A 56483-nucleotide genomic window follows, 5' to 3' on the forward strand; every position below is an offset into this window, starting at 1 on the left:
AGCGGCACCAGCACGGCCTCGTCGGCGATCTTCTGCTCGACCTCGCTCCAGCGCCGGGCGCGCGTGGTGGCGTCGAGTTCGCGCTTGGCCGTGTCGATGAGGGCGTCGAGCGCGGGCAGGCGGACGTTCACGTTGATCGAGTTGCCCTTCTCCAGGATCTCCCTGCTGTCGGCCAGCGGGGAGACGAACGTCTCCACGTCCGGCCAGTCGGGCGCCCACGCCCTGGCGATCAGGCCGACGCCCGCCTTCTTGAGATATTCGGGATTGCCCCCGTACTTCGCGTGGAAGTCCGCGATCGGGTAGCCCCGCAGCTGCACCTTGATGCCGATCTTGGCCAGTGACGCCTGCACGGCCTGCGCGGCGGCGGACTCCCCGAAGGTGTCACGGTAGATGTAGGTGGTGCTGAACCCGGTGGGCTTGCCGCAGGCGGCGAGTGACTCCTTGGCGGCGGTCGTGTCGCCGGAGGCGGTCAGGCCCGGCAGGGGCGCGTGCGTGCCGGGGATCAGCGGCGGCACGAGCGAGGTCGGTATCTGGCCGCCCTGGTTCAGCCCGCCGACGAAGGCCCGGTTGATCGTCGACAGGTCCAGAGCGCGGATCACCGCGCGGCGGCAGTCGAGCTGGTCGAACGGCGGTACCTGCGGATTGATCGCCAGATAGCGGATCCGGGAGCCGACGGGGGCATCGGCGCGGCTCTTGTACGAGGGGTTGTCGTAGATCTTGGTCGAGTCCAAGGTCGGGATCGGCGAGCCGGCCTCCGCCTCGCCGTTCAGCAGTTTGGCGCTCGCGTCGGCCGCGGACAGCTCGAATTGGAGCTCGTACCGGTCCGGGAGGGCCTTGCGGTTCGGGTCGGTCGCGGGGTCCCAGTTCGGGTTGCGGACCAGGACGATCTTGTTGTCCGTCGCGCTCTCGAACTTGTACGGCCCCGACGAGATCACCGCGTACCGATACTTGGCCGCGGTGTCCTTGGCCGCGGGCACGGGGACGGTCTCGGGCAGCTGGGCGAGATTGTCGAAGGCGCCATACGGCTGCTTGAGATGGAACACGATCGTGCGGTCGTCCGGCGTCTGGATGGCCGAGTCCGTGTTCGCGTCGGGCGACTTGTACGGCCCCTGGTAACCGGCGGGCAGGTCGAGCATGGTGTCGAAGTAGGTGGGACCGTTGATCAAGGTGCCCTTGTCCGTGCTCCGCAGCACCGCGTACTTCACGTCCGCCGCGGTGATCCGCGTGCCGTCCTGGAACTTCACGCCGTCGCGCAGCCGGTACGTCCACGTCTTCCCGCCGTCGCTCGCCTGCCCCAAGGACTCGGCCAGGTCGGGAACGATCTGGGTGCCGGCCTGACCGGGGACGGGCTTGAACATCGTCAGCGACCGGCCGTAGAGGCGGATGGCGTTCATGGCGTCGGCGTAGTAGGTGTCGCCCGGGTCGGTGGAGTCCAGGCTGTAGGCCGAGGCCAGGTGGAGCGTGCCGCCGGTCTTGGCGGACGGGTTGGCGACCGCCGCGACGGCCGCGTCGAAGCCGGTGGGCCCCGTCGCGGCCGGCGTCGCCGGCCCGCCGTTCGATCCCGTCCCAGGGAGGCCGCGGACGAAGATCCACGCCGCGAGGCCCACCACGAGCGCCGTGGCCACCGCCCCCACCGACACCAGCACACCACGCCGCCGCACGCCGGGCGCGGTCACGGGCGTGACACCGCCGGGATCCGTGGGTCGCTGGTACGGTCCGGGCACCTGAGGTCCGGAGTCCCAGCGAAGCCCGCCAGGCGCCTGCGGCCCGGACCGCCTGTCGAGCCCGGCAGGCGCCTGTGGCCCGGAACCTCCGTGCGGCCCGGAGTTCCCGTGCGGCCCGGCCGGGGGTGCGGCCCCTGGGGGCGCCGCCGCAGGTGGTGAGGCCTGTGGGTAAGCCGTGGCCGGTGGTGGTGGAGGAGGAGGAGGGGCGCTCGTCCGGATGAGTTCTCCCAGCACCTGCTCCGCCGTCGGCCGCCGCCGGGGATCCTTGCCCAGCGCCGTCCACAGCAGCGCCGCGAGCGGCTCCGGCACTCCCGACAGGTCCGGATCCATGCTCAGGATCCGGTGCATCACCACCGGCAGCGCCCCGAACCCGAACGCGCTGTGCCCCGTGGCCGCGTACACCATCGTCCCGGCCCACGCGAACACGTCGCTGGCCGGTGACGGCTCGCCGTGGAACTGCTCCGGCGCCATGTACGCGGGCGTGCCCACCACGCTGGTCGTCAGGCTCTGGCTCACGTCCAGCGCCCGCGCGATGCCGAAGTCGATCACCCGGGGCCCGTCGGAAGCCAGCAGCACGTTGCTCGGCTTGAAGTCGCGGTGCATCACCCCGGCCCGGTGGATCGCGGCCAGCGCGGTGGCGGTCGCGATGGCCAGCCGTATCAGCGCCTGGCCCCGCAGCGGGCCGTCTCCGGACACTTGGCGCTGCAGCGATGGGCCGTCGACGTACTCGCCGACGATGTACGGCTGGTCGTTGACGGCACCCACTTCGAGCACCCGAGCCGTACAGAACTCCGCCACCCGCCGCGCGGCCTCAGCTTCGCGCCGGAAGCGTCGTACGGCCTGCTCGTCCTCGGCGAACCTGGCGTGCAACAGCTTGATCGCCACCCGCTCGCCGCCCGGGGAGGTCCCCAGATAGACGCTGCCCTGGCCGCCCTCGCCGAGGAACCCGGTGACCTGATAGGAGCCAACCGACACGGGGTCGCCTGGCCGTAACGGACGCACGCCGAGCATCCGGCTCCTTATCGTCCTTTATCGAGAGTTCTTGCGATAAGAGATTCTTACGATAAAGGGCGCCGGAAAGATCGCACTAGAGGCGCGGGCGCGCTCCCAGATGAACAATCGCCTGTGCCGCCAGGTGGCAGCCGGCCGTCAGCGCCTCGGACGGCGGCTTGCCCTCCAGCCACGGCGGCAGGAACCCGGCGCAGAACGCGTCGCCCGCTCCCGTGCCGTCGACGATCCGCTCGACCGGCTCGGCGTCGACCCGGACCGGCTCGGATCGGCTGTTGCCGAACCAGAGCGCGCCCTCGTCGTTCATCTTGATCACGACCTGCGGGAACCAGGCGGTCAGCACCTTGGCGGCGGCCTCGGGATCGTCGCGGCCGGTCAGCACCTTCGCCTGATCGACGTTGGCGAACAGCAGCTTGACCCCGTTGGTCCACTCCAGGAACGGCTCCGCCCCCGTACGCTCCAACGGCGCGGACGACGAGCAGTCGACCGAGATGGACATCCCGGACCGGCGAGCCATGTCGAGCGCGGCCAGCCCCGCGTCGCGGGACCCCTCGTTGATCAGGGTGTAGCCGGACAGATGCAGATGACCGCCGCCGAACAGGTCGCGCGGCAGGTCCTCCGGTGAGAGCGCCGCGTTGGCGCCCGGGTCGGAGAGCATGGTCCGCTCACCCTTGTGCGTGACGAGCACCACGCAGGTGCCGGTCGGCCGCTCAGGATCCATGACAAGCCGGGCGTCGACCCCGTAACCCATCAGCTCCATGTCACGGTTGCGACCGGTGATGTCGGCGCCCCGGCGGCCGATGAAGGCCACCTCGGCACCCTCGACGGCCAGCCAGGAAGCGATGTTCGCCCCTGATCCACCGCCGTGCATTGTCACGATCGCCGGGGTGTCGCTCGCCCTGGCGAGCGCATAACGGGCGCGCGCGACCGCGTCGGTCATGAGATCGCCCACCACGACGACCCGCGTCATGATGCCACCACCTTGCTGCCTTCAGAACGAGCCTGGCCACGGCAAAACTAACAGCTTCCGGCCCACCCGTGGGGCGGACCCCGGACACAGGGGGGCAGTCGATGCACAAGCGTTGCCCAATAGGCCCTGCCGGGCGTGGCATTCGGGACACGGGTCTACGCTCGGGACTGTGGAGGCTCCGTACCCGGCTCACTGGGAGGCCGACGTCGTCCTGGCGGACGGCGGCACCGCCCATGTGCGTCCCATCAAGCCCGCCGACGCCGACAGACTGCGCGCCTTCTACTCCCGCCTCTCCGACGAATCCATCTATTTCCGCTTCTTCGGCCCCAGGCCACGGCTCTCCGACAAGGAGGTCTCGTGGTTCACCACCGTCGACTACGTCAACCGGGTCGCGCTGATCGCCACCATCGGCACCGAGATGGTGGCCGTGATCCGCTACGACAAGACGGGGCCCGGCGAGGGCGAGGTGGCCTTCCTCGTCGAGGACGCCCACCAGGGCAGGGGAGTGGCCTCGGTGCTGCTGGAGCACCTGGCCGCCACGGCCCGCGAGCGCGGCATCGAGCGCTTCGTCGCCGACGTCCTCCCGGCCAACATGAGGATGATGGGCCTCCTGCGCCAGGCCGGATACACGGCCGAGAGCTCCTTCGCCGACGGTGTCGTCCGCATGACGCTCGACCTCACCCCCACCGAGACCTCGACCGAGGTGACGACCGCCCGCGAACACCGCGCCGAGGCCAGGTCCATCGCCCGCCTGCTCGCGCCCGGCTCTGTGGCGGTCATCGGCGCCTCGCGCGAGCCGGGCGGAGTCGGTCACACCGTGCTGCGCAATCTGCTCGCCGCCGACTTCAGCGGTCCCGTCTATCCGGTTCACCGTGAGGTACGCGCCATGGCGGGCGTACGCGCCTATCCGAGCGTGGGCGCCATCGACGACCAGGTGGACCTGGCCGTGGTGGCCGTGCCCGCCTCCGGCGTCATCGAGGTGGTCAAGGAATGCGCGGAGAAGGGCGTGCACGGGTTGGTCGTGGTCTCCTCCGGGTTCGGCGAGACGGGCGCCGAGGGCCGTGAGCGGCAGGACGAGCTGGCCCGCATCGCGCGCGCGTACGGCCTGCGCGTGGTCGGGCCCAACTGCCTCGGCATCGCCAACACCGACCCGGCCGTCAAGCTCAACGCCACACTCGCCGCGACAGTGCCGGGCCGGGGCCGGGTGGGCTTCTTCAGCCAGTCGGGCGCGCTCGGCACCGCCCTGCTCCAGCGGGTGGCGCAGCGGGGGATGGGCATCTCGTCGTTCGTCTCGGCGGGCAACCGGGCCGATGTGTCGGGCAACGACCTGCTCCAATACTGGGAGGAGGACGCCTCGACCGAGGTGATCCTGCTCTATCTGGAGTCACTGGGCAATCCACGCAAGTTCACCCGCCTGGCCAGGCGCCTGGCTCGCAGCAAGCCGATCGTGGTCGTCAAGAGCGGCGGCACGCCCTCCGGTCACTCCGCGGAGGCGCTCGGGCTGCCCGACTCGGCGATCAGCTCGCTGTTCTCGCAGGCGGGGCTGATCCGGGTGGACGACCTCATCCAGCTGTTCGACGTGGGCCAGCTCCTGGCCTATCAGCCGCTGCCCGCCGGTCCCCGGGTCGGGCTGGTCACCAACTCCGACGCCCTGGGCCTGCTCGCCGCTGACGCCTGCGTCGCCGCGGGCCTGGAGCCCCTGCCACCGGTCAACCTGGGGGCGAGCGCGGGAGCCTCCGCATTCGGTACGGCTCTCGCGGACCGGCTCGACTCGCCGTCGGTGGACGCGGTGGTGGTGATCTACATGCCGCCGATCCCCGGCGAGGACTCGGCGGTCGCGGCTGAGCTGCTACGGGTGTCGCGGGACTCGGCCAAACCGGTGCTCGCCACCTTCCAGGGGCATCTCGGCATGCACCCTGACCTGCTGGTGGGCTCGGTGCCCTCGCGGGGGTCCATTCCCTCGTACGCGGCGCCGGAGGAGGCGGTCAGGGCACTGGAGTACGTGGTCCGCTACGCGAGATGGCGCGCCCGGCCGTCTCTACCGCCCCCCGAACTCCCGGACATCGACCCCCACCGCGCCCGCACCCTGATCCACCACGCCCTCCACCAGGCCACCACCGCCACTGCCCCCGCCGATCACGCGGCTTCCGTGTCCACGGCTCCCGCTTCTGCCGCGTCCGCTTCCGCGTCTTCCGCCTCCGCCGCTTCCGTATCCACGGCTCCCGCTTCCGCGGCCCCCGCTTCCGGGGCTCCCGCTTCCGGGGCGTTCGCTTCCGCGCGGAGCTTCTTCGCCGAGCCCGGCCCGCCGGTCGAGGCCGGCGCGGCCGACGTCGCCGAGCTGCTCGCCTGCTACGGGCTGAGCGTCTGGCCGGCCGAGGTGGTGCGATCCCCGGACGAGGCGGTGGTGGCCGCCGAACGGCTGGGCTGGCCGGTGGTGCTCAAGGTGGCCGGTGCCGAGGCCGCCCGCCGGGCCGGGACCGTACGCCTCGGGCTCGCGGGGCCCGACAGCGTGCGGCATGCCCACGCCGAGTTCGTCGCCCAGTTCGGCGAGGACGTGGAGCTGGCGGTCCAGCGGATGGCGCCGCAGCCCGCCGTACCGACCGTGGTGAGCGTCACCGAGAACCCGGCGTTCGGCCCCGTCGTGTCGTTCGGGCTGGGCGAGGTGACGGCGCGACTCCTCCTCGACCAGGGTTTCCGCCTTGCGCCACTGACGGGCGAGGACGCCGCCGGGCTGGTGCGTTCGGTCCGCGGGGCCCCGTTGCTGTTCGGCGAGTACGGCTACCCGCCCGTCGCGGTCGACGCCCTGGAGGACCTCCTGGTCAGGGTGGGCCGCCTGGCCAACGACCTGCCGGAGGTGGCCCGTCTCGAGCTCGACCAGGTGCTGGTGGGCCGGGAGGGCGTCATCATCCTGGGCGCCCGCGCCACGATCCGCACCCCACCCGGCCCCCGCCCGGACGGCGGCCCCCGCAGGCTGTCCTGATCAGTTGGGGACTCACGGAGCCGTCACGGTGAGCCGGTGCAGCCGTTCGTTGATCTTGTAATAGAGGTCGCCGAACCTGTCGGCCGTCAGCCCCTCCATCCCCGGGTCGGTCAGCAGCACGGTCATGGCCTTGGTCGACTTGTCGATCCGGAAGAGCTGGTCGCCCGAGGTGCCGTACACATGGCCGGGATCCTTGGCCACGGTCAGCAGGACCCCGTCGCGCCAGGCCAGGCTGGGTTTGGCGGTGTAGTCGGGGTCGGCGAACAGCCTTTTCACGGTGATCGCGTCGGGGCTGGCCGGGTCGAGCGTGAACAGCGACCCACCGGCCAGGCCCCACAGCCCGCCGTCCACCTCGGTGAGGGCCGTGACGGCCTTGGGCGCGGTCAGCGGCAGCGGGTGGGTGCGTACGGCGCCGGTCGCGGGATCGTAGGAGAACAGGGTGGCCGAGGCTCCCGGGGCGTAGACGGGGTCGACACCCAGCGCCCCGCGGGTGGAGGTGCCGCCGAACACCTTGCCGCCCGCGTAGGCCAGCGAGACGACGGCCTGGTCCCGCACCACGCACACGGTCCGGCCCGCCGTGCCCTCCTTCCAGATGGTGAGCGCGCCGCTGCGTTTGCCGTACTTGGGCACCGTGCCCATGTACACCGTGCCGTCGGGGCCGCCGGCCAGCGCGTACGGACGATCCTGCGGCGGCGGCCCGTTACCCGGCTCACAGTCGTCGGCCTTGTCGCCTGCCGCGCCGCCGGTGTACTTGAGCGTGGGCGGCCACGGTCCCGCAGGGTCGTAGCTGTAGAGCTTGGCCGAGGGATAGGCGCCGATGTAGAGCCGCCCGTCGTGGGCCAGCAGGCTGTCGGTCTGGCTGAGTCCGGTACGGGTGGGCGTGTCCGGGCTGCCGTCGTCGGCGTCGCCGCGCAGCGGGTCGTACACGCCGGTGCCGCCCGTCAGGTAGCCGCCGGTGTAGATCTTCCCGTCGGGCCCGGCACCGAGCGCGTTGATCGCGGCGGGCAGGACCGGGGTGCCGGCGACGACCCGGCTGCTCCACTGACCGGTCGCGGGCGTGTACTTGAAGATCCTCGTGCCGTCGCCGGCCGCGCCGAGACCGATGAGCGTGCCGTCCACCCAGGTGTAGCCGGTGACGTCCAAGCCGGGCTGTACGGTCGTCGCCTGTACGGCCTTGGCAGCCAGATCGTAGGACTGCAGCAGGCCGTCCTTGACCAGCCAGACCTTGCCGTCGGCGGCCGGTGAGTGGTGCAGGTCCACATCGGTGATCGTGGCGTCGGTGACGGCCTGGTAGGAGCCGTCGGCGTTCTTGATGATCTGCAGGACGAGCAGCGTACGGTCGATCCAGGCGAACAACCTGCCTCCGGTCCAGGTGAGGCCGCCGACCATGGAGTTGTGCGCGTAGGCGGCGGGCAGGAGGCTGTCGGTCCGCCCTGTGACGTTGTCGAACCTGACCAGCGCGGCGTTCGTCCCCGTGCCCAGATAGGTGGCGTTGGCGACCGGGTCGTGGGCGAGGCTGCGCACGTACTGCGCACCGGCCACGATGGGCACGCTGCCGATCGTGGTGAAGGCGCCGTTGTCGTACTTGAAGTAGCGGCCGTCGTTGTAGGTGCCCCCGTACACCTTCCCGCCCGCTCCCGCCTCCAGGTCCCAGATGAAGGAGTAGCCGCCCTCCGCCCTGCCGAGGTCGGTCACCGTCGCCTGGCCGGGGACGTGCCGATAGAGCTTGGAGTTGGGGTAGGTGCCGAGGTAGACGCTGCCGTCGGTGGCCGTGGTCGCCGCCCAGCCGCCGACCGTGGGCGTGGCGGCGCTGTCCGGGATCGTGATCTTCTTGGTCACCTTCTCGGTGGCCAGGTCGATCTCCGCGAGCTGCGGGTTGGCGTCCGCGGTGCCGGTGTAGATCGCGTACGCGTCGCCTCCCGCGAACGTGGTGGCGTTGGGCACGCTGCTCTCCAGCTGCACGCCGAGATCGGTCGTGTCCTTGGTGATCAGCACCTCGTCCCAGTAGGCGGTGCCCACATTGGCGACGCCCGAGTAGATGAGCGCCGAGACCGTGGCCGTGCCGGCGGGCGCGACGCCGGAGGCCGTGACGCCGTTCCACCGCCTGCCCGTGACCGAGGCGTTCGCGCTGCCGAGGAGCTGGCCCGACGTTCCCCTGAAGCGCAGGTACAGCTCGGCGTTACCGCTGTCGGCCCAGACCTGGGCATAGGCGGTGTAGCGCGTACCCGCGGTGGCGGGCAGGCCCGGCAGGCTCTCCCTGCCGTACGCGTTGCCCGGCTCGGCGTCGGCGACGCGCGCGGTACTGCGGCCGTCCCAGGTCACGGCCGTGACACCGCCCGGGCTGTGCGATCCGCTCCACCCGGTCAGGCCGTCGTCGAAACCGCCGTTGACGATCCGTAGGTCGGCGGCCTGCGCCGGCGCGAGCGGGACGGTGAGCAGCGCCGCCAGCAGAGCCGCCGACAGCGCTCCTGCCGGCAGGCGCCTCACAACGTCCCCTTCACGCAGAGACGGCGCTCATCGGGCCTGAGCCCGGCCAGGGTTACCAGAGGGGATCGCGTCATGTCCGTACCTCCAGCGAGCGTGTTCGATTTTGCTCGGTTTCGGCCCTGACCGTAACCTTTGGCGCACGCCCCGTCAATGGGATGCAGCGGGCTTCACGAAGGAAGAAGTTCGGTGCTTGGAAAATTTGGGCCTTGACCGTAACTAGCTGCTTCTGAAAGCTTGTGATCGTTTCACTGTTCGCGAACTTGGGGTTCCCAGACGTCCGTCCGGGTGGTGCTTCTCGGAGGGCCGCCAAACCTCATTTCCATGAAATTTCACCATTTGTCACTCGAGTGGTCGGCGCGGTGGCAGTGATGAGGCGCAATGGCACGTCCGGTAATTGCGCATGGCCGTACACGTAGATAGCGGATAAAAGACGTTATAGAGCGTTATGTCTGGTGGGTGAGTGCACTGCGCGGTCCTGGCAGGATGGACCCATGAGGGAAACCCGAGTCTCAGCCGCGGGCCTGCGTGAAGCGATCGAGCGCAGCGGCTACTACCCCGACCTCGTCACCGATGCGGTCGAATCCGCGCTGGGCAAGGAGGCTGTGACCGCATTCGTGGTCCATCATGAGGCCACCTTCGATCCCGCGATGGAAGTGCGCAGGCACGTCACCGTCCTGGTGCTGTCGACGACGAGGCTGCTGGTCTGCCACACCGACGAACACCCGGCGGTGGAAGGCGTCTCGACCTCACACGCCTCCACGACGACGGAGGCGGTGCGCCTGAGCCGCGTCCAGTCGGTCGCGGTCACCCGTGTCGTCCCCGACCCCGCCTCCTACGTGCCCGGCGTCCCTCCTACGGAGGTCACGCTCACGATCGGCTGGGGCGCCATCTCCCACGTCGACCTCGAGCCGGCCACCTGCGGCGACGAGAACTGCGAGGCCGACCACGGCTACACGGGCGCCATCACCGCGGACGACCTCTCGCTCCGGGTGAGCGAGGCGGCCGATGGCCCCGACGCGGTCAACCACGTCCTCGCCTTCTCCAAGTCCCTCTCGGAAGCCACCGCCCGCGCCACAACCTGACAGACCACTCCCAGGCGCCCACCCTCTCGGCGCCACCAGGGCAAGAGGCATGCAGAAAACGCGCACTCCGGTCCACGGGACCGCGCCCAGGAGGGAACCTCACCGACGGCGCACGGCGCTCTCGGGCGGGGTCGATGAACCACGCCCAGACGACAGCGCCCCGACGACGCCATCCGGCCCACGACGGGCGCGCGCCTGCGATGGCGGCTGCCCCAGCTGGCCCACGTCATCATCTATCGGATCCACTGGATGTGCCGCGTCCACTGGTTCTACCGCGTCCGCCGGATCTGCGGTGTCCGCGGTGCCCATGCGGCCGCGCTTGGGCACGCCGCTCCAGCCGGAGGTTCCCCACGAGCGGCCCCGCACCATATGTACGGCGCCCAGCCGATCAAGCGAAGAAGACGGCCAAGAATACGCACGTAACGTCGCCCAGCCACGTGCGGGTTCAGCGGCCGTTTTCCTGGAGGCGCTCAGCCACGTGTGGTGGGTTGCGCCCACTTGGCGGTGCCGTACAACAAGATCCGCTTTTGGGTTTGCGGCGATCAAGCGGGTTTGCGGCGATCATGTGATCGAGTTGTCGGACGAACGGATTGGAGTGTCATGGGCGGACACGCGCCACTGATTCCCAGCTACGGCACCGCGTCGCTGGCCGAGTTGCCCGGGGCGCTGCTCGCGGCGCTGGGCATGGCCGAGCCGAACACCCTCCAGCTCGCCCCCGCCGACCGCGTCTGCCTGTTCCTCGTGGACGGGCTCGGTGATGAGCTGCTCCAAGCGCACGCCGATCGGGCGCCCTTCCTCGCCGCCGCCACTCGGACCACGCTCACCGCCGGGTTCCCCGCTACCACCGTCACCAGCCTGTGCTCGCTGGGCACCGGTGTGTCGCCCGGTGAGCACGGCATGCTGGGTCTGATGCTGGCCGTGCCGGGCGCCGGGCACCTGTTCAACTGCCTGCGCTGGACGCTGCCCGGCGGCGCCTTCATGGAGCCGAGCCGATGGCAGCCCGCCGAGACCGTCTTCCAGCGCGCCGCCGCCGCGGGGATCGTGTCGAGTTATGTGGCTCCGGCCGAGTTCGAGGGGAGCGGCCTGACCGAGGCCGTCTACCGCGGCGTGCGTTACCTGGCCGCCGACAGCGTCGACGAGCGCGTGGCCAGGGTACGCGCGGCGATGGCCGAGCCGAAGGCCCACGTCACCGTCTACTACGGCGATCTCGACGCGATGGGCCACATGACCGGCTGGGGCAGCGAGGAGTGGCTCGACCAGCTGGAAATCGTCGACCGGATGGCCGAGCGCATGGCCGCGGACCTGCCTCCCGGCTCCGCCCTCTACATCACCGCCGACCACGGCATGGTCAACGTGACCGACAAGGTCGACGCCGAGGCCGACCCAGCGCTGAGCCGGGGCGTGGCGATGCTCGGCGGGGAGGCGCGGGCCAGGCATGTGTACGCCGAGCCGGGCGCCGCCTCCGAGGTGCTCGACGCGTGGCGTGAGACCCTGGCGGGCAGGGCATGGGTGGTGTCGAGGCAGGAGGCGGTCGAGTCCGGCTGGTTCGGGCCGCGCGTGCGGTCCGAATGGCTGGCGCGCATCGGCGACGTCATGGCCGTCCCGTACGCTGACCTGGCGCTCACCGCGCCGAGCGCGCATCCGATCGAGGCGCTGTTCACCGGCTACCACGGTTCGATGACGACGGCCGAACAGCACGTACCACTCTTGGAGGTAAGCAGCCGATGAGGTCATTCATGGCAACCGGGGTGAGCACCCGATGAGCCCGTTGATCACGCCCGAGGAGCTCGCCGCGCTGGACGGCGTGACCCTGGTCGACGTGCGGTGGCGGCTCGGCGGCCCGCCGGGGATCGAGATGTATGCCGAGGGGCACCTGCCGGGCGCCGTGTTCTGCGCCCTCGACGCCGACCTCGCCGCGCCGGCCGGAGCGGCCGGGCGGCATCCGCTGCCGGAGCCGGACGACTTCGAGAGCGCGATGCGGCGGCTGGGGGTGTCCGGCGACCGGCCGGTGGTGGTCTACGACGACACGGGCGCGATGGCGGCCGCGCGGGCCTGGTGGACGCTGCGTTATTTCGGTCACCCGGACGTCCGGGTGCTGGACGGCGGCCTGTCCGCCTGGGCCGACGCGGGCCTGCCGGTCGTCAAGGAGACGCCCGAGGTGGCGCCCGGTGACTTCGTCGCCAGGCCGGGCGGGATGCCGCTGCTGAGCGCCGCCGAGGCCGGGGCGCTGGCGACGTCGGGAGTGCTGTTGGACGCGCGGGCAGGTGAGCGTTATCGGGGCGAGGTGGAGCCCATCGACCCCGTCGCCGGGCACGTGCCCGGTGCCGTCAGCGCGCCGACCACGGAGAACATCGGCCCCGATGGCCGGTTCCGTCCCGCGGCCGACCTGCGCGAGCGGTTCGCCGCCCTCGGGGTGGGTGCGGGAGTGCCGGCTGGAGCCTACTGCGGCTCCGGCGTCACGGCCGCGCACGAGCTGCTGGCCATGGAGGTGGCGGGCCTGCCCGCGGCGCTCTACGTGGGCTCGTGGTCGGAGTGGGTCGCCGACCCCACCCGGCCGATCGCCACCGGCTGAGCCTCCGTCACCACCGGCTGACCTTCCGTCACCACCGGCTGACCTTCCGCCGCCATCGGCTGAGCGGGGGTCGTCACCGGCTGAGCCTCCGCTGTCATCGGCTGAGCACCGGTGGCCATCGGCTGAACGCCGATGGCCACCGGCTGAGCTCCCGTCGCCATCGGCTGAGCCCCCGCCCGGCCCCTGGTGAACCGCCGGTTGCCCGCGCCGAAGCACACGAAGCCGAGCACTCCCGTCTTGGCCGAGGCCGACGCCAGGGCCGAGGCGGGAGCCTGGCCGTCGGCGAGGAGCCGGTGGAAGGCGGACATCACCGCCAACGCCTCCTCGTCGCGCACCGGCACCATCCCCGCGACGACGCACGACGTACCCCTGGCCAGGAACGTTCCGGCCAGCCCGAGCGGTGCGCCGTCCGTGGGCGTGTGCGCCATCCCCGAGTCGCACGCCGACAGCACCACGAGCCCGGCCGTGCGGGACAGCCCGAGCAGGTCGTACGCCATGAGCTGCCCGTCGGAGAGCGTGATGCCCGACAGCAGCGGGCTACGAGCGTGGAACACCCCGTGCGCCGCCAGATGCAGCACGTCGGCGCTGGTCAGCGCCGCCAGCACGGCCCCGGAGCGGGCGGGCACCTCGCGTCCCCCGGGATGACAGGCGAGCACCTGTGCGACCTCCGCGCGCGCGTGCGCCAGCCCCGGCCCGGCCGCGGCGATCATCACGGGCCGTTCGGCGGGTACGGTGGCGCGCCGCCCGGCCGCCAGCCAGGCGGACGCGCTCGCGGCCACGGACACCGGACGATCACGCAGACTCGGCAGCGCCCCCCACGGCACCGTGTGCAGCGGGCCGGCGGGCACCAGGACCAGCGGCCGGTCGCCGAGCTCGGTGTGCAGGGGCCGGAGCAGCAGGCGTTCGAGCTCCGCCGCGGCCGGCTCGACCCGGGCCGCGGCGGCGGCGCCGCCGTCGCCGAGCGCGGCCCGGCGCAGTGCGTAGCGCAGGCGGACGAGCGCCTCGCGAATCGGCCGCACATCGCCCAGCCGCCGCAGCGTGAGCCGTTCGCCGGTGATCAGTACGGCCAGCAGCGAGGAGCCTTCGACGACGAACTCGACCAGCGCCGCGCCGCCCAGCCCGGCCCGCACGGCGTCGGGATCGGCCAGCCCGCAGGCGTGCGCCGGAGCGGCCACCGCCCGCCAGCGTTCGGCCCAGTCGAACACCTCCCTGGCGCACCCGTCACGCACCGCCATCGTCAGCCCGAACGCCGCCAGCCGCTCACCCGCCCGCGCCGCGTGGGCCCGCAGCGAAGGATCATCGAGCGAGTCCATGCTGCCGCCCATGTCGGCCAGCCCGTCGTGGACCGCGCGGAACGCCTGGGCGACGTCCTCCTGCAGCGCCGCCTCCAGCGCGAGGGCGTGCTGGCGCACCAGCACCGGGATCTGTGACACCTGCTCAAGGTGCTTGGCCTGCAACTCCGAGGCCAGCGACGTGAGACGGGTCCCGGCGGGAACCCAGCGCTCGACGCGCTGGGCGTACACCGTGAGGTGGGCCAGCTGCGCCGATGCCGTCGGGTGGTCGTCGAGCGCCAGCGCCGCCTCCGCCGCCACCAGGCGCAGCGCGGCGGCGCCCGCCAGGAAGGCCGGACCGTTCTCGAGGTCGTCGGCGCACGCGATCAGCTGGCCGAGCAGGTCCGGGGAGGAGCCCTCCAGCGCGAGGCGGGCCCGCAGCACCACCTCCGTGGCCAGCGGCAGCCAGGAGAGGCGGTCCTGCTCGGCCAGCTCGACAGCCGCCTGCTCGGCCACGGCCAGCGCGCGGCGCGCGTCGCCGGTGAGCAGCTCCACCTGGGCCAGCTTCAGCCGCGCCTCGGCCAGCGCCACCAGCGCGGCGGACGATTCCAGATCGGGTACGGCCAGGCTGAGCAGCGCCCTGGCCTCGCCGGGAAGGTGCGCGGCCAGCAGGGCCCCGGCGAAGTCGGCCCGCATCGTGGCCAGCCGCTCGGGGAAGCCGAACAGGGTGTTCTCGGCCGCCCGGTAGTGGGCGAAGGCTCCGGTGATGTCGCCCTGACGGACCGCGAGGAAGGGCAGGTTGGCGGCGGCCAGGCGGGCCAGGTGGTCGAGCCTGGCGTGACGGGAGATCTCCAGGCAGGCGGTGATGTCGCGGGTCGCGGCGTCCCAGTCGCTCCGGTAGGCGTGGACGAGGCCTCGGTTGAGCAGGCCGCCGGCCAGGAAGCGGCGGTCGTCGATGGTGCCCGGCGCGGCCACGAGCGCCTGGAGCGCGCGGTCGCACGAGGCGATGGCCTCCTGGTAGCGGCCCAGGTGGGCGAGCGCGACGGCGCGCTGGGTGTCGAGCTTGGCCCGGTCGAGCGGGGAGAGGTAGGCCCAGGCCAGGGCGGCGACCCGGAGCGCCTGCAGGGGATGGCCGCGTTCGGTGCGTACCGTCACCAAGGACAGCCGGGCCTGGGCCAGACGCTGTCGCGTGGCGCCGGGAGTGCCGATGGCCAGCCGGAGGTGGTCTTCCGCGGCTTCGAGATCGCCGAGCTCGCGGGCGGCCAGGGCCATCGCTCTGTGGGCCACCACTGCGGCTTCGGGACAGTCCGCCGCCCGGGCGGCGGCCAGGACGGTGCGCCCGGCGTGCAGCGCCTGCTGCGGATCGACCACCGAACGCAGCACCGCCGTCTCGGCCGCCACCACCAGCGGCCCGATGCTGTTGGGGGCGGAACGGTCGTCCGACGTTGCGATCATGGCGCCTTGAGCTTCGTAGGGGGAGGGGTTGGGAGCCAGGGGGTGGGACGCGGTGCCTGGCTCCCGGCTGGTCATGGGCGGATCCGCACCCACCTGGTTTGGACGGGTGCGAAGCCGGGCCGGTGGCAGACCACGCTGAGCCAGCCCGGAGGCAGGCCGGTGACCGCGAACTGGCCCGAACGCGCAAGACGCCTGGTGAGCGTCAGATGCGGGGTCCTCACATCGACGTGGCTGCCCTCGCCGGGATGCGGGAACACTTGTCCCGCGACGTCGATGAGTCCGTCGCCCACCGTCACCTCCAGATCGAAGGTGAGGCCGGCCGCGACGAAGCGGATCATGCCGGGACCGTCGGCGCCTCGTACGCCACGGGGTGCGGCGCAGTCGGCGGGCGGAGCGGTCACCGCCTGAGAGACCCGGAGTCCGAAGGCATCGCGTGCGGCGGCGGAAACATGCCCAGGGATCGGATCGCTCCCGGCGGCGAGCCGGAGAGCCGCCAGGAAATACTCATCGTTGATCATTGCACCGTCTCCTGTAGTGAGAGCAGGGTGCGCAGTTTTTCCAGGCACCGGATCCTGGTTGGACCCACGGTGCCCACGGGCATGCCGAGCCGCATCGCCACCTGCTGGCTCCCCATATCCGTCGCCACCAGCTGGAGGAGGGTACGGCAAGGCTCGTGCATGGCGGAGACCGACTTCCAAAGCAGGTGCCTGCCGTCGGCCTCCAGGACGGCAGACGCCGGATCAGGGTCGTGTACGACGTCGAAGGAGGGAAATCCGGGTGGTTCCTTCCTTATGATCAGAAGCGCCTCGCGACGCGTGGTCGTCGCCAGCCACGCGCCGACGCCTGATGGTTCCCTGATGGTGTGGAGGTTTTCGAGCAGACGCAGCCAGGCACCCTGGACCGCGTCCGCCGCGTCGGCTTCGTTCAGACCGCACGCGCGGGCGACAGCCCACATGCGCGAGCCGAACCTGGACTCGAGCTGGTCCCAGGCCGTGTGGTCGCCTTCGGCCGCAGCCTTGAGCAGCTCCGCAGGATCGCGTGGCTCGTGCATGCGGCCTCCTTCGCCGTGACGGACGAGGAGGCCACCCTGCCTCCTCGTGATTGGCCGAGGACTGAGCGTAAACTCTACAGACTCGACCTGATGAGAACTCCCAGATCGGGAATTTGCCGGGTCGTCTCAGGGTCAAGGACTCGCCCGGCCGCCTCCTTGACGGGCAGGTCCTTGGCGGCGCTCGCGATGGCGCCCGCGACCAGGGCCGTGGCGAAGGAGGTGCCGCTCCAGACGGCGTAGCCGGAGAAGTCGTCGCGCTCCAGGAAACTGCTGGCCAGCCACTCGCCACGGGCGCACGCGTCGACCCAGGAGCCGTAGGCCGAGAACGGCGCCCGGTGCTCCTGCGTCGCGTCGACCGCGCCCACGCCCACGACCTCCGACAGCGCGGCCGGCCAGAACGGCCGGTCGCCGGCGGTGTTGCCCGCGCAGGCCACCGCCACGGTGTCGGTCAGGCTCCGCAGCGCGTCGGCCAGGAGAGGCGGCGGCCGGTCGTCGAAGGTGTGGCAGCCGAAGGACAGGTTCAGGACCTGCGGCGGGCGCTCACGCAGCCGGTTGAGGGCGCGGACCACGCCCGCCTCGTCGCCGACACCCTGCCCGTCCAGCACGCGCCACGCCCGCAGCGACACGCCCGGCGCCTGCCGCAGCAGCAGCCCGGCGAGGAAGGTCCCGTGGCCCGCCTGGGCGCCTTCGAGCGTCTCGGCGTCGTCTCTGGGCTGCTCTTTGTACCAATCGCTGTCGGCCCACCACGGGTGCGGGGCGATCCCGGTGTCGAGCAGGCCCACGACGACGTCCGAGCGCGCTCGGCCCGGTTTGTACGGCACGGCCGAGGTGGGGAACGGCCGGGACGCCGGCCCGCCCCAGAACAGCGGCTGCCCCGTGAGCAGATGGTTGGGGGAGGCTCTGAAGCCGCGCTCCCGCAGATCCATCGTGATCTCGATGGGGTCGACGCCAGGTGACAGGTGGATCACGCAGACGCCGTCGGCGTCGGCGACGGCCTGGGTCCAGCGAGCCGCGGCGGACAGCGCGCCCCGGTCGGTCAGTATCTGACCTGGCCGGATGAGCGACTCGCCGACAGATTGGATGTCCATGAGCGGGTATCTTTCCGCGCTCACCCGTGTGTCACACGCCACTGCGGCACCAAGTTGGTATGGCCCCCCTCTGGTGCCCGGTAGCGACCGACGGTAGTCTCTCCCTAGTCACTTGTGATCATCCCGGGGCGAGGCCGTTGGGGAAGGCGCACCTCGTACCGAATCGGGAGGTCCGGTGTCTGCTTGTGGCGTGCTCTACGTCCACTCAGCTCAGCCCGCGCTGTGCCCTCATATCGAATGGGCGGTCGCGGGTGTTCTTGGCGTACCCGTGGACCTGACGTGGACGCCGCAACCCGCCGCGCCCAATGTCGTGCGGGCGCAGGCGGAGTGGGAGGGTCGTCCGGGCATCGCGGCGGCCATCACCTCCTCCCTCATGGGCTGGCAGCGGATCCGCTTCGAGATCACCGAGGACGCCTCACCAGGGGTCGACGGGTCCCGGCATGCCTATACGCCGACGCTCGGCGCCTTCAGCGCGGTCGTCGGGGCCGCGGGCGACATCATGATCCCCGAGGACCGGCTCCGCACCGCGATGATGATGGCCGCCCAGGGGCGCGCGGTGCTGGAGGACGAGCTGGACAAGCTGCTCGGCCGGCCGTGGGACGAGGAGCTGGAGCCGTTCAGGTACGCCGGCGACGGCGCGCCCGTCCGCTGGCTGCACGCCGCCGTCTGAGACCCGCACGAGGCCGCCTGAAGCACACAAAGGGGCCCCGCACCCAGGAGGTGCGGGGCCCCTTTGTGTGCGACCGTGGGGGCGGCTACAGCGGGATGTTCCCGTGGGCGCCCCTGGCCGGGGTGGCCTGGGCGAGGACCTTGGCGATCGCCCCCCGGGTCTCCTCCGGCTTGATGACCTCGTCGATCACGCCCAGCTGCCGCGCCCGCTCAAGTCCGCCGGCCAGCTTCTCGTGCTCCTCGGCCAGCCGCTGCTCCAGCTCGGCCCGCTCCTCTTCGGGAGCCGCGGCGAGCTCGCGCCGCTTCAGGATGCGCACCGCCGCGACCGCGCCCATGACCGCGACCTCGGTCGTCGGCCAGGCGAACACCTTGGTGGCCCCCAGCGCGCGGGAGTTCATGGCGATGTACGCGCCGCCGTACGCCTTGCGCGTGACCAGCGTGACGCGCGGCACCGACGCCTCGGCGAAGGCGTGCAGCAGCTTGGCGCCGCGGCGGACCACGCCGTCGTGCTCCTGTCCGACACCAGGGAGATAACCGGGCACGTCGACCAGGACAACCAATGGGACGCCGAAAGCGTCACACATACGAACGAAGCGGGCAGCTTTCTCGGCGGACGTGGCGTCGAGGCAGCCGCCCAGCCGCATCGGGTTGTTGGCGATCACGCCGACCGTCCGGCCACCGAGGCGGCCCAGTGACGTGACGATGTTCGGTGCCCACTTGGGGTGCAGCTCGATGCCCGGCTCGTCGAGCAGGCCGTTGACCAGCGGCTTGACGTCGTATGCCCGCCGCGCCGACTCCGGCAGCAGCGTGGAGAAGTCGACCTCGTCGATGCCCGTCGTGCGCACCCGTCCCTGGTGGCCGAGGAGCACGGCCAGCTGCCGCGCGCGCAGCAGCGCGTCGGTCTCGGACTTGGTGACGACGTGCACGACGCCGCTGCGCTTGCTGTGCGGCTCGGGGCCGCCCAGCGCGGCGCTGGTGACGTCCTCGCCGGTGACGCTGCGGACCACGTCGGGGCCGGTGACGAAGATGCGGCCGGAGTCGGCCAGGATCACCAGGTCGGTCAGCGCCGGTCCGTAGGCGGCGCCACCGGCGGCGGGCCCGACGACCACGGAGATCTGCGGCACCACGCCCGAGGCCTTGGTCATCGCGGCGAAGACCCGGCCGACGGAGTGCAGCGACTCGACGCCTTCGGCGAGTCGCGCACCGCCGGAGTGCCAGATCCCGATGACCGGCACCCGTTCACGGACGGCCACGTCGTAGGCGTGCACGATGTGCTCGCAGCCCTCGCCGCCCATCGCGCCGCCCTGGAAGCGGGCGTCACTGCAGAAAGCGACGACGGGCACACCTTCGACGCGGCCCATGGCGGCGAGTACGCCGCTCTTGTCTTCAGGAGTGATTAACCGCAGCGTGCCCTCGTCGAGCAGCGCGGTCAGCCTGACGACCGGATCGCGGGGATCGGCGGGCTCTTGATCGGAGTCCTGCGGCACCACCCGATTGTCGAGCACCGTCATCTACGCCCCCTTGAACACGACTGCCACGTTGTGACCGCCGAACCCGAACGAGTTGTTGACCGCGGCGATGTCGCCTTGCGGCAGCGGGCGGTTCTCGCCGTAGACGAGGTCCACCTCGATGCCGTCGTCGAGGTTGTCCAGGTTGATGGTGGCCGGCACGATGCGCTCCTGGAGCGCCTTGATCGTGAAGACCGACTCGATGCCGCCCGCGCCGCCCAGCAGATGGCCGGTCATGGACTTGGTCGAGGTGACCAGCGGGTGCGTGCCGATGGCCTTGGCCACCGCCTGCACCTCGATGACGTCGCCCGCCGGGGTTGAGGTGGCGTGCGCGTTGACGTGCTTGACGTCCTGGCCGGTGATGCCCGCGTCGGTGAGCGCCTGGGTCATCGCCATGCTGATGCCCCGGCCCTCCGGCTCGGGCTGGGTGATGTGGTGGGAGTCGGCGGAGTAGCCGACGCCCGAGGCGTAGGCGTAGATCCGTGCGCCGCGCGCACGGGCGTACTCCTCGGACTCGAGCACGATGATGCCCGCGCCCTCGCCGAGCACGAACCCGTCACGATCGCGGTCCCACGGCCGCGAGGCGCCCGCGGGGTCGTCGTTGCGGGTGGACATGGCGCGCGCGGCGGCGAAGGCGGCCACGTTGAGGCCGTGGATCGCCGCCTCGGTGCCGCCCGCGATCACCACGTCGGCGCGGCCGGACCTGATCATGTCCATCGCGTAGCCGATGGCCTCCGCGCCGGACGCGCACGCCGACACGGTCGCATGCACGCCGGCCTGGGCGCCGCGATCGAGGCCGATCCAGGCGGCCGGGCCGTTGGGCATCAGCATCGGCACGGTGAAGGGCGAGAGCCGGTTCCAGCCCCGCTCCTTGTAGGTGTCGTAGGCGGACAGCGTGGTGGTGATGCCGCCGATGCCGGAGGACACCACGACGCCGAGCCGCTCGGGCGCCACCTCGGGCGCGCCCGCGTCCTGCCAGGCCTCGCGAGCGGCGACCATGGCCAGCTGCTCGCTGCGGTCGAGGCGACGGGCCTCGGGCCTGGGCAGCACCTCGGTCGGATCGACCGCGGCCGTCCCCGCGAACTTCACGGGGACGGTGTCGATCCAGTCCGCGTTGATGGTCTCGACGCCCGACTGACCGGCGAGGAGCGCCGACCAGGTCGAGGTGACGTCTCCACCGACGGGCGTCGTCGCGCCGAGCCCGGTGACCACGACACGTACCCGGTTTGCACTCACGTTTCGCGCTCCTTGTCGATCAGTTTGGGGGTGAGATCAGTTCTGGATGAAGGTAAGGACGTCCTTGACCGTCTTCAGGTTCTTGAGCTGGTCGTCGGGGATCTCGACGCCGAACTCGTCCTGGGCGGCCACGGCGATCTCGACCATGGACAGGGAGTCGATGTCGAGGTCGTCCACGAAGTTCTTCTCGGGAGTGACGTCGCTCACCGGGATGCCGGTGATCTCGTTGATGATCTTGCCGAGGCCCTCGAGGATCTCCTGCTCGGTGGCAGCCATGTCGCTATTTCTCCTTTTGGTGTTTTCTGGTTCTGTACGGCTCAGGCCGTACAAGCACTGATTGATACGGCATGAGCCGTACCGGATCCTACGGAATCTCGATGACCTGACCCGCATAGGTCAGGCCGGCGCCGAAGCCGAGGATGAGCGCGAGCTGACCCGAGCGCACCTCACCGCGCTCCAGCATGCGCGAGAGCGCGAGCGGGATGGACGCGGCGGAGGTGTTGCCGGCGGTCACGATGTCGCGCCCGATGACGGCCTGGTCGGCGCCGATCTTACGGGCGATCGCCTCGATGATGCGCAGGTTGGCCTGGTGAGGTACGAAGGCCGCCAGCTCCGAGGGGTCGACCCCGGCGCGCTCGCAGGCCTCCTTGGCCACCGGGTGCAGCGCGGTGGTGGCCCAGCGGAACACGGTCTGACCCTCCTGGTGGAGGGAGTCGTTGCGGTCGTTGACGATGATCGCGTCGGACTTGTCGCCCGAGCTGCCCCACACGACCGGCCCGATGCCGGGCGTGTCGGAGGGGCCCACCACCGCGGCGCCCGCGCCGTCGGCGAAGATCACGGCGGTGGACCTGTCGGTCCAGTCGATCCACTGGGACAGCTTCTCGGCGCCGATGACCAGCACGTGCCTGGCCGAGCCGGCGCGGATCGCCGAGCTGGCGACGCCGAGCGCGAAGCAGAAGCCGGCGCAGGCGGCGTTCACGTCGAACGCGCCGGGCGACTTGATGCCCAGGCGGTGGGCCACGACGGCCGCGGCGTTGGGGATCTGACTCTCCAGCGTGCAGGTGGCGACGATGACCAGGTCGATGTCACCGGCCGACAGGCCGCTGGCGGCCAGCGCCTTGCCTCCGGCCTGCACGGCCATGTCCTCGACGGACTCCTCGGGGCCGGCCACCCGGCGTTCCTTGATGCCGACCCGTGACTGGATCCACTCGTCGTTGGTGTCCATGGTCTTGGCCAGGTCGTCGTTGGTGACGACGTTGGACGGCTGGTAGTGGCCGAGGGCCAGCACCTTGGCGCCCGGGGCGATGTCGGGAATCCTCACTTGGTCAGCTCCCTGGCCGCGTCGAGATCGTCGGGGGTCTTCAGCGCCACGGTTCGTACGCCCCGCAGCGCGCGCTTGGCCAGGCCGGTCAGCGTGCCGCCCGGCAGCAGCTCGATCATCGCGGTGACGCCCAGGTCGGCCATCGTGGCCATGCAGCGGTCCCAGCGGACGGGGCTGCTGACCTGGTCGATCAGGCGCCGCATCAGCACGGCGCCGTCGGTGACGACCTCGCCGTCGGCGTTGGACAGCAGCTTGACCCGCGGGTCGGCGGGGGCGATGCCCTCGGCGGCGACGCGCAGGTGGTCGACGGCCGGGGCCATGTGCACGGTGTGGAAGGCGCCCGCGACGGAGAGCGCGATCTGCCTGGCGCGGGCCGGCCCGTCCTCCTTGAAGGCGGCCAGCTGCTCCAGCGTGCCGCCCGCGACGATCTGGCCGGCGCCGTTGACGTTGGCGGGGGTCAGGCCGTGCTTGTCGATGGCGGCCAGCACCTCTTCCTCCACGCCGCCGAGCACCGCGGTCATGCCGGTCTCGGTGACGGCGGCGGCCTTGGCCATGGCCTGGGCGCGCTCGCGCACCAGCGACAGCGCCTGCTCGGGAGTCAGCACGCCGGCCAGCGCCGCCGTGGCGAACTCGCCGACACTGTGGCCGGCCAGCAGGTCGGGCGCCACGCCGAGCACCTCGGCGGAGGCCATCGCGGCGGCTACGAGCAGCGGCTGGGCTACCGCGGTGTCGCGGATCTCGTCGGCGTCGGCCTTGGTCCCATAGGTGATCAGATCGAGGCCCACGACCTCGGACCACGCGGACAGCCGATCCGCGAAGCCGGGGAGTTCGAGCCAGGGTGTCAGGAAGCCTGGAGTCTGGGCACCTTGGCCCGGGGCGACGAGTACAAGCACGAAATCCACACTGCCCTGTAGAGGTTCGACACGCGGATAAGGATCCGTACGAACTTCGTCCCAGGGGTTTTGTAGGAACCCTACAGTGGGGGTTTCGGGGTTATTACGTTAGGGCGCGCCAGGTAACAGCGCTCTCCGAAAGCCTGCCGAGAATCAGCCCCACCTGCAAGGTGAAGGCCGACCTGCCCTCGGTCGGCTGGTAGCCGGTCAGCTCGGTGATCTTCTTGAGCCGGTAGCGCACGGTGTTGGGGTGGACGAACAGCAGCCGGGCGGTGGCCTCCAGCGAGGTGCCCTGCTCCAGGTATGTCGCCAGCGTATCGAGCAGCGGGGTGCCGGCCAGCGGGAGGTAGACGCTCTCGATGAGCTGCTCCCTGGCGTCGTCGTCGCCGTCGAGCGCCCGTTCGGCGAGCAGGTCGTCGGCGTGCACCGGGCGGGGCGCGTCGGGCCAGCCGGAGGAAGCCTTCAGCCCGGCCAGCGCCGCCTTGGCCGATCTGGCGGCGGCGTGCAGGTCGGGCACCTCCGGGCCGATGACGATCGACCCCTCCCCGAAGCGGGCCACGACCTGCTTGGCGGCGGCGTCCACGCTGTCGGCGCCGCCCACGATCACGATCAGCCGGTCGGCCTGCACGCCGGCGAGCAGGTCCATGCCGATGCGGCGGCCCTTCTCGCGCAGCCCGTCGATCACCGCGCGCGGGTCACCCTCAGGGGCGCGGCCGGCGATCACGACGACGGGGGAGGAGGTCCAGCCGAGCGCGGCGGCCCAGGAGTGCAGCCCGTCGTCGACCTCGCCGCGCACCAGCGCGTCGACGATCAGCGCCTCCAGCCGGGCGTCCCACGAGCCCCTGGCCTCCGCTTCGCGGGCGTAGACGTGGGCGGCGGCGAAGGCCACGTCGCGGGTGTAGCGGAGCATGGCCTGCTCCAGCTGGTCCTCGCCGCCCGGCGCGGCCAGCTCGTCGGTCTGCGCCTCGACCACCTCCACGACGACCCTGACGATGTCGACGGTCTGCTGCAGGGAGATCGACCGCTTCAGCTCGCGCGGCGCGGTGCCGAAGAACTCGATGCTGGGCGTGGGCCGGTTCTCGCCCGCGTGCTGGAACCACTCCACGAACGCGGCGATGCCGGCCTGCGCCACGAGTCCTACCCAGGAGCGGTCCTCGGCGCTGAGGGCGCGGAACCACGGCAGCTGATCGTCCATGCGCGCCATGGCCGCAGTGCCGAGCGAGCCCATGGCCCGCTCCAGCCTGCGCGTGGTGTCCTCCCGGGTCCGATCTGTCACGCCTCCTAGAGTGCCAGGTGGAGTCAGATGACCGCGACGCGAGCACGGCCAGGGTGACAGCGGGGCCGGGTCAGATGACCGCGACGGCGGTGATGAGCCCGATGGCGACGTGGGTGACGGCGAGCAGGCGGGCGCCCGGTTGCAGCTCGGGCTCCTTGACCAGGTCGCGTACCGAGATGCCGACCAGCTTGTCGAAGACGAGCATGGCGACGGTCTGCACCACGATGCCGACCAGCCCGAAGACCACCGTGCCCGCCAGGCCCTCGGTGAGCCGGCCGCCCGAGGACCAGATGGAGGCCGCGACGATCAGGCCCACCGCGGCCAGCGCCGAAGTGGCCAGCAGCGTGGCGTTGGGGTTGCGCTCGGTGCGGATGACCGAGCTCAGCTTGCCCGGCGTGGCGAGGTCGATCACGTAGAAGCCGACGATCAGCAGCACGACGCCCACGGCGGCGTAGGCGGCGATGGCGCCCGCGCCGCGGGCGAGGGTTTCCAGCAGGGTCATGGGTGCTCGATTCGGTGAGGAACGAAGGAAGAGGTGTCGTCGGTGATCAGGCCAGTAGTCTCCCTGATACCCATTCCGGCGGCCTCGTCGGCGATCACCCAGGCGCCGAGCACCGGCCGCTCGCCTTCGAAGTCGGGCAGGGCGTCGAACTCCTGGTAGACGTAGCCCTCCTGGCCGTAGGAGCCGGGCGTCTCCTGGGTGCCGTCCGGCGTGACGACGCGCATCGACGCGCCCTCCCGGCCCAGGAGCGGCTTGGCGATGTAGGAGTCGAGGTCACGGGGGCCGTCGAGGTAGGCGGGCAGCAGGTTGGGGTGGCCCGGATAGAGCTCCCAGAGGACGGCCAGCAGCGCCTTGTTCGACAGCAGCGTCTTCCACAGCGGCTCGATCCAGGTCGCGTGCCGCACGGCGTGCCGCCCGAACGGATCGGCCAGCATCCACTCCCACGGGTAGAGCTTGAACGCCGAGCGGATCATCCGCTCCTCGACGTCGACGAAGCGGCGGTTGAGCGCGTCCCAGCCGATGTCCTCCATGGCGACGGCGACCGTGCCCAGCCCGGCCTGCTCGGCGGTCTCCTGGAGGTAGGCCAGGGTCATCGCCTCCTCGCCGGTCTCGTCCATGTTCGTCCAGGCGAAGTGGACGGGCCCAGCGGGCAGGGTCAGCTCCCGCCAGCGGTCCACGAGCCGCTCGTGGATGGAGTTCCACTGGTCGTCCACGGGGTGGACGTCCTTGAGCCAGAACCACTGCGCCACCGACGACTCGACCAGCGAGGTGGGCGTGTCGGCGTTGTACTCCAGCAGTTTGGCCGGGCCCGTGCCGTCGTAGCGCAGGTCGAAGCGGGCGTACAGGTGCGAGTCGCGCCGTTCCCAGGAGCGCGCCACGTCTTCGTGCGCCCAGTCGGGGATGGCGAAGTCGGCGTAGCGGCCCGTCGAGACCACGTGCTCGACGGCGTGCAAGCACATCTCGTGGAGCTCCTCGACCTGCTCCTCCAGCCCCTCCACCTCCTCCATGGAGAAGACATAGTGGATGGACTCGTCCCAGTAGGGCCGGGTGAGCCCTTCCGGATGGGCTGCCCGGTGGTAGGCCAGCCCATGGCTCTCGATCGTCTTCTCCCAGCCGTCCCGGGGAGTGCCGTGTTCGCGCCGCACCGTCAGCCGCCGCCGCTCCAGTGGCTGCCGAAGCCGCCGCGCTGGATGTCGCGGCCCTTGCGGCTGGAGATGTTCACGTCGGAGGGCCGGTAGCTGGTGCCGGAGCGGACGCGGGTGCCGATCCTGGTGCCGCCGTAGTACCAGTGGTAGGCGCCGCGTGAGCCGCCGTAGAAGTGGGAGGTGCCGTCGTCGTCATCGTCGCAGAGGGACTCGTCGACCACCTCGTACGAGCCGTCGCTCAGCTGGTTGTTCATGTCGACGCAGTCGGCCGTCACGTCGTCGTCGTTCTGGGCCGAGCAGTAGCCCACCAAGAGAACGGACACGATGCCGAGGACGGACAGCGTGACCACCTTCGACGCCTTCGACCGCTTGGGGGCCTCCGGCATCGGAGGCGGCGCGGGCGGCGAGTAACCCATCAAGCTCCTGCTTTCGTTGGCCGAACAGCCTATAGGCGCACGTCGTAAGGCTTCAATGGCCCCTCGGCATCGGCTTGGGTACGTATCAGCACATGACACCCGTCGAGGCGCTGCGCGAGATCGCCTACCTGCTCGAACGGGCCGGCGAGCCCACCTACCGCGTGCGGGCCTTCCGCAACGCCGCCGCCGTCGTCACCGACCTGCCCCCCGACGAGCTGGTACGGCTGGCGCGGGTCGGCGGCCTGACCGATCTGCCGGGCATCGGCAAGGTCACCGCGTTGGCGATCACCGAGGCGCTGGACGGCGACGTGCCCACGTACCTGCGCAGGATGCGCGCCACCGAGGGCGCCGACCTCGACGACGAGGCCGCCGGGCTCAGGGCGGCGCTCAAGGGCGACCTGCACAGCCACTCGGACTGGTCCGACGGCGGCTCGCCGATCGAGGAGATGGCCGAGGCGGCCGAGGCGCTCGGCCACGCGTACTGGGCGCTGACCGACCACTCGCCCCGCCTGACCGTGGCCAACGGGCTGTCCGCCGACCGGCTCAAGAGGCAGCTCGACCAGGTCGAACGGCTCAACGAGCGGTTCGCGCCGTTCAGGATCCTGACCGGTGTCGAGGTCGACATCAACGTGGACGGCACCCTGGACCAGGAGCCCGAGCTGCTGGAACGGCTCGACGTGGTGGTGGCCAGCGTGCACTCCAAGCTGCGGATGAGCGGCCACGAGATGACGCGCAGAATGGTGACGGCGATCTCCAACCCGCACGTCGACGTGCTCGGCCACTGCACGGGGCGGGTCGTGCAGGCGGGCGGCCGGCGGGGCCGGGTGCGGCCGGAGTCGGACTTCGACGCCGAGCTGGTCTTCGAGGCGTGCCGCCGGTTCGGGGTCGCGGTCGAGATCAACTCGCGGCCCGACCGGCTCGACCCGCCGAAACGGCTGCTGCGGCTGGCCTACGAGATGGGCTGCGACTTCGCGATCGACTCCGACGCGCACGCGCCCGGCCAGCTCGACTGGCAGCGGCATGGCTGCGAGCGCGCGGCCCGGTGCGGCATCGAGGCGGCGCGGATCGTCAACACCTGGCCGCTCGCCGATCTGCTGGCGCGTCACGCTTGAACTGGGATCGTCTGCCTGGTAAGGGGTTTGCGACCCGCGATTGTCGGTGGCGCGGCGTAACGTCACGAGTGTGAACCGTACCGACCGGCTCTACGCGCTCGTCGAGGACCTGCGCGCGATCTCGCCACGCTGCCGTTCGGCCCGCGAGCTGGCCAAGCGGTTCGAGGTCAGTGCCCGCACGATCGAGCGCGACATCATCGCGCTGCAGGAGTCAGGGGTGCCGATCTACGCCAATCCGGGGCGCAAGGGCGGCTACGCGATCGACAAGAAGATGTCGTTACCCCCGCTCAACTTCACCCCCGCCGAGGCGGTCGCCATCGCCGTGGCGCTGAGCCGGGCGGGTGACCAGCCGTTCGGCAGGCAGGCGCGCAGCGCGCTGCGCAAGGTGGTCGCGGCCATGCCGGGACGGGAGGGCGAGCTGGCCAGGGAGCTGGCGCGCCGGGTGCGGATGGTCGCCCCTGCCTCCGAGCCGGGCGCCGAGATCCAGCCGCTGGGTGGCGAGGGCATCTCCCGGGCGATCGAGGAGGCCCTGCAGCGCCGGCGCGTGCTAAGGATCGACTACGCCGACGCCAAGGGGGCGCTGACCTCGCGCGACGTCGAGCCCGGTGTGTTCCTGGGCGGTCGCGGTGGTTTCTGGTATCTCGTGGCGTGGTGCCGGCTGCGCGATGACGTACGAGTCTTCCGCCTCGACCGGATCGCCTCGGCCTCGGTGATCGCCGAGCGCTGCCCCGACCGGCCGCTGGAGAGGTTTTCCACCGATATCCCGGACATGTTCGTACACGGCGCGGTGCTCGATTAATGATTCGAAAACACCGACATAAGGTTGTCGCTCTCCCGTTAGATCGTTGTCTTGTTCGAGAAACTAGGGAGACAACGATGGACAACACGGTTACCTGGTTCGAGGTCGCGACCGATGACCCCGAAGGTGCCCAGCGGTTCTATGGCGGGCTGTTCGGCTGGACGTTCGGGGCTTCCCCCGCCGGCCCGGTCGACTACCGGACGATCGGCTATCCGGGCCGTGAGCAGCCCGGAGGCGGCCTCTACAACACCAAGGGCGAGTTCCCCGCCCACGCGATCTTCCATGTGGAGGTGGCCGACGTGGAGCAGAAGTGCCGCGAGACCGAGTCGCTCGGCGGCAAGGTCGTCACGAAGGTCATCGACGACGGCGCGGGCACCGACTTCGCCTATCTCCAGGATGGTTCGGGCAACCTCTTCGGGGTCTTCCACCGCAGGTGACCTGACCGGGCGTGCACCCGGGAAGGCACCTTCCCCGCCGACCGGGGCACGCGCGCGAGCCGCTCTGGCGAGCGGTCACCCGCCCTGGACACGCCGCCGACCGCCGAGTGGCGGCGCGTCCAGGGCCATCACGTTGATCACAGCGCGGCGGTCGTCAGCCAGCGGTCCAGGAAGGCGCGGTCGCCGTGGACGGCCAGCGCGTCCGGGGAGCGCCTGCCGTACAACATCAGCAGCAGGTCGCTCACCGGGCCCTGGACGGCGGCGTCGCCCTTGGCGTGGCCGCGCGCCCAGCTGATCCGGCCCGCCGGGCCCTGGGTGAGGGTCCATTCGCCGTCGGCGTCGCTCGCGTGGAGGTGGATCGTGGCCCCCTCCGCGTCGAGCGCCGCCAGGCGCTTGGCCACCCAGAACGCGTGCGGCAGGGCCTCCAGGAACTCCTCGATCCCGTCGATCGCCACCGGCGTCTCCACGACGGGCGCCACGCCCACCGCGAGCTCGGCGTCGCAGCGGTGGACGACCAGCTCGAACAGCATCCGGCGGGCCCACCAGCTCACACGGTGATCGCCGCCCCAGGTCCAGACGGGCGTGTCCGGGTCGGTCGCGCGCAGCATGGCGACCAGCTCCCGAGCGCCCGAGCCCAGCCAGGCCGGATCGCCGCGCTGCCCCTCGGCCAGGCCGTTGGGCACCTGGCGGGACCAGATCGGCTCCTGCCGGCCCGTCTCCACGATGTGCACCACCCACCGGTGCAGCGTGCCGACGTGCGTGATCAGATCCGCCAGGGTCCAGCCGGGACAGGGCGGCACCGGGGTGCCGGGATCGGCGCCGGTGGCCAGCTCGGCCAGCCGCGCGCTCTCGCTCTCCACGAGCCGGGGATAGTCCGTCACGTGACCGAGACTAGATCAGACCGACTTGCAGGTGGCACCCCGCTCGGGCATCTTCCCGGCCAGCAGGTAGGAGTCGACGAACCGCTTGACGCACTTGTTGCCCGACAGGTACGCGCCGTGCCCCTCGCCCTCGAACGTGACCAGCGTGGCCGTCTTGAGCTGCGCGGTCAGCTTGGGCGCCCACTCGTACGGCGTGGCGGGGTCGCCCGTGCCGCCCACCACCACGATCGGCGCCGAGCCGGTCGCGTCGACGTGCTTGGCCTCGTCGCTGCCCTTGACCGGCCAGGCGGAGCACAGGCCGCCGGGGCCCTCGCTGCCGAACAGCGGCGAGATCTTCACGGCCGCGTCCTCGGTGCGCCGCAGCGTGGCCAGGTCGGGCCGTTCGGAGGAGTCGGCGCAGGTGATGGCCGGGAAGCTGGTCATCTGCGTGGAGTACGTGCCGTCCTGCGCCCGGCCGGTGTAGGAGTCGGCCAGGTACATCAGCGCCTGCCCCTGACCCTTGAGCGCCGCGCCGAGCGCGTTGCCCAGGAACGGCCAGGCGAACTCGGAGTAGAGGGCGGCGGCGACGCCGGTGGAGGCCAGCCCCTGGGTGAGGTCGCGCCGGCCGACCTTGAGCGGCTTGGCGGCGAGCTGGTTCATCAGCCGGTCGACGTTCGCGGTGGCGGTCGCCACGTCCTCGCCGACCTCGCAGCGGTCCTTGACGCAGGACTTCAGGAAGCTCTGGTACGCGTGCTGGAAGCCGCGCGTCTGGGCCAGGGTGCGCTGCTCGAAGGTGACCGTGGGGTCGAGCGGCGCGTCGAGCACCATCCGGCCCACCTTCTGGGGGAACTTGGTGGCATAGACGGCGCCGAGCTGGGTGCCGTACGACATGCCGACGAAGTTGAGCTTCTCGTCGCCCAGCGCGGCGCGCAGCCGGTCCATGTCGCGGGCGGCGTTGACCGTGCCGACGTACGGCAGGATCTTGCCGGAGTCCTTCTCACAGAGCTGGGCCAGCCGCTTGTTGGCCGCGTCGCCCTCCGCGCGGGTCTGCTCGTTGTCGGGCAGCGTGTCGAGGGCCATGTACTTGTCCAGCTCGGCGCTGTCGCCGCAGCGCACCCCCGAGCTCCGCTCCACGCCGCGCGGGTCGAAGCTGACCAGGTCGTAGCGGGAACGCAGGGTGGCGAGCGACTTGGCGGCCTGGTCAAGAGTGTCGACGCCGGAGCCTCCCGGGCCGCCGAAGTTGAACACCAGTGAGCCCAGCCGCTTGCTCTGGTCGGTGGCGGGGACCTTGATCAGCGCTATATCGATCTTGTCGCCGCTGGGATCGGCGTAATCGAGGGGCACCGCCAGCTTGGCGCACCGCACCGAGGTGTCCTGCCTGGCCGGCCGCTGCCCGTCGGGCCGCTTGAGGTCCGTGCACGGCCCCCAGGCGATCTGCTGGGCGGCGCCGGTGCCTCCGTCCACGGCCGGTTTCGTCGGCGCACTCATGCAGGCTGCGGCCGATGCGGCCAGTGTGACAACGGCAAGGACGCGTCGCATGTCCATCTCCCCCTCGATATCTCAGGGGGAAGTTTTCCCCACAATACGCGAGTGCGTATCAACGGAGCGAGGCGGCACGTACCACTCCCGGCTGAAAATGGCGACGCCCCCGCGGAAGGCCTTCCGCGGGGGCGTCGCCGTCAGGTCGCGCGCTCAGACGCCCATCGACTGGGTGTCGTTGCTCTCCGCGCCACCGGCCTCGGTGACGCCGTTCTTGAGGTGGTAGCGGGCGATCGCCTCGCGCAGCACCTCGCCGTCGAGCTCGCCGCGCTTGACCAGGCTGGTCAGCACGGCCAGCGTGATCGAGGCGGCGTCGACGTGGAAGTGGCGGCGCAGCGCGGAGCGGGTGTCGGACAGGCCGAAACCGTCGGTGCCCAGCGAGGACCAGTCACCCGGCACCCACTGCGCGATCTGGTCCTGCACGGCCTTCATGTAGTCGCTGACGCCCACGAACGGGCCCGTGGCCTGGGAGAGGGCCTGGGTGACGTACGGGACGCGCGGCTCGGCCTCGGGGTTGAGCAGGTTGTGCTCCTCGCAGGCCAGCGCGTCGCGGCGCAGCTCGGACCAGGAGGTCGCCGACCACAGATCGGCCGACACGCCCCAATCCTCGGCCAGCAGCCGCTGGGCCTCGACGGCCCACGGCCCCGCTACGCCCGACGACAGGATGTTGGCCTTCGGTCCCTGCGTCTGCGGCCCCGCGGCGAACCGGTAGAGGCCCTTGAGCAGGCCCTGCACGTCGAGGTCCGCGGGCTGCGGAGGCTGCGTGTAGGGCTCGTTGTAGACGGTCAGGTAGTAGAAGACGTTCTCGGGCTGCTCGCCGTACATCCGGCGCAGGCCGTCCTTGACGATGTGCGCGACCTCGAACGCCCACGAGGGATCGTAGGAGAGGGCGCCCGGGTTCGTCGAGGCGATCAGCGGCGTGTGGCCGTCCTCGTGCTGCAGGCCCTCGCCGTTGAGCGTGGTGCGCCCGGCCGTGGCGCCGAGCAGGAAGCCGCGGCCCATCTGGTCGGCCATCTGCCACATCTGGTCGCCGGTGCGCTGCCAGCCGAACATCGAGTAGAAGATGTAGATCGGGATCATGTGCTCGCCGTGCGTGGCGTAGGCCGTGCCCGCCGCGATCGTCGAGGCCATCGAACCCGACTCGCTGATGCCCTCGTGCAGGATCTGGCCCTGGACGGCCTCCTTGTACGACAGCAGCAGCTCCCTGTCGACGGCCTCGTACGTCTGGCCGTGCGGAGAGTAGATCTTCGCCGTCGGGAACATCGCGTCGAGGCCGAACGTGCGAGCCTCGTCGGGGATGATCGGCACGAACCGGTGGCCGATCTCCTTGTCGCGCATCAGGTCCTTCAGCACGCGCACGAAGGCCATCGTGGTGGCCACCTGCTGCTTGCCCGAGCCCTTGCCGAACTGCTCGTAGATGCTGTCACCGGGCAGCTTGATCGGCTTGGCGCGCATGACGCGCTTGGGCAGCACGCCGCCCAAGGCCGCGCGACGCTCCTTCATGTACTCGATCTCGGGGTCGTTCTCGCCCGGGTGGAAGTACGGGGGCAGCTCGCCCTCGAGCGCGGAGTCGGGGATCGGCAGGTAGAGCCGGTCGCGGAACTCCTTGAGCTCGGCCTTGGTGAGCTTCTTCATCTGGTGGGTGGCGTTGCGCGCCTCGAAGTCCTTGCCGAGCGTCCAGCCCTTGATGGTCTGGGCCAGGATGACCGTCGGCTGGCCGACGTGCTCACGGGCCGCCTTGAACGCCGCGTAGACCTTGCGGTAGTCGTGGCCGCCGCGCGACAGCTTGCGGATGTCGTCGTCGGACATGTGCTCGACCATCTTGCGCAGGCGCGGGTCGCCGCCGAAGAAGTTGTCGCGAATGTAGCCGCCGGACTCGACGGAGTAGGTCTGGAACTGGCCGTCGGGCGTGGTGTTCATCTGGTTGACCAGCACGCCGTCGACGTCGGCCGCGAGCAGCGGGTCCCAGTCGCGGCCCCAGACGACCTTGATGACGTTCCAGCCGGCGCCGCGGAAGTAGGACTCCAGCTCCTGGATGATCTTGCCGTTGCCGCGTACCGGGCCGTCGAGCCGCTGCAGGTTGCAGTTGATGACGAAGGTGAGGTTGTCGAGCTCCTCACGGGCGGCCAGGCCGATCGCGCCGAGCGACTCGGGCTCGTCCATCTCGCCGTCGCCCAGGAAGGCCCATACGTGGCTGCGGCTGGTGTCCTTGATCTGGCGGTTGAGCAGGTAGCGGTTGAACCGCGCCTGATAGATCGCCCCGATCGGTCCCAAGCCCATGGAGACGGTGGGGAACTCCCAGAAGTCGGGCATTAGCCGCGGGTGCGGATAAGAAGGCAGGCCGTGGAAGCCGTGCGAGAGCTCCTGCCGGAACGCGTCCAGCTGCGCCTCGTTGAGGCGGCCCTCCAGGTAGGCGCGGGCGTAGATGCCCGGCGCGGCGTGGCCCTGGAAGAAGACCTGGTCGCCCGACTCGCCGTGGTCCTTGCCGCGGAAGAAGTGGTTGAAGCCCACCTCGTAGAGCGACGCGGCCGAGGCGTAGGTGGCGATGTGGCCGCCCACGTTGGTGCGCGCGTTGGCGCGGGACACCATGATCGCGGCGTTCCAGCGGATGTAGGCGCGGATCCGCCGCTCGACGTGCTCGTCGCCGGGGAACCAGGGCTCGCGCTCCGGCGGGATGGTGTTGATGTAGTCGGTGCTGCGCAGGCCCGGCACGCCGACCTGGTGCTCGCGGGCGCGCTCCAGCATGCGGAGCATCAAGTAGCGAGCTCTGCTGCGGCCCTCCGTCTTGACGACGTTGTCGAGGGACTCGAGCCACTCGTTGGTCTCACTGGGGTCGACATCAGGCAGTTGGCTGGGTAGGCCGTCGCTGATGATCGAGAATCGCTGGCGTCCGGAAGCCACTGGGTCTCGCCTTCCGAGGATGACTGATGTCTGGTCTGGGTCGCCTTCCATCCTGGTCGCTTACCGTAGAAAGTGCATCTCTACTGGTCGGTAACCAGTGTGTCCCTGCTGGCAGGGTCACGATTGGTGGCCTAGACCACCGATGGTAGGACGAATCCCGGCCAAGGTTACCTTGGCCCGTCAATTTAACAAGACCGGAAAAGCTACGAAATTTCGCCGGGCGTGGCGTAGGGGTCTCCCAAAGGGGCCACCAAGGGCGCGATGCGCCGCGCGAGTCTAGCCGCAAGCCTCTGACCACTCTTGCCGGCGGTGGGCAGAGGTCGCTGATCATGGCCCCGACCAGTGCTGATGCGGTTTCGATGTGACAGGGTAGGCCGACTTTGCGGCTCGAAGTGTCACATCCGGGCAGCGTAACGTTTCGGTCAGGATTCTCCCTCTCACTGCGGAGGGCGGAGTGTGTCCCTCTTTTCGAACGGCGCTCTCCGTACGAGTCTGGAGATATGAACGCGACGATAGGCGACCGGCTGCTGGTGCACGGCAACACGGTCGGCGAGCGGGATCACGGTGGCATCATCATCGAGATCCACGGCACCGACGGTGGGCCCCCGTACATCGTGCGGTTCGACGACGGGCACACCGGGCTGGTGTTTCCCGGCCCTGATGCGGTCGTCGTACCTAAGTAGAATTCGTGTGTGAGATCTCAGATCATCTCCGTGGCCACGGGTTCACGGGAGACGGTGCACGACATCACCTCGGACTGCGCGGACTTCGTGCGGACGCTGGGGGAGGACGGGCTGCTGCACGTCTTCGTACCGCACGCCACGGCCGGGGTGGCACTGATCGAGCTGGGGTCGGGCAGTGATGACGATCTCGTCGCCGCCCTGCGCGATCTGCTCCCGGCCGACGACAGGTGGCGTCACGCCCACGGGTCGCACGGTCACGGCAGGTCACACGTCATGCCCGCGCTCATCCCGCCGTACGCGACCATCCCCGTACTTGGCGGGCGTCTGGCACTGGGCACCTGGCAGTCCATCGCAATCGTCGACCTCAACGTCGACAACCCGCAACGCCAGGTACGCCTGTCGTTTTTGTCGGATTGATGCGGCCCGTCTACGGCCGTACCCGTGGCGACCGTTGACGACTAAGGGTCACAGCGTGTGGACTGTCCCGAAGCGATAAACCGCATATGCGGGGCCACTCAAGCAGGAGGGATAAACGTGAGCGCGACCGCGGGTCAGGCGCAAAGTGAGCGCGGCCTGGCCGAACGGCTCGGCCTCAAGCCGGGTCAGGTGGTGCAGGAGATCGGTTGGGACGAGGACGTCGACGACGAGCTTCGCGACTCCATCGAGGACCTGACCGGTAACGAGTTGCTGGACGAGGAGACCGACGACGTAGTCGACGTGGTGCTGCTGTGGTGGCGCGACGGCGACGGCGATCTCTTCGACGTCCTCACCAACGCCATGCGATCACTCGCCGACGCCGGCCAGATCTGGCTGCTGACTCCCAAGGCCGGGCGCGACGGCCATGTGGAGCCGAGCGACATCGGGGAGGATGCCACTACGGCGGGTCTCTCGCAGACCAGCAGCATCTCCGCCGCGCCTGACTGGTCAGGGACCAGACTGGCCTCACCGAAGGGCCGACGCTAGGGAGTCTGAGCGCCTGTCATACGGCAGGATGGCGTTTGTGAACGAACGTCCTGCCGAGGTCGGCGCGCTTGCTCCAGACTTCGAACTGCGGGACCAGCACGGCACTCCGGTGAAGCTGTCGGGCTTCCGGGGGAGGAAGGTCGTGCTGGTCTTCTATCCGCTTGCCTTCAGCGGCGTGTGCCATCGAGAGCTGTCGGCGCTGCGCGATGTCCAGGATTCCCTGGCCGACGCGGAGCTGCTCACCGTCTCGGTCGACTCCATGTTCACCCATCGCGCATGGGCGGACGTGGAGGGTTACGCGTTCCCGTTGCTCTCCGATTTCTGGCCACATGGACAGGTCGCGCGGGCGTACGGTGTGTTCGATGACGAGAAGGGGGTTTCTCTGCGGGGGACCTTCATCATCGACGGCGCGGGCGTGATCCGATGGTCGGTGGTCAATCCGACCAGCCAGGCACGTGTCGTCGCCGATTACGTCAAGGCACTCGCCGACATTTCTTAACGGAGGAAACGATGCCCTGCTATCGCTGCGGGGCCCGGCAGACGGACCCCGTCCGTGGCGCCAGCCCGTGGAAGCGGGGTGTACGCCGCGAGACGCAGGTGCTCATCTGCCCGGACTGTCAACTGCTGCACGACCTCGACCTCGACGCGTGCGGCACATGCGGGTCCACGGCGCTGATCTGCCGGCTGGGCGAGGTGGAGTGCCGGGGCTGCGGGGCCGTGCGACAGGCGCGGGCGGACGCCTTTGTGGGGTCGGACGCTGTGGCGGCGGGCTCGGGCGCCCCGCCGGGCCTGTCGGCCGAGGTCGAGGCGGCGCTGAACCGGGTGCTCGGCCGGGCCTGACGTGGGAGCGTCTCGCCTTTATCCAGACATTTGCTGAGCTGCGCTATCGTCTCCTGCGTGTCTGCAATGAGTTCGTTCGTGGTGGCGCTCGACGTCGGTGGCACGTCCATGAAGGGCGGCCTGGTCAGCGAGTCCGGCGCGGTGCTGCTGAGCGAGCGTTGCCCGACCCCCCGCTCGGAGGGCCCGGAGGCCGTCGTGGCCGCCATCCGCGAGTTCATCAGCCACCTGGCCGCCTCCGGCGACGGCATCCCGGCAGGCGTCGGCCTGGCCGTGCCTGGGCTGGTGTCCGAGGACAAGGCCGTCTACGCGGCCAACCTCGGCTGGCGTGACGTCCCGGCCGCCGACTTCACCGCACTCGACGTGCCGGTCATGCTGGGCCACGACGTACGCACCGGGGGCCTGGCGGAAAGCGTCCTCGGCGCGGGGCGCGGCGTACCCGACTTCCTCTTCCTGCCCATCGGCACGGGCATCGCCGGCGCCATGATCGTCCACGGCGAGCCGTACGGCGGCTCCTCCGGCTGGGGCGGCGAGATCGGCCACATCCCGGTCTTCCCGGACGGCGAGCAGTGCGCGTGCGGCCAGTTCGGCTGCCTGGAGACGTACGCGTCGGCGGCCTCGGTCGGCCGGCGCTACAGCCTGCGCTCCGGCCTGGAGGACATCCGCGCCGAACAGGTGGTCTCCTCGGACGACCCCTTGGCCGTAGAGGTGTGGGACGAGGCGGTAGAGGCCCTCTCGCTGGCCCTGGCCACGTACACGCTGCTCCTGGACCCCTCCATGATCGTCCTGGGCGGCGGCCTGGCCGAGGCGGGCCCGGCCCTCTTCGACCCCGTCCGCACCCGCCTCGTGAAACGCCTCGCCTTCCGGGACGCGCCACCCCTCCTGCCCGCCGCTTTGGGCGTGGACGCGGGCATGCTGGGAGCGGCCTTGCTGGGCTGGCGCGCGGCCGGCCGGGACGACCTGGGGCCCGGGTGGGTAATGGATGTGCGATCGGAGCCGTTGGTGTCGTAAGGTGTAGTGCCGATCAGGGGCGGTTAGCTCAGCGGTAGAGCACTCGCCTTACAAGCGAGGGGTCACTGGTTCGAACCCAGTACCGCCCACCCAGATCAAGTGTGTTCTTTGATCGAGAAGGAAGATCCAGCATCTGTGCTTGGGAGCAAGACGGGAGTCAATCCTCCTGGGAACCGTCCTGATTAATCCTGTCGATCGGTGCTGACCCGGCTTGCGTGAAGGTCTCAGTCCTCCTCAAAGAGATCTTCCAGCATGAGCCGAGCACGATCGGGGACGGGTTCGTCGGGGAAGATCTCCGTGCACAGCCTGAGAACTTCATCAACTGAGGTGAGCTCCAAGCGCTCGACAAGAGCGCGAATGTCGCCGGTGTCCCGTCTGCGAGCGGCGAGGACTTTCATGGCGAGCAGATGTTCCGGCGATGCCGCGGATACACGCAGTCCCGGATGGTCGAATACCCGCCGGGCCGAGTTGTCTCCGCCGGGAGCGACGTACGCGCTGGCCTGCTCGTTCAGCCACCACGATGGCAGGCCGAGTTCGGACGCGACTGCGCGTGCCTCATCGAGGACGATTCCGTGCGGTTCGAATACGGCATCGATGTCACGAGTGGAACGGCGGGCGTCATAGGCCAATGCCATGGCTGCTCCACCGAAGATGTAGAGGTCGGCGATGACTCCACGGCGAACAAGACGGTCACCGAGACGCTGGAAAGCATCCTCGATCGCGGCTCTATCGAGGAGAGGAGCGTCATTGCTCATGCGACTTCCAGCTCCTGTGGGTGGATGAACACGCCGCGGCGACGGAAGGAGGCAGGGGCGTGGACGAAGGCGTCAACGCGCGCCGCAGCGGTGTTGAAGGGAAACCAGAATTGGCGAAGACGTCGCGACTCGACCCATCGAGGGCCGGCATGGCCGTCTTGCGCGGCGAGATGCTCAGCGAGTGCCGCGAGAAAGACATCCCAGTGATGATCTCCCACGCTTGGAGGCTCGGCGGACAGCAGCGCGAGCCGAGCTATGGGTGGCTCGTGGTGGTATTCCTCAAGGAACTCACTGATCAAGCGCCAACGCGTCTCGTCGTCGGAATGGCGAGCCAGCCAACCTGCGAGCACGACCATGGAAGCGGCCTCATACCGTTGTGGGCGCGTCATGGATATCACGTTAGTCCACGACACGGCTGTCCTGCCGGAGTCTGGCCTGATCACGGCGAGCCCTGCTTGAGAGCCCGTGGGTCCGGTAACCGTACTGGACGAAAGCCGGTGGCCTCGTCGAGGCCGAGGATGACCGTCGCCCCGCCCGGATCGTTCGCGTGCGGGGTGGAGGCGGTCGACCGTGGCAGTCCTCCTGCCGCCGACTTGACCTCGACGTTGTCGCAGTCACTCCCGGTCGCGCGGAGACGCGCGATCAACTTGATCATGTGATGGCTAGGGGAAATGTAACCATGCGCTGGTTACATTTGCTCGGGCTGTGGTTACATTTCCCGCCTGCTGATCCAGCGCAGCTACGCAGTCAGCCGAGGTTGGCACCCAGGGCGATCGGCATGTGGCCAGTAGCCCAACCCCCCGGACAGCGGACAGCGGTCCGTGGCCGACGCGGTGCGCTCAGGTGTGTACCGGGGAGGGGTGCGTACAGCGGTGGGAATCAAGCGCCGCTTGATGGCCTTGGCGCGCGCCGGGCCCGAACCCGGAGGTCCGGGACAGCACGTCACCGAGGTCGGTTGCCCTTCCTTTTACGGCCGGTCGGTGCGGCCCGGCGGCTGGAACCATTCTTGGCAGATTTCTGTGCCTGGCGCTGTGCCGGTTTCTCCGTGGGGGAGGTAGGGGCCCGGCCTCGTGAGCTGTTCACTGTGCGGCCGCGGACGATGCCGATGAAATCTTCCACCAGGTCGGTGGTCGCGTCCGCAGGCCAGGCCAGCGCTACTTGAGACTGCGGGGCGTCCGGCACCGGCCGGTACGTGACGTCCCTGCGGTGGTGGAGGCGCGCCAGTGACTGCGGAACCAGGAGCAGCCCAGTGCCGGCCGCTACCAGCTCGACCGCGTTCGCCGTTGTGGGCGGGCGCGTGAACGCGGGTTGCCCGGGCCGGGCCGTCCACTCGATGGTGTCGTCCAGAGGGTGCAACACCTCGTCGTCGGTCAGGTCGGCGAGGGATACCTCGTCGGCGGCGGTCACCGCGTGGTCCTTGGGCACCACGACCACCGTGGTCTCCACATAGAGGGGAATCACGCTGAGCCCGTCGCGGTCGATCGGCAGCCTGACGAATCCGGCGTCGGCGCCGCCGTCCCGCAGGAGTGCCACCACCTCGGCGGCGGGGACCGCGACGAGGGTGATCGGCACGTCGGGCATCCTCTCGGTCCAGACGTTGACCCATTTCGCGGGTGTCACCCCGGGCACGTACGCCAGCCGGAACTGCCTGCCGGTCTCCCCATCAGTCACTTCCACAGACTACCGATGTCAGGGGAACCCGTTCCGACTGACTACGCTTGGCGCCATGACCTCGTCCAAATCGAAGAGCATCCAGACGATGAAGCCGGAGACCGCGGCCAAGAAGCTGGGTGTCCTCCTTTCGGCCACTCCCGCCGAGTTCCAGGCGGGTGTCGTCTCCAGGGACGAGCTGAACGAGTTGCAGTCGACGCCGCCCACCTGGCTCGCTGATCTGCGCCGCAACGGCCCTCACCCCAAGCAGGTCGTCGCCGCGAAGCTCGGGGTCTCCATTTCCGGCCTGGCCAGGGGCGGGATCACCGAGCCGCTCACCACCGCTGAGATCGATGCGCTGAAAGCGGAGAACCCCGCGTGGCTGGAGCGGGAGCGGTCCGTCCAGGCCGAGGCCCGCAAAGAAGCACTCCGCCTCAAGCAACGCTAGACAATTTCCCTTTGGGGTACGGGCTCTCGTACGTCCGGCGGGCGTCTGGGAGTGGCTGATCGGCTAGGGTGACCGGCCGTGAGGATCCTCATCGTCGGTGGTAGTGGGTTTCTTGGCCGCGAGCTGGCTCGGCAGTGTTCGCTGGCGGGGTACGAGGTTGCCGCGACGTATCTGAGCCGATCTGGGGAGACCGTCGGCGTCGAGTGGGTGCCACTCGATGTGCGCCGACGGGAGGATGTCGAGGTGCTGGTCAGCGCCTTCCGGCCGGAGGCGGTCATCAACGCCGCGTACCGGCAGGCGGATTGGACGACCACGGCGATCGGCGCCGTGAATGTGGCTCTCGCTGTCTCCATGGTGGGTGGGCGTCTCGTCCATGTGTCCAGCGACGCGATCTTCTCCGGCGCCGCGATTCGTTATGACGAGACGTGCGTCCCTGACCCGATCAGCCCGTACGGCGCGGCCAAAGCCGCCGCGGAGACGGCGGTGAGCGCGGTCGTGCCGGCTGCGGTGATAGCTCGGACATCGTTGATAATCGGCGACGGTGACTCCCCGCACGAGGTCCTGGTGCATGCACTGGCCACTGGGAGGGCGGGAGGAGCGTTGTTCACCGATGACGTGCGGTGTCCCGTGCATGTACGTGACCTTGCTGCGGCGCTCCTGGAGCTTGCCGCAGCTGAGTATCGCGGTGTCCATCATGTCGCTGGAGCCGATGCGGTGAGCCGATACGAGCTTGGGGTGCTCATCGCTCGTCGCGATGGCCTGGACGCGGACCACTTGCCTTCGGGTCGGCGGGCGGACACCAGGTTGCCCGGTCCTCTGGACGTGCGCTTGGACTGCGCCATGACTCAGCGGCGGCTGCACACCAAGCTGCGCGGCGCCCGGCAGTTCCTGGGTGGCGAGTAGCTTTTCGGTGACGCGCAGCCTCCAGGTGACGGTCAACCCTCCGGTGACGGCTGGTTTCTGGGTGGCGGGCAGCGGTGATTGCGACGTCAGTCTGAAAGGCGAGGTCTGGAAGGCGAGGGTGACGGCCAGTACGCAGGTCGCCTGACAGCCTCAATCGTCGAGCAGCCGCCATGCCGTGAGGGCGAGCCTGGCCCGGATCAGGCCGGTGGGCTCGGTGAGTTCGATGTCCAGGGTCTTGCCGAGTTGTTCGAGTCGGCGGGCGACGCTGCTGTGGTGCAGGTGGAGAAGGTCGGCGGCCCGGCGCAGGGAGCCGGTGGCGCAGTAGGCGTCCAGCGTCTCCAAATCTTCTGGGTGATCGGCCAGCGCGGCGATCGCCGTCACGTCGGTGTTGTCGCGCGAGGCGTCCTGAGGTATCTCGGCCAGGAGCGCCAGCGCGCCCAGGTCGTCGTAGTGGATGACCGGCTGGCGAGGGGTGGTGAAGCGGAGGGCGGTGCGGGCTTGGCGCCAGGATCGGTCGGGGCTTTCGGCGGCGCCGATGCCCGCGCGTACGCCCTTGGGAAAGCGGACCGGGTCCAGGGTGGTGGCCAGGATGACGCCCACGTCGGCGAGCGGTGCCGCCTTGACGAGGCGGTCCGGGCAGATCAGGGCGCCGACCTGGTCGAGCGGAAGCCGAGCGTGTACGGCGGCGACGCGGACCGGCAGGTCGGCGGGGAAACCCAGGAGACGTAACGCCCGCGCTCTGGCCGCCTCGTCGCTGTCGGCGCTGATCACCAGCTCGACGAGGGCGGGGTCGGCCATGGTGGTGCGGGCCGGGCCGTACCTTTCGACGACGGCCGCGGCGGCGATGGCGAGCCGGTCCAGCAGGACTTCGTCGAGGAGGTTCGCCGGGCCGGGGCGTTCCAGCCAGACCGTGCCGATCTCCTCCTCGTCGAGCGTGATCGTCACAGTGGTGGACGCGGGCAGTGGTGGGGCGGAGGTCTCCCTGCCGTCGGGCGAGACGCGGATCACCCGTCCCGTGCCGTTGAGCCGAACGCCGGCCACGCACTCGGCCAGGGCCGCCGAGGCCCGGGCCAGTGCCGGCAGATCCACCCGTCGGCGCATCAGCGTGTCGTAGAAGGTGACGACACGGATCGCGCCTTCGACATGCGAGTCCAGGTGCGACAGCCGTTGGGCCAGTGCCTCCATGACAGGAGGATAGGGCCTCCCCGGCCAGAAGACAGCGCCAATCGATGCGTGAACTGTGTGATATGCGCGACGGATGGCGGACGGTCGCCGGAGTGGTGACGGGGAGGATGGCCGCTATGAATCCGGGATTGGAAGCATTCGTTCCGCTGGTCTCCCACACCCTGCGCCGCGTCTTGGCCGAGTGAAGCCAAGCGAAGCCCAGTGATGCCGAGTGAAGTCGCGGCCACCCCAGGTCCGGCGACCACCCCAGGCCAGCCGGCCGCCGATGAATGATCAGCCCACGAGGAGCTCTCGGGCATGACGATTACCCCGATCGATCTCCTGGCGTCTTCTCTCCACCTTCACCAAGACGGCCAGGTGCACACCGAGAAGAGAACACCGGACTCCGACCAGGACGGCTGGCAGCTGACGGCCTTCCACGCCAAGACCGGCGCCGACGTCCATGCCGACCACTGGGAGATCCACCCCGAGGCCGAGGAGGTCGTGTCCTGCATCATCGGGAAGATCCGCCTCCACCTCCGCCCGGACCGGCCGGGACAACAGGAGGAAGAGATCAGGCTGGTGGCCGGAACCGCCGCCATCGTCCCGCGCGGCCGATGGCACCGCATCGAGTTGGACATCCCCAGCACCATCATGGCCGTCACCCTGCCGCGTGGCAGCCGGCTGGAGAAGCGGGCCGATGCCTAGGCCAGACCTCTCGAAATCCACCATCGGCTCAGCGACGAGAGCGACCAGAGCGACCAGAGCGACGAATACGGGAGAGCGATGGCCATCACCGACCTTGCCGAGGCGAGGCAGCAGTCCACATCACCACAGATGCTGCGCCCTTACGCGGGGAGCTTCGCCGCTGTCGTCATCCTGCAGCTCATCGGTGCCATCGCAGGGCTGGCGCCGCTGCTGGCAGTCGTCGAACTGGGCCGTACGCTGCTGTCGCCCGGCCCGATCGACCACGCTCATGTCTGGACCATCGTGATCACGGGGGCGGCCGGTCTGTTCGTCCGGCTGCTGTTCACGGCCGCTTCGTCCGGACTAGGGCATCTTCTCGACGGCCAGGTGCAGCTGACGTTGCGCCGGCAGGTGGCGGCCCGGCTGGGGCGGGTGCCGATCGGCTGGTTCTCCCGGCGCCGGACCGGCGAGCTGGCCAAGGTCGTGGGGGAGGACGTGAGTGCCGTGCACCCGTTCATCGCCCACGCCCCTGGCGAGCTGGCCGCCGCGTTCGTGGTGCCGCTGGTGTCGCTGATCTACCTGTTCACCATCGACTGGCGGCTGACGCTGATCACGCTGATCCCGGTGGTGCTGGCCGTATTGCTGGTCCCTTTGATGATGACCCCGGTTCGGCTGCGCGAGCAGGAGGAGTTCGACGCGGCCATGGGACGGATCGCCAGTTCCGTCGTGGAGTTCGTGCAGGGGATCGCGGTGGTCAAGGCGTTCGGCGGCTCCGGCCGGGCCCACCGCACATTCCGCACCGCCGTGGACGACTTCGTCAGCATCTTCTTCCGGTGGGTGCACGGTATCTCCGGGATCGCCGCCGGGATGCAGCTGGCGCTGTCGCCGCCGTTCGTGCTGCTGGTCGTGCTGATCGGCGGTACGGCCCTGATCACCACCGGTGACTTGGCCCCGGCCGACCTGCTGCCGTTCCTGCTGCTCGGGCTGGGGCTGACCGCTCCGGTGGCGGCCCTCGGTCACGGCTTCGACGACCTGCAGGCCGCCCGGCGCGCGGTCGGGCGGATCCGGGACGTGCTGGAGGTGGAGCCGTTGCCGGAGCCCGCGCACCCGGTCGCACCGGAGGGTCACCGGGTGGAGCTGCGTGATGTTCGCTTCGGTTACGAAGCCGATCACGAGGTGCTGCGCGGGATCGACCTGGTGCTCGAGCCGGGCACGGTCACCGCGATCGTCGGGCCGTCGGGAAGCGGGAAGTCCACGCTGGTTCAGCTGCTGCCGCGCTTCTTCGACCCGACCGGCGGTTCGGTCGTGCTGGGCGGGGTCGATCTGCGCGAGATCGGCAGCCGGCGGCTCTACCGGACGGTCTCCTTCGTCTTCCAGGACGTTCGGCTGCTGCGCGCTTCGGTCACGGACAACATCGCGCTGGCGGTCCCGCACGCCGTTCACGATGACGTGGTACGCGCCGCCCGGCTGGCGAACATTCATGATCGAATTCTTGAGCTGCCGCGCGGATACGACACGGTGATCGGTGAAGAGGCCGGACTGTCGGGGGGCGAGGCGCAGCGGATCTCGCTCGCCCGCGCACTGCTGGCGGCCACGCCCGTCCTGGTGCTCGACGAGGCGACCTCCTTCGCCGACCCGCAGACCGAGCAGGCGGTACGCCGGGCCCTGGCCACGCTGGGCGGCGACCGGACGATTCTTCTCATCGCCCACCGCATGGAGACCATCGCCGACGCCGACACCGTCGTCATGCTGCGGGACGGGAAGATCGTCGAGCGTGGCAGGCCCGCCGAGCTGCTGGCCCAGGACGGACAGTTCGCCGCGTTCTGGCGATCCCACCGATCGGCGCTCGCCGACGAGACCGAAACCCAAAGAGCCGACCTCCGATCGGTGATCGCCGACGAGACCGAAGCCCGAGGAGCCGACCTCCGATGATGGGACTGCTGCTGCGCGTGCTCGGACCCGAGTACGCCCAGCCGATGCGCCGCACCGTGGCGCTGATGACGACGACCGCGGTGGCTGAGGGTCTGTCCTACGCGCTGCTGGTCCCCGTTCTGCGGGCGCTGTTCGGCAGCCATCCCGCGGACGCCCGGCCGTGGCTGATCGCGTTCGGGGCCGCGGTCGCGCTCTACGCGGTGCTGCGCTATCGCAGCGACTTGTCCGGTTTCCGCATCGGGACCGCGTTGCTGCGCGGTATGTATCACCGGCTCGGTGATCATCTGGCCCGATTGCCCCTCGGCTGGTACAGCGCCGGTCGGGTCGGTGAGGTGTCCGTCATGGCCAGTCGCGGCCTGCTGCAGGCGATGAGCGTGGCGGCGCATCTGCTGGCGCCGTCCATCTCCGCCTGTGTGACCCCGCTGACGATCGTCGCCGTGATGCTCGCCTTCGACTGGCGCATGGGGCTGGCCGCGTTGGCCGCCGCCCCGATCGTGGCGGCGATCCAGATCTGGACGGGACGCTCGATGGCCGCCGGCGATGAGCAGAGCGCCGAACGCGGCCGTGAGGCGGCCGGGCGAGTCATCGAATATCTCCAGGCCCAGCCGGTTCTCCGCGCCGGCGGCCGGACCCTCGAACGCTTCCGGTCGCTCGACGACTCGTTACGGGAGGTCCGGCGTGCGTCCCGCCGTTCCACGCTGTCGGCGCTGCCCGGTGTGGTGGGTTTGACGCTCACGGTGCAGGCGGTGTTCACCGTACTGCTGGTCATGGGCGCCTATTTCGCGCTCAGTGGGAATATCGGGGCGGCAGAGGTTCTGGCGATTCTGGTACTCGCCGCGCGTTGTGCGGATCCGCTGCTGTCGCTGGCGGAAATCGGCGGCAAATTGCGTGGCGCCCGTTTCGAGCTGGCCAGACTCGAGACGGTATTGCGCACAGAGCCGCTGCCGGAACCTGAAGAACCGATTCAGCCGAAACGGCATGACCTGAAATTCGAGTCCGTCACCTTTCAGCATGGCGACCGTAAAGTGATCGACGACGTGTCGTTGTCCGTGCCCGAGGGACAGCGGCTCGCCATTGTCGGACCGTCGGGTGCGGGAAAGAGCACGTTGCTGCAGTTGCTTGCGCGGTTCTACGACGTGGACGCGGGTGCGGTGCGTGTGGGGGGTGTGGACGTACGCGCGATCGACGCCGAGGTGTTGATGGCGCGGATCGCCATCGTCTTCCAGGACGTCTATCTCTTCGACGGCACGATCGAGGAGAATGTGCGGCTGGGCCGTCCCGGCGCCACCGAGGCCGAGGTGCGGGCGGCGGCCACCGCGGCGCGGTTGGACGAGGTGATCGAGCGACTGCCCGGCGGATGGGCGACGAATGTCGGCGAGGGCGGCGCGCTGCTCTCGGGTGGCGAGCGCCAGCGGGTCTCGATCGCGCGAGCGCTGCTGAAGAACGCGCCCATCGTGCTGCTGGACGAGGTGACCTCCGCGCTGGACCCGGTGAACGAGGCGGCCGTCCACGAGGGCATCGAGCGCCTGATGGCGGGCCGGACGGTGGTGATGGTGGCGCATCGGATGCGGACCGTCCAACGCGCCGACCGCGTCGTCTTCGTGGACGGCGGTCAGATCGTGGAGCAAGGCGGCCACGACGAACTGCTGCGCCACGGCGGTCGCTACGCCGATTTCTGGAGTATTTCCCTGCTCGGGTCGCGCGCACGATAATTTACCGCCAAGGCGAGGGTGTGAAATTTATCGCCAAGCGGCTGTTGCAATTATTCGGCAATTGGCAAGCTATTTCGTGTGGCGAGGATAAGGGCGACTCGGGGAAAGTCGATCTCATCCGCAACGGGGGACCCATGCCAGAGGTAAAAACGACGATCGAGAACTGGGCAGGCATCCACTACAAGAACCTCGCGCTGAACGTCATAGAGTTCGGCAAGCCCAGCTACAACTACTGGAACAAAGGCGAGGCCGGCACGTGGCTGTTCCTGGAGGGCTTCACGGTGAAGCTGGACGGTGAGGTCTACAACGCGCACCTCACGATCACGAAGAAGCCGACGATGGACCTGGACGGCTTGAACTGGACTTACTGCCATTTAACGGTGGACCGGAAGAGCAAGAACCACGTCTTCTACAAAGTGGACGAGGACGGCGGCTTCGAAACGACCCAGACGTTGTACGACGGTGAGGGCAAGCAGAGGGGTGCCGCGACCCACTACGCCAACGACCAGATCAACCACGCCACCCTGATGAGCCAGATGGACCACGACATGAGGCTGATCTTCGCGCATCTCGTCTAGGTGGTCAGAGGCGGTCCCGCTCCCTTGACGGGAGCCGGGACCGCCGCCGAAGGCCTCAGGGCAGCTGGTCGGGGGTCGCCGTCAGGCCGTAGTAGACGCGGGGGGCGCCGTCCAGCCGGACTTTGACCTTGCCGTCGCGCGCGGTGAGCAGCCGTTCTCTGCCGAGGCAGTCGAGCTCCCGCACCGAGCGCCCGGCGGCGGCCACCTTCAGCTCCGTCTTGGTCGGCCAGCCGTCCACCCATGGTTCCGGCGCGGCGAACCACGTGGCGCCGGGCGCATGGTCGGTGTTGAGCAGGTACCCGTCCTTCCTGCTCCACAGGATCGAGACGGGTCCTTCCGGCGTGTCGAACAGCAGTCCCTTCAGGTCGGGGTCGGCCGGCTTGAGCCGGCGGACGAACGTCGCCCGGTCCAGCACCTGCGCGGCCGTGGCGTAGGCGAGCATGGACGGCTTGGCGCTGAGATCGCGGTTCATGAGCCCGTAGTGGTACTCGGGGTTGGCCGGGTCGGCCATCTGCGGCTTGCCGAGGACGCTGTCGTGCAGCTGGTACCAGTTCACGCAGCGCACCCCCTCGGCCATGGCCAGTGCCAGGGTGAGCAGGACGTTCTCCGCGGCCTGCCGGTAGGTGTCGTGCCACCAGCTGTTCGGCTTCGTGCAGGCGTAGGCCTCGGTCAGCCACAGCTCCTTGTGACCGTACTCCGCGATCGTCTCGCGGGCCTTGCGCAGGCCGCCGAGGAAGTTCCAGTAGGAGCCGTTGTCGCCCTGCGTCCACTCCTCAGGAGGGGGCGCGTAGTCCGGGGTGAAGTTGCCCCTGCCCGGGTGGAAGGCGAATCCGTCGATGAGGTCCCAGCCGCCGGCGTCGTGGAAGTTCTTGGTCCAGACGTGGTCCATGCCGGCCAGGCCGGCGTTGAGCACCTTGGTGGGCGCGCCTGCGGCGGTCAGCCGGTCGCGTACCGGGCGTAATCCATCCCGTACGTAGGCGGCGGCGGTCTCGCCGCTCATCCACGGCTTGTTCACCTCGTTGGCGACCTCGAAGTAGCCGGCACCCGACCCGATCGCCTTCTGCGTGTTCGTGTCGGCCCAGGCGGCGACCTGGTCGGCCGTTCCGCCCAGGGGAATCCCGGCGAGTTCGATGTTGTGACTGATCCCCGCCGCGTCGAGGGCGGCGGGTGGCAGGCCCGGCCCGCCCTCGTAGGAGATGCGGACGCGCTGGATGCCTATGCGCCGCATCAGTCCCACGACGGCGGCGGTGTCGGGCTTGAGCAGCCAGGGGTAGTTGGCGATGCCGAACATGCTGTCGGCGCCGGCCTGGTAGGTGTGCGGCGGCAGGACGGCGAGGTTGGTGCGGGCGAAGGCGCTGTCGGTGCCCGCGGTGGCGCGCACCTCGGTGAACACGATCCCTCGGGGTGGCGAGGTGACAGTGAAGGTCTGCCTCCACGCGGCGCCCGCCGCGACCGTGCCGGTCACGCTGCCGCCGGCCAGCGTCTTGCCGTCGAAGTCGCGTGCCCACCACGTCAGCTTCACGCTACGGGCGGTGCTTCCGCCGTTGGCCACCTCCGCGTGCAGGGCCATGGCCTGGCCGCCGGCGTCCCAGAGGGAGAAGGGCTGGTCGGTCCAGACCTCCACGCCGAGGGGCAGGCCCGCGCCCATGGTGCCGCCCGCGGCCGGTCGCATCGAGCCGAGCACGAGGTCGGCCTCCGTCACGGCCGCGCTCGCGGTTCCGACACCCGGGGCGTGGATCCAGGTGGCGTTGGTCCAGGCCGGGGTGGTGGTGGCCAGCCGGAAGTAGGCTCGGGTGTCGGCCCAGGTCTCCTGATAGACGACCCCGGCATTGGTCTCGTACGGCACCCCGCCCCCGGCGTCGCGGTTCCACGTCGTCAGCGCGGCGAACGACTCGGGAGCCGAGGGCGAGACGACGGCGCGGCCGAGCATGAAACCGGCCGGGATCAGCGTGGTCGAGCCGCCGACCTCCCAGCGGAGCTTCGCCCGGTGCGCCGCGACGCCGAAGACGCCGCGGACGGTGATCCCTCCGGCCGCGCTCGGGAGCGTGTAGTCGACCTGGATGGCCTGCGTGCCGTCCTGGAGCGTGATGAGCGACGGCGTTCCGCCAGTGGTGCGCTGGATGCCGGTGACGGAGTCCTTGGTCATGAACCCGGTGAGCCTGATCCGCTCGACGCCGCCGCCGTCGCGGACGGTGATGCCGCCGTCGGTGCCGGCGGTCAGCGTGATGCCGTCGGCGGAGATCGAAGGGGTGTCGGCGTGGGCCGGTGCCGTGGCTCCCGCCAGCCCGGCGGCTACGGCTCCGCCGAGGACGAGGAAGTGGCGTCGGGGGATTTCGGACATGAAGTTCTCTTCCCTGTCGACCTAATGCGGATTAGGAGAGATGTGTACTCCGGCCCGAACGAGAGTGTCAAGGGTGATCTGTGCGCATCGCGTAATCTGCCGGTAACGCCTTGACACTCGCCGTCTAATGCGGATTAGATGCCACCTAATCCGCATTAGGTAGAGGAGTGGCCATGGATGTATCAGCCTCCAGGAAGTGGATGGCGGGGGCGCTCGTGCTCGCCGCCGCGACGGCGGGCTGCGCGTCCGGCTCGTCGGGTGAGGACTCGGGCACGACCACCATCACCGTGGCGGGCATGCCTCCCACCACCGCCGCCAAGACCCGCAAGCAGTTCCTCGACGCGGTCGCCGCGTTCGAGAAGGCCAACCCTGCCATCAAGATCAAGCCGACCGACACGCAGTGGGACGCCAGGACGTTCGCGACCAGACTGGCCGGTGGGAACGCGGAGACGGTGCTGACCGTGCCGCTGACTGAGCCGCCGGGGCTCATCGCCCGGCGCCAGGTCGCCGACCTCAGCGCCGAGATCAAGACCCTGCCGCACGCCGGAGACTTTGACCCCCGCGCGCTGGCCCCCGCGACCGGCGCGGACGGCAAGGTCTACGGCCTGCCCGTCACCGAGTACGCGCTGGGCCTGGTCTACAACCGCGCCCTGTTCACCAAGGCCGGGCTCGACCCCGACCAGCCGCCGGCCACGTGGGACGAGGTCAGGGCGGCCGCCAAGAAGATCGCCGGGACGGGCGCGACCGGCTACACCCAGATGACGGTCAAGAACACCGGCGGCTGGATCCTGACCGCGATGACCTACTCCTTCGGTGGCCGGATGGAGAAGCAGGAGGGCGACAAGTACGTGCCCGCGCTCCTGGACGGCCCGGCGGAGCAGGCGCTGCGGCAGCTGTCCGCGATGCGCTGGCAGGACGACTCCATGGGCGCCAGCCAGCTGCGTACCCAGCAGGACGCGGAGCGCGACTTCGCGGCCGGCAAGATCGGCATGCTCATCGGCACCGTGAACAGCTACAACCGCTACATCACCCTCTACTCCGGCAAACCTGACGACTTCGGCATCGCGGCGCTGCCGCAGCAGGGCGCGGGCAAGGCGACGCTGCTGGGCGGGCTGGTGGCGGCCGTCAACGCCAAGGCCACCGCCGCGCAGCGAGCCGCCGCGGTGAAGTGGATCGACTTCTACTACCTCAAGCCCAACTACGACCCGGCCGCCGCCGAGCAACTGGCCGTGGCCAACGCGGCGGACAAACTGGCGGTCGGCCTGCCCACGCTGCCGTTCTACGGCACGTCGGTGGCGGGCCCGGTGAACACCGCGATCGCCAAGCACGCCAACATCCCGGTGGCGAACTTCGCGCCCTACGTGAAGGACACCGACAAGCTGGAGTACGTCGTCGAGCCCCCGGTCGCCGCCCAGGACCTGTACGGCGCCCTCGACACCGCCGTGCAGGCCGTGCTGACCCGCAAGGACGCCGACCCGCGCGACGAGCTGACCAAGGCGGCGGCCCGAGTCGCCCCGCTGCTTGAGAAAGCACAGTGACCCGGGGCAAAGGCGTCGCGGCCGCGCTGTTCCTCATCCCGACGGTGCTGGTCTTCGGCCTGTTCTCGTGGTGGCCGATCATCCGCAGCGTGGTGCTCGGCTTCCAGCGGACCAACCTGGTCGAGGCGGCGACGTTCGCGGGCCTGGACAACTTCCGCACCCTGCTCGCCGACCCCCTGCTGGGCCTGGCGGTGCGCAACACGTTGCTGTTCACCGGCCTGGCCCTGGTGATCGGCTTCCCGCTGCCGATCTTCCTGGCGGTGCTGATGTCGGAGCTGCGGCGCGGCTCCGGGCTGATGCGGGTGCTGGTCTACCTGCCGGTGGTGGTGCCGCCGGTGGTGGCCGTGCTGATGTGGAAGTGGTTCTACGACCCGGACTCCGGCCTGTTCAACCAGCTGCTCGGGCTGGTCGGGCTGGGACCGTACCCCTGGCTGCAGTCCACGGGCATGGCGATGCCGAGCCTGGTCCTGGAGGCGACCTGGGCGGGCGCCGGCGGCGCCGTGCTCATCTACCTGGCCGCGCTGTCCAGCGTGCCCACTGAGCTGTACGAGGCGGCCGAGCTCGACGGCGCGTCCATCTGGCGCAGGTTGTGGCACGTGACACTGCCGCAGCTGCGGCCCATCCTGTTGATCATGCTGCTGCTCCAGGTGATCAACACCTTCCAGGTGTTCACCGAGCCGTTCGTGCTGACCGACGGCGGGCCGGAGGACTCGACGGTCACGGTGCTGCTGCTGATCTACAGGTACGCGTTCGTCAACGGCGACTACGGCACGGCGGCGGCGTTGAGCGTGAGCCTGGCCGTGGTGCTGGCGGTGCTGTCGGCCGTCTATCTGCGGCTGACCAGAACTTGGGGGACGAAGTGAGGGGAGTGATCTCCGAGACCGAACGGCGCGGGATGCGCCTCGGGCTGGGCACCACCCAGGCGCTGCTCATCGTGGCCCTGCTCCTGGAAGGTGCCGGACCGATCTACTGGATCTTCAAGGGCGCGATCTCCTCCACCCAGGAGTCGCTGCGCCGGCCGCTGGCCCTGTGGCCGGCGGACGTGCGATGGTCGAACCTGACGGAGGCGTGGACGACCCTGGAGGTCGGCCACTACCTGACGAACACCGTCGTGCTCGTCGCCGGTTCCTGGTTCACCCAGCTGTTCGTCGCGACGACCGGCGCGTACGCGCTGTCGGTCCTGCGGCCCTCCTACGGCAAGTACGTCTACGGCGCGGTCCTGGCGACGCTGTTCCTGCCCGGCACGGTCTCGATGGTCTCGCTCTATTTGACGGTCCTGGATCTGTCCATCGCCAACACCCCGCTGTCGGTGTGGCTGCCCGCCGGGGCGCACGCCTTCAACGTCCTGCTGGTCAAGCAGTTCTTCGACGGCATACCCAAGGAGCTGTTCGAGGCGGCGCGCCTCGACGGCGCGGGGCCGTGGCGGATCTTCACCCGTGTGGTGCTGCCCATGTCGCGGCCGATCTTGGCCGTGGTATCACTGCTGGCTGTCATGAACGCGTGGAAGGACTTCCTCTGGCCCATGATCGCCATCACCGACACCGAGAGCCAGCCGCTGGCGGTGGCCCTGCCCCGGCTGGCCGACACCTCGGACCAGGCCCTGCTCATCGCCGGGATGCTGATCGCGATCATCCCGCCGGTCCTGGTGTTCCTGCTGTTCCAGCGGCAGATCATCCGGGGCATCGCCTTCACGGGGCTGAAGGGATGAGGGTCCTGGTCACCGGCGCGGCCGGCCGCCTCGGCTCCGCCGTACTGGCAGAACTCGCCTCGCGCGACATCGCCGTGACCGCGCTCGTCGAGCGGGATCCCGGCCCCCTGGCGGCGGAGCGGGTCGTCGTGGGCGACGCCCGCGACCCGGCCGCCGTCCGCGCGGCCCTCGAAGGGGCCGACGCCGTCGTGCACACGGCGGCGCTGGCCTCGCCCGAGGTGGCGGCGCCCGAGGTGGTGTTCTCGGCCAACACGCAGGCGACGTTCGTGGTGCTGAACGAGGCGGGAGAGCAGGGGGTACGGCGGGCGGTGATCGCCAGCAGCCTGTCGATCACCGGCCTGCCCTTCGCCAGGTCGCGCCCCAGCCCGGCGTATCTGCCGCTGGACGAGCACGTGCCGTTGCTGATCGAGGACCCGTACGCGCTGTCCAAGCAGGTGGACGAGGCCACGGCGGCCATGATGCACCGGCGGCACGGCATGACCGTCGCCGCGCTGCGCTTCCCCTTCCTCGGCGACCAGGACAGGCTCGCCGCGCGCGCGGAGCGGCTGGCCGGCGATCCCGCGGCCGGGGCCCCGGAGATGTGGAGCTACCTCGACCTGCGCGACGCCGCGCGGGCCTGCCTGCTCGGGCTGACGGCCCCGCTGGATGGAGCGCCGGTCATCTTCGTCGCCGCGCCCGAGACGCTCATGACGACGCCCACCGAGGAACTGCTCGCCGCACACCACCCCGGCATGCCGTGCCGTACGGCTCTGCCCGGCAGGACGGTGGCCATCGATCTCGAACCGGCCAGGCGGCTGCTCGGGTTCGCCGCCTTGCATCCGTTTCCAGAGGAGCGACAATAATGATCATGCCGGAGACGCAGGCGCCGTGGCAGGCCAGGGACGGGCTGCGCATCACCGGTGTACGCGCGATCGTCACCGCCCCGGGCGGGGTCCCGCTCGTCGTCGTGCGGATCGACACCTCAGAACCCGGCCTGTACGGCCTCGGCTGCGCCACCTTCACCCAGCGCTTCCACGCCGTGGTCGCCGCGATCGAGCATCACATCGCGCCCATGGTCATCGGCCGGCACCCCGCCGACATCGAGGACATCGGCCGGATGCTGCACTACTCCTCGTACTGGCGAGGCGGGCCGGTGCACAACAACGCGCTGTCCGGCATCGACCAGGCGTTGTGGGACATCGCCGGCAAACGTTTCGGCGTGCCGGTGTACGAGCTGCTGGGCGGGCGGGTCAGGGCGGCCGCCGCCGTCTACACCGGGGCCCGAGGCGGCGAGGTCGAGGAGTCGATCGAGCGGGCCGCCGCGCTCGCCGAGCAGGGCTACCGCTACGTACGGCTGCAGGCGGGCGGGCCGGGGCTCGGCACGTACGGCGGCGTCGGCACGCCAGGCGCGTATCCGGACAGCCCCCACCCCGACGGCTGGGACGTCGGCCACTACCTGCGCAGCACGCCGAAGCTGTTCGAGCGGGCCCGCGAGGTCCTCGGTGACGAACTCGGCCTGCTGCACGACGCGCACAACCGGCTCACGCCGAAGGAGGCCGTGGTGCTCGCGCGGTCGCTGGAGCCGTACCGGCTGTTCTTCCTGGAGGACCCGCTCGCGCCCGAGCACTTCGACCGGCTGCCCGAGGTGCGGGCGGCGGCGCCGATGCCGATCGCCTCCGGTGAGCTGGTCTCCTCGGTGACCGACGCGGCGCGGCTCATCACCTCCGGTGGCGTCGACTACTTGCGCCTGCACGTCTCGGCCGTCGGCGGGCTGACACCCGTGCGCAAGCTCGCCGCGCTGTGCGAGCTGACCGGCGTGCGGACGGCCTGGCACGGGCCGCCGGACGTGTCGCCGGTGGGCGCGGCGGCCAACGTCACGCTCGACGTCACCAGCCCCGCGTTCGGGATCCAGGAGGCGCACGTCTACCCGGAGACCGTGCACGAGGTCTTCCCGGGCACGTTGCGGACGGTGAACGGCTACATCACGCCCTCCGACCGGCCCGGCTGGGGCATCGACCTCGATGAGGGCGCCGCCAAGCGGTACCCGCCGGAGACGCACCTGCACGAGCGGTGGGCCGCGCGGGTGCGCAGGCCCGACGGCGGGCTCGAAGCTCCGTGATCTACTACTTCTTGGGGGATATGCCATGAGACCCAGCGGTCGTCCTCGTCAGGCGGACATCGCCCGCCTGGCCGGCGTCTCACAGCCGACCGTGTCGCTGATCCTCGGCGGCGGCGCCGCCGCCATGGGCATCGCCGAGGAGACCCAGCGCAAGGTCATGGCGGCCGCCGAGCAGCTCGGGTACGTGCCCGACCCGATCGCCACCCGCCTGGCGGCCGGCCAGAACAACCTGCTCGGCCTCTACACCTTCACCTCGACCTTCCCCACGGAGATGTCGCACGCCTATTACCCGTTCCTGGTAGGTATCGAGGAGGAGTCGGCGGCGCAGGGCTACGACCTGCTGATGTTCATCGCCTCCAGCGTCACGGGGGAGCGCCCGCACGCCCAGGTGCTCAACCGGGTACGCCTGGCCGACGGCTGCCTGTTCCTGGGCAGGCATCTGCCCGTGCCGGAGATGGACCGGCTGCTGGCCACCGATCTGCCCGTCGTCTATATAGGGCGGCACGACGAGTTCGGCGACCGCCTGCCCTACGTCGGCGCCGACTACGTCTCCGCCGGCGCCGCCGTGGTGCGGCATCTGGCGGGGCTGGGGCATGGGCGCATCCTGTACGTACGCGAAGCTGACGAAGCGATCACCTCCGTCGACAGGGAGGCGGGCTTCAGACGCGGCATGGACGAATGCGGGCTGGCCGCCGAGGTGGTGCGCACCGACGGCGCCGACCTGACCCCCGAGCGGCTGCGCGCCTGGCGCGACCAGGGCGTCACCGCGCTGGTCACCGAGGCCACGGACACCGACGCCGCCCACCGTGCCCTCCTGGCTGCCGCCGAGGGGGCTGGTCTCCGCTTCCCCGACGACCTCTCCCTGGCCACGCTCGGCGACCCCGCCGACCGCCCGGCGGGTCTGACCGGCTTCGCCGTGCCCCGTCGCGAGATGGGGGCCGCGGCCGTGCGGCTGCTCACGAAACTCATCGCGGGAGACCGTACGGTCCCCAGGCACCAGCTCATGACCTGCGAGCTGGAGCCGGGCGAGACCGCGGCACCTCCCCGCTAACCCACGCGAAAGGCACCACCCATGACCGACATCCTCATCGTCGGCGGTGGGCTCGGCGGCGTCGCCGCGGCCCTGGCCGCCTGCCGCGCGGGCCACGACGTCGTCCTCACCGAGGAGACGGA

General features: G+C 70.1%; 52 protein-coding genes and 1 tRNA gene (2 of these 53 cut by a window edge). 28 read left to right on the forward strand and 25 right to left on the reverse strand.

The window, feature by feature from the left end; all coding sequences use genetic code 11:
• Together ACQP2T_RS16855 and ACQP2T_RS16860 are read right to left on the reverse strand one after the other, a co-directional pair.
• A protein-coding gene (locus ACQP2T_RS16855) for an ABC transporter substrate-binding protein (protein WP_433517075.1) crosses the window boundary here: on the reverse strand, positions 1-2735 show its 5' portion. It extends 103 nt beyond the left edge of the window; 2735 of the gene's 2838 nt are visible here — the first part of the coding sequence; the start codon lies at positions 2733-2735; its stop codon lies off the left edge, out of view.
• Positions 2736-2811: 76 nt separating this feature from the next.
• Complete coding sequence (locus ACQP2T_RS16860; RefSeq protein ID WP_357940335.1) at positions 2812-3702, reverse strand: carbohydrate kinase family protein; 891 nt, start codon at positions 3700-3702, stop codon at positions 2812-2814.
• 169 nt (positions 3703-3871) lie between these two features.
• Between ACQP2T_RS16860 and ACQP2T_RS16865 the strand changes: the two genes are divergently transcribed.
• A complete protein-coding gene (locus tag ACQP2T_RS16865) occupies positions 3872-6682 on the forward strand; it encodes a GNAT family N-acetyltransferase (RefSeq protein WP_433517076.1) in 2811 nt (936 codons plus the stop codon).
• A gap of 12 nt (positions 6683-6694) precedes the next feature.
• On the opposite strand, the gene ACQP2T_RS16870 is transcribed toward ACQP2T_RS16865, so the two are convergent.
• Positions 6695-9169 carry a hypothetical protein gene (locus ACQP2T_RS16870; protein ID WP_433517077.1) on the reverse strand — a complete coding sequence of 825 codons (2475 nt, stop codon included), beginning with the start codon at positions 9167-9169 and terminating at the stop codon, positions 6695-6697.
• 491 nt (positions 9170-9660) lie between these two features.
• On the opposite strand from ACQP2T_RS16870, the gene ACQP2T_RS16875 reads away from it, so the two are divergent.
• From ACQP2T_RS16875 to ACQP2T_RS16885, 3 genes are all read left to right on the forward strand, one after another.
• Entirely contained in the window at positions 9661-10251 is a 591-nt protein-coding gene (locus ACQP2T_RS16875; protein WP_225288990.1) for a DUF5998 family protein, read from the forward strand.
• A 600-nt stretch (positions 10252-10851) separates the two neighbouring features.
• Complete coding sequence (locus tag ACQP2T_RS16880; protein ID WP_433517078.1) at positions 10852-11979, forward strand: alkaline phosphatase family protein; 1128 nt, start codon at positions 10852-10854, stop codon at positions 11977-11979.
• Positions 11980-12010: 31 nt separating this feature from the next.
• Positions 12011-12823: a sulfurtransferase gene (locus ACQP2T_RS16885; RefSeq protein WP_433517079.1), complete on the forward strand. Its 813-nt coding sequence runs from the start codon at positions 12011-12013 to the stop codon at positions 12821-12823.
• Here the strand turns inward: ACQP2T_RS16885 and ACQP2T_RS16890 are convergent.
• The 4 genes from ACQP2T_RS16890 to ACQP2T_RS16905 form a co-directional block, all read right to left on the reverse strand.
• Positions 12763-15549 carry a CHAT domain-containing protein gene (locus ACQP2T_RS16890; RefSeq protein WP_433517080.1) on the reverse strand — a complete coding sequence of 929 codons (2787 nt, stop codon included), beginning with the start codon at positions 15547-15549 and terminating at the stop codon, positions 12763-12765. The genes ACQP2T_RS16885 and ACQP2T_RS16890 overlap by 61 nt on opposite strands.
• Before the next feature lie 71 nt (positions 15550-15620).
• Complete coding sequence (locus ACQP2T_RS16895; protein ID WP_433517081.1) at positions 15621-16067, reverse strand: hypothetical protein; 447 nt, start codon at positions 16065-16067, stop codon at positions 15621-15623.
• Positions 16064-16600 carry an RNA polymerase sigma factor gene (locus tag ACQP2T_RS16900; RefSeq protein ID WP_363995365.1) on the reverse strand — a complete coding sequence of 179 codons (537 nt, stop codon included), beginning with the start codon at positions 16598-16600 and terminating at the stop codon, positions 16064-16066. The genes ACQP2T_RS16895 and ACQP2T_RS16900 overlap by 4 nt, the downstream gene beginning before the upstream one ends.
• A 74-nt stretch (positions 16601-16674) precedes the next feature.
• Positions 16675-17688, reverse strand: coding sequence for a S8 family peptidase (locus tag ACQP2T_RS16905; protein WP_433517082.1), 1014 nt, complete (start codon positions 17686-17688; stop codon positions 16675-16677).
• Between the two features lie 175 nt (positions 17689-17863).
• On the opposite strand from ACQP2T_RS16905, the gene ACQP2T_RS16910 reads away from it, so the two are divergent.
• Positions 17864-18358, forward strand: a complete 495-nt coding sequence (locus tag ACQP2T_RS16910; protein WP_357940353.1) for a DUF3145 domain-containing protein — start codon at positions 17864-17866, stop codon at positions 18356-18358.
• Positions 18359-18443: 85 nt separating this feature from the next.
• Here the strand turns inward: ACQP2T_RS16910 and ACQP2T_RS16915 are convergent, their stop codons facing one another.
• From ACQP2T_RS16915 to ACQP2T_RS16955, 9 genes are all read right to left on the reverse strand, one after another.
• Positions 18444-19868 (reverse strand): carboxyl transferase domain-containing protein, encoded by a 1425-nt coding sequence (locus ACQP2T_RS16915; RefSeq protein WP_433517083.1) that lies wholly within the window; start codon positions 19866-19868, stop codon positions 18444-18446.
• Positions 19869-21101 carry a beta-ketoacyl-ACP synthase II gene (fabF, locus tag ACQP2T_RS16920; protein WP_357940357.1) on the reverse strand — a complete coding sequence of 411 codons (1233 nt, stop codon included), beginning with the start codon at positions 21099-21101 and terminating at the stop codon, positions 19869-19871.
• A gap of 36 nt (positions 21102-21137) precedes the next feature.
• Complete coding sequence (locus ACQP2T_RS16925) at positions 21138-21377, reverse strand: acyl carrier protein (protein WP_357648573.1); 240 nt, start codon at positions 21375-21377, stop codon at positions 21138-21140.
• 88 nt (positions 21378-21465) lie between these two features.
• Complete coding sequence (locus ACQP2T_RS16930) at positions 21466-22422, reverse strand: beta-ketoacyl-ACP synthase III (protein WP_433517084.1); 957 nt, start codon at positions 22420-22422, stop codon at positions 21466-21468.
• The gene (locus ACQP2T_RS16935; RefSeq protein ID WP_433517085.1) at positions 22419-23315 is read right to left on the reverse strand and encodes an ACP S-malonyltransferase; all 897 of its coding nucleotides are present in this window, start codon (positions 23313-23315) and stop codon (positions 22419-22421) included. The genes ACQP2T_RS16930 and ACQP2T_RS16935 overlap by 4 nt, the downstream gene beginning before the upstream one ends.
• Before the next feature lie 103 nt (positions 23316-23418).
• Entirely contained in the window at positions 23419-24543 is a 1125-nt protein-coding gene (locus ACQP2T_RS16940; RefSeq protein ID WP_357941468.1) for a PucR family transcriptional regulator, read from the reverse strand.
• A gap of 118 nt (positions 24544-24661) precedes the next feature.
• A complete protein-coding gene (locus tag ACQP2T_RS16945) occupies positions 24662-25093 on the reverse strand; it encodes a DUF350 domain-containing protein (RefSeq protein ID WP_225289003.1) in 432 nt (143 codons plus the stop codon).
• Positions 25090-26238, reverse strand: a complete 1149-nt coding sequence (locus ACQP2T_RS16950) for a glutathionylspermidine synthase family protein (protein WP_433517086.1) — start codon at positions 26236-26238, stop codon at positions 25090-25092. The genes ACQP2T_RS16945 and ACQP2T_RS16950 overlap by 4 nt, the downstream gene beginning before the upstream one ends.
• 2 nt (positions 26239-26240) lie before the next feature.
• Positions 26241-26654, reverse strand: a complete 414-nt coding sequence (locus tag ACQP2T_RS16955) for a hypothetical protein (RefSeq protein WP_433517087.1) — start codon at positions 26652-26654, stop codon at positions 26241-26243.
• Between the two features lie 92 nt (positions 26655-26746).
• Between ACQP2T_RS16955 and ACQP2T_RS16960 the strand changes: the two genes are divergently transcribed.
• From ACQP2T_RS16960 to ACQP2T_RS16970, 3 genes are all read left to right on the forward strand, one after another.
• Positions 26747-27766, forward strand: coding sequence for a PHP domain-containing protein (locus ACQP2T_RS16960; protein ID WP_433517088.1), 1020 nt, complete (start codon positions 26747-26749; stop codon positions 27764-27766).
• A 70-nt stretch (positions 27767-27836) separates the two neighbouring features.
• A complete protein-coding gene (locus tag ACQP2T_RS16965) occupies positions 27837-28565 on the forward strand; it encodes a helix-turn-helix transcriptional regulator (protein ID WP_433517089.1) in 729 nt (242 codons plus the stop codon).
• Positions 28566-28642: 77 nt separating this feature from the next.
• Entirely contained in the window at positions 28643-29002 is a 360-nt protein-coding gene (locus tag ACQP2T_RS16970; protein WP_433517090.1) for a VOC family protein, read from the forward strand.
• A 137-nt stretch (positions 29003-29139) separates the two neighbouring features.
• Here the strand turns inward: ACQP2T_RS16970 and ACQP2T_RS16975 are convergent, their stop codons facing one another.
• The 3 genes from ACQP2T_RS16975 to aceE all read right to left on the reverse strand — a co-directional run bounded on the left by ACQP2T_RS16975 (position 29140) and on the right by aceE (position 34302).
• Complete coding sequence (locus ACQP2T_RS16975) at positions 29140-29883, reverse strand: maleylpyruvate isomerase family mycothiol-dependent enzyme (RefSeq protein ID WP_433517091.1); 744 nt, start codon at positions 29881-29883, stop codon at positions 29140-29142.
• 15 nt (positions 29884-29898) lie between these two features.
• On the reverse strand, positions 29899-31401 hold the full coding sequence (locus ACQP2T_RS16980; RefSeq protein WP_433517092.1) for an alpha/beta hydrolase: 1503 nt from the start codon (positions 31399-31401) through the stop codon (positions 29899-29901).
• Positions 31402-31554: 153 nt separating this feature from the next.
• Positions 31555-34302, reverse strand: coding sequence for a pyruvate dehydrogenase (acetyl-transferring), homodimeric type (aceE, locus tag ACQP2T_RS16985; RefSeq protein ID WP_433517093.1), 2748 nt, complete (start codon positions 34300-34302; stop codon positions 31555-31557).
• A 500-nt stretch (positions 34303-34802) separates the two neighbouring features.
• Here aceE and ACQP2T_RS16990 point away from each other — a divergent pair, with 500 nt between their 5' ends.
• From ACQP2T_RS16990 to ACQP2T_RS17020, 7 genes are all read left to right on the forward strand, one after another.
• Positions 34803-34985: a DUF1918 domain-containing protein gene (locus tag ACQP2T_RS16990; RefSeq protein WP_363995402.1), complete on the forward strand. Its 183-nt coding sequence runs from the start codon at positions 34803-34805 to the stop codon at positions 34983-34985.
• Positions 34986-34994: 9 nt separating this feature from the next.
• Positions 34995-35402 (forward strand): secondary thiamine-phosphate synthase enzyme YjbQ, encoded by a 408-nt coding sequence (locus tag ACQP2T_RS16995; RefSeq protein WP_357940382.1) that lies wholly within the window; start codon positions 34995-34997, stop codon positions 35400-35402.
• A 117-nt stretch (positions 35403-35519) separates the two neighbouring features.
• Positions 35520-35948 carry a DUF3052 domain-containing protein gene (locus ACQP2T_RS17000; protein WP_357940384.1) on the forward strand — a complete coding sequence of 143 codons (429 nt, stop codon included), beginning with the start codon at positions 35520-35522 and terminating at the stop codon, positions 35946-35948.
• A gap of 28 nt (positions 35949-35976) precedes the next feature.
• Positions 35977-36447 (forward strand): peroxiredoxin, encoded by a 471-nt coding sequence (locus ACQP2T_RS17005; RefSeq protein ID WP_433517094.1) that lies wholly within the window; start codon positions 35977-35979, stop codon positions 36445-36447.
• A gap of 11 nt (positions 36448-36458) precedes the next feature.
• Positions 36459-36788, forward strand: a complete 330-nt coding sequence (locus ACQP2T_RS17010; protein WP_433517095.1) for a hypothetical protein — start codon at positions 36459-36461, stop codon at positions 36786-36788.
• Positions 36789-36854: 66 nt separating this feature from the next.
• A complete protein-coding gene (locus ACQP2T_RS17015; RefSeq protein WP_433519783.1) occupies positions 36855-37796 on the forward strand; it encodes an ROK family protein in 942 nt (313 codons plus the stop codon).
• 17 nt (positions 37797-37813) lie between these two features.
• A tRNA-Val gene (locus ACQP2T_RS17020) sits at positions 37814-37885 on the forward strand.
• Positions 37886-38020: 135 nt separating this feature from the next.
• On the opposite strand, the gene ACQP2T_RS17025 is transcribed toward ACQP2T_RS17020, so the two are convergent.
• The 4 genes from ACQP2T_RS17025 to ACQP2T_RS17040 all read right to left on the reverse strand — a co-directional run bounded on the left by ACQP2T_RS17025 (position 38021) and on the right by ACQP2T_RS17040 (position 40222).
• Positions 38021-38551 (reverse strand): DUF6036 family nucleotidyltransferase, encoded by a 531-nt coding sequence (locus tag ACQP2T_RS17025; RefSeq protein ID WP_433517096.1) that lies wholly within the window; start codon positions 38549-38551, stop codon positions 38021-38023.
• Positions 38548-38940, reverse strand: a complete 393-nt coding sequence (locus ACQP2T_RS17030) for a hypothetical protein (RefSeq protein WP_433517097.1) — start codon at positions 38938-38940, stop codon at positions 38548-38550. Before ACQP2T_RS17030 ends, ACQP2T_RS17025 begins: the two co-directional genes overlap by 4 nt.
• Before the next feature lie 50 nt (positions 38941-38990).
• The gene (locus tag ACQP2T_RS17035; protein ID WP_433517098.1) at positions 38991-39206 is read right to left on the reverse strand and encodes a hypothetical protein; all 216 of its coding nucleotides are present in this window, start codon (positions 39204-39206) and stop codon (positions 38991-38993) included.
• A 287-nt stretch (positions 39207-39493) separates the two neighbouring features.
• Positions 39494-40222: a LysR family substrate-binding domain-containing protein gene (locus tag ACQP2T_RS17040; RefSeq protein ID WP_433517099.1), complete on the reverse strand. Its 729-nt coding sequence runs from the start codon at positions 40220-40222 to the stop codon at positions 39494-39496.
• 55 nt (positions 40223-40277) lie between these two features.
• On the opposite strand from ACQP2T_RS17040, the gene ACQP2T_RS17045 reads away from it, so the two are divergent.
• Positions 40278-40649 (forward strand): DUF5997 family protein, encoded by a 372-nt coding sequence (locus tag ACQP2T_RS17045; RefSeq protein WP_433517100.1) that lies wholly within the window; start codon positions 40278-40280, stop codon positions 40647-40649.
• Positions 40650-40727: 78 nt separating this feature from the next.
• Positions 40728-41552 carry a sugar nucleotide-binding protein gene (locus tag ACQP2T_RS17050; RefSeq protein ID WP_433517101.1) on the forward strand — a complete coding sequence of 275 codons (825 nt, stop codon included), beginning with the start codon at positions 40728-40730 and terminating at the stop codon, positions 41550-41552.
• A gap of 150 nt (positions 41553-41702) precedes the next feature.
• On the opposite strand, the gene ACQP2T_RS17055 is transcribed toward ACQP2T_RS17050, so the two are convergent.
• On the reverse strand, positions 41703-42737 hold the full coding sequence (locus tag ACQP2T_RS17055) for a PucR family transcriptional regulator (RefSeq protein ID WP_433517102.1): 1035 nt from the start codon (positions 42735-42737) through the stop codon (positions 41703-41705).
• A gap of 297 nt (positions 42738-43034) precedes the next feature.
• On the opposite strand from ACQP2T_RS17055, the gene ACQP2T_RS17060 reads away from it, so the two are divergent.
• The 4 genes from ACQP2T_RS17060 to ACQP2T_RS17075 all read left to right on the forward strand — a co-directional run bounded on the left by ACQP2T_RS17060 (position 43035) and on the right by ACQP2T_RS17075 (position 47625).
• Complete coding sequence (locus ACQP2T_RS17060) at positions 43035-43424, forward strand: cupin (protein ID WP_433517103.1); 390 nt, start codon at positions 43035-43037, stop codon at positions 43422-43424.
• 78 nt (positions 43425-43502) lie between these two features.
• Positions 43503-45335, forward strand: coding sequence for an ABC transporter ATP-binding protein (locus tag ACQP2T_RS17065; RefSeq protein ID WP_433517104.1), 1833 nt, complete (start codon positions 43503-43505; stop codon positions 45333-45335).
• Entirely contained in the window at positions 45332-47047 is a 1716-nt protein-coding gene (locus ACQP2T_RS17070; protein ID WP_433517105.1) for an ABC transporter ATP-binding protein, read from the forward strand. Before ACQP2T_RS17065 ends, ACQP2T_RS17070 begins: the two co-directional genes overlap by 4 nt.
• A gap of 134 nt (positions 47048-47181) precedes the next feature.
• Complete coding sequence (locus ACQP2T_RS17075) at positions 47182-47625, forward strand: hypothetical protein (RefSeq protein ID WP_433517106.1); 444 nt, start codon at positions 47182-47184, stop codon at positions 47623-47625.
• Positions 47626-47680: 55 nt separating this feature from the next.
• Here the strand turns inward: ACQP2T_RS17075 and ACQP2T_RS17080 are convergent, their stop codons facing one another.
• Entirely contained in the window at positions 47681-49966 is a 2286-nt protein-coding gene (locus tag ACQP2T_RS17080; protein ID WP_433517107.1) for a hypothetical protein, read from the reverse strand.
• Positions 49967-50139: 173 nt separating this feature from the next.
• On the opposite strand from ACQP2T_RS17080, the gene ACQP2T_RS17085 reads away from it, so the two are divergent.
• The 7 genes in view from ACQP2T_RS17085 to ACQP2T_RS17115 are tightly spaced (at most 25 nt apart) and all read left to right on the forward strand, a layout consistent with a single transcriptional unit that may run on beyond the window.
• Complete coding sequence (locus ACQP2T_RS17085) at positions 50140-51504, forward strand: ABC transporter substrate-binding protein (RefSeq protein WP_433517108.1); 1365 nt, start codon at positions 50140-50142, stop codon at positions 51502-51504.
• Complete coding sequence (locus ACQP2T_RS17090; protein WP_358450145.1) at positions 51501-52367, forward strand: carbohydrate ABC transporter permease; 867 nt, start codon at positions 51501-51503, stop codon at positions 52365-52367. The genes ACQP2T_RS17085 and ACQP2T_RS17090 overlap by 4 nt, the downstream gene beginning before the upstream one ends.
• A 5-nt stretch (positions 52368-52372) precedes the next feature.
• On the forward strand, positions 52373-53212 hold the full coding sequence (locus ACQP2T_RS17095; RefSeq protein WP_433517109.1) for a carbohydrate ABC transporter permease: 840 nt from the start codon (positions 52373-52375) through the stop codon (positions 53210-53212).
• Entirely contained in the window at positions 53209-54054 is an 846-nt protein-coding gene (locus ACQP2T_RS17100; RefSeq protein ID WP_433517110.1) for an NAD-dependent epimerase/dehydratase family protein, read from the forward strand. The genes ACQP2T_RS17095 and ACQP2T_RS17100 overlap by 4 nt, the downstream gene beginning before the upstream one ends.
• A gap of 5 nt (positions 54055-54059) precedes the next feature.
• A complete protein-coding gene (locus ACQP2T_RS17105; protein ID WP_433517111.1) occupies positions 54060-55310 on the forward strand; it encodes an enolase C-terminal domain-like protein in 1251 nt (416 codons plus the stop codon).
• Between the two features lie 25 nt (positions 55311-55335).
• Entirely contained in the window at positions 55336-56361 is a 1026-nt protein-coding gene (locus tag ACQP2T_RS17110; RefSeq protein WP_433517112.1) for a LacI family DNA-binding transcriptional regulator, read from the forward strand.
• A gap of 21 nt (positions 56362-56382) precedes the next feature.
• On the forward strand, positions 56383-56483 hold the start of the coding sequence (locus ACQP2T_RS17115) for an FAD-dependent oxidoreductase (protein ID WP_433517113.1). Its footprint extends 1501 nt past the window's final position; only the first 101 of its 1602 coding nucleotides appear in the window; the start codon lies at positions 56383-56385; its stop codon lies off the right edge, out of view.

Origin of the sequence: Nonomuraea sp. CA-143628 (assembly GCF_050942315.1) — a bacterium.
Taxonomy (GTDB): Bacteria; Actinomycetota; Actinomycetes; order Streptosporangiales; family Streptosporangiaceae; genus Nonomuraea.

What these genes read in the sequence shown, in the direction of transcription:
- ACQP2T_RS16900 (WP_363995365.1), bottom strand. Translation starts at nt 16,600, where the DNA reads ATGCACGAGCCACGCGATCCTGCGGAGCTGCTCAAGGCTGCGGCCGAA.
- ACQP2T_RS16905 (WP_433517082.1), bottom strand. Translation starts at nt 17,688, where the DNA reads ATGGACATCCAATCTGTCGGCGAGTCGCTCATCCGGCCAGGTCAGATA.
- ACQP2T_RS17005 (WP_433517094.1), top strand. Translation starts at nt 35,977, where the DNA reads ATGGCGTTTGTGAACGAACGTCCTGCCGAGGTCGGCGCGCTTGCTCCA.
- ACQP2T_RS16945 (WP_225289003.1), bottom strand. Translation starts at nt 25,093, where the DNA reads ATGACCCTGCTGGAAACCCTCGCCCGCGGCGCGGGCGCCATCGCCGCC.
- ACQP2T_RS16880 (WP_433517078.1), top strand. Translation starts at nt 10,852, where the DNA reads ATGGGCGGACACGCGCCACTGATTCCCAGCTACGGCACCGCGTCGCTG.
- ACQP2T_RS16955 (WP_433517087.1), bottom strand. Translation starts at nt 26,654, where the DNA reads ATGGGTTACTCGCCGCCCGCGCCGCCTCCGATGCCGGAGGCCCCCAAG.
- ACQP2T_RS17030 (WP_433517097.1), bottom strand. Translation starts at nt 38,940, where the DNA reads ATGACGCGCCCACAACGGTATGAGGCCGCTTCCATGGTCGTGCTCGCA.
- ACQP2T_RS17025 (WP_433517096.1), bottom strand. Translation starts at nt 38,551, where the DNA reads ATGAGCAATGACGCTCCTCTCCTCGATAGAGCCGCGATCGAGGATGCT.
- ACQP2T_RS17035 (WP_433517098.1), bottom strand. Translation starts at nt 39,206, where the DNA reads ATGATCAAGTTGATCGCGCGTCTCCGCGCGACCGGGAGTGACTGCGAC.
- ACQP2T_RS17065 (WP_433517104.1), top strand. Translation starts at nt 43,503, where the DNA reads ATGGCCATCACCGACCTTGCCGAGGCGAGGCAGCAGTCCACATCACCA.
- ACQP2T_RS17080 (WP_433517107.1), bottom strand. Translation starts at nt 49,966, where the DNA reads ATGTCCGAAATCCCCCGACGCCACTTCCTCGTCCTCGGCGGAGCCGTA.
- ACQP2T_RS16925 (WP_357648573.1), bottom strand. Translation starts at nt 21,377, where the DNA reads ATGGCTGCCACCGAGCAGGAGATCCTCGAGGGCCTCGGCAAGATCATC.
- ACQP2T_RS16890 (WP_433517080.1), bottom strand. Translation starts at nt 15,549, where the DNA reads ATGATCGCAACGTCGGACGACCGTTCCGCCCCCAACAGCATCGGGCCG.
- ACQP2T_RS16960 (WP_433517088.1), top strand. Translation starts at nt 26,747, where the DNA reads ATGACACCCGTCGAGGCGCTGCGCGAGATCGCCTACCTGCTCGAACGG.
- ACQP2T_RS17060 (WP_433517103.1), top strand. Translation starts at nt 43,035, where the DNA reads ATGACGATTACCCCGATCGATCTCCTGGCGTCTTCTCTCCACCTTCAC.
- ACQP2T_RS16980 (WP_433517092.1), bottom strand. Translation starts at nt 31,401, where the DNA reads ATGCGACGCGTCCTTGCCGTTGTCACACTGGCCGCATCGGCCGCAGCC.
- ACQP2T_RS17110 (WP_433517112.1), top strand. Translation starts at nt 55,336, where the DNA reads ATGAGACCCAGCGGTCGTCCTCGTCAGGCGGACATCGCCCGCCTGGCC.
- ACQP2T_RS16875 (WP_225288990.1), top strand. Translation starts at nt 9,661, where the DNA reads ATGAGGGAAACCCGAGTCTCAGCCGCGGGCCTGCGTGAAGCGATCGAG.
- ACQP2T_RS16860 (WP_357940335.1), bottom strand. Translation starts at nt 3,702, where the DNA reads ATGACGCGGGTCGTCGTGGTGGGCGATCTCATGACCGACGCGGTCGCG.
- ACQP2T_RS17010 (WP_433517095.1), top strand. Translation starts at nt 36,459, where the DNA reads ATGCCCTGCTATCGCTGCGGGGCCCGGCAGACGGACCCCGTCCGTGGC.
- ACQP2T_RS16915 (WP_433517083.1), bottom strand. Translation starts at nt 19,868, where the DNA reads ATGACGGTGCTCGACAATCGGGTGGTGCCGCAGGACTCCGATCAAGAG.
- ACQP2T_RS16940 (WP_357941468.1), bottom strand. Translation starts at nt 24,543, where the DNA reads ATGGGCTCGCTCGGCACTGCGGCCATGGCGCGCATGGACGATCAGCTG.
- ACQP2T_RS17105 (WP_433517111.1), top strand. Translation starts at nt 54,060, where the DNA reads ATGCCGGAGACGCAGGCGCCGTGGCAGGCCAGGGACGGGCTGCGCATC.
- ACQP2T_RS17045 (WP_433517100.1), top strand. Translation starts at nt 40,278, where the DNA reads ATGACCTCGTCCAAATCGAAGAGCATCCAGACGATGAAGCCGGAGACC.
- ACQP2T_RS17085 (WP_433517108.1), top strand. Translation starts at nt 50,140, where the DNA reads ATGGATGTATCAGCCTCCAGGAAGTGGATGGCGGGGGCGCTCGTGCTC.
- ACQP2T_RS16895 (WP_433517081.1), bottom strand. Translation starts at nt 16,067, where the DNA reads ATGATCAACGATGAGTATTTCCTGGCGGCTCTCCGGCTCGCCGCCGGG.
- ACQP2T_RS17015 (WP_433519783.1), top strand. Translation starts at nt 36,855, where the DNA reads ATGAGTTCGTTCGTGGTGGCGCTCGACGTCGGTGGCACGTCCATGAAG.
- ACQP2T_RS16885 (WP_433517079.1), top strand. Translation starts at nt 12,011, where the DNA reads ATGAGCCCGTTGATCACGCCCGAGGAGCTCGCCGCGCTGGACGGCGTG.
- ACQP2T_RS16970 (WP_433517090.1), top strand. Translation starts at nt 28,643, where the DNA reads ATGGACAACACGGTTACCTGGTTCGAGGTCGCGACCGATGACCCCGAA.
- ACQP2T_RS17070 (WP_433517105.1), top strand. Translation starts at nt 45,332, where the DNA reads ATGATGGGACTGCTGCTGCGCGTGCTCGGACCCGAGTACGCCCAGCCG.
- ACQP2T_RS17055 (WP_433517102.1), bottom strand. Translation starts at nt 42,737, where the DNA reads ATGGAGGCACTGGCCCAACGGCTGTCGCACCTGGACTCGCATGTCGAA.
- ACQP2T_RS16990 (WP_363995402.1), top strand. Translation starts at nt 34,803, where the DNA reads ATGAACGCGACGATAGGCGACCGGCTGCTGGTGCACGGCAACACGGTC.
- ACQP2T_RS17075 (WP_433517106.1), top strand. Translation starts at nt 47,182, where the DNA reads ATGCCAGAGGTAAAAACGACGATCGAGAACTGGGCAGGCATCCACTAC.
- ACQP2T_RS17100 (WP_433517110.1), top strand. Translation starts at nt 53,209, where the DNA reads ATGAGGGTCCTGGTCACCGGCGCGGCCGGCCGCCTCGGCTCCGCCGTA.